This is a genomic window from Verrucomicrobiia bacterium (assembly GCA_035946615.1).
In the GTDB taxonomy this organism is placed as follows: Bacteria; Verrucomicrobiota; Verrucomicrobiia; order Limisphaerales; family UBA8199; genus DASYZB01.
On sequence record DASYZB010000024.1, the window covers coordinates 1 to 46,846 of the forward strand.

Annotated in this window: 50 protein-coding genes; 29 read left to right on the top strand and 21 right to left on the bottom strand. The window is 57.4% G+C overall.

All coding sequences use genetic code 11. From position 1 onward, the window contains the following. Positions 1 to 363: 363 nt before the first annotated feature. Positions 364 to 834, top strand: coding sequence for a response regulator (locus tag VG146_03770; GenBank protein ID HEV2391462.1), 471 nt, complete (start codon positions 364 to 366; stop codon positions 832 to 834). A gap of 11 nt (positions 835 to 845) precedes the next feature. On the opposite strand, the gene VG146_03775 is transcribed toward VG146_03770, so the two are convergent. Then, complete coding sequence (locus VG146_03775; GenBank protein ID HEV2391463.1) at positions 846 to 1,760, bottom strand: DMT family transporter; 915 nt, start codon at positions 1,758 to 1,760, stop codon at positions 846 to 848. Positions 1,761 to 1,918: 158 nt separating this feature from the next. On the opposite strand from VG146_03775, the gene VG146_03780 reads away from it, so the two are divergent. From VG146_03780 to VG146_03795, 4 genes are read left to right on the top strand one after another with little or no spacing between them, the layout of a single operon-like run. Next, a complete protein-coding gene (locus VG146_03780) occupies positions 1,919 to 3,211 on the top strand; it encodes an efflux RND transporter periplasmic adaptor subunit (protein HEV2391464.1) in 1,293 nt (430 codons plus the stop codon). A gap of 1 nt (position 3,212) precedes the next feature. Next, positions 3,213 to 3,977: an ABC transporter ATP-binding protein gene (locus tag VG146_03785; protein HEV2391465.1), complete on the top strand. Its 765-nt coding sequence runs from the start codon at positions 3,213 to 3,215 to the stop codon at positions 3,975 to 3,977. A 29-nt stretch (positions 3,978 to 4,006) separates the two neighbouring features. Beyond that, the gene (locus VG146_03790; protein ID HEV2391466.1) at positions 4,007 to 5,545 is read left to right on the top strand and encodes an ABC transporter permease; all 1,539 of its coding nucleotides are present in this window, start codon (positions 4,007 to 4,009) and stop codon (positions 5,543 to 5,545) included. Positions 5,546 to 5,560: 15 nt separating this feature from the next. Then, complete coding sequence (locus tag VG146_03795) at positions 5,561 to 6,913, top strand: ABC transporter permease (protein ID HEV2391467.1); 1,353 nt, start codon at positions 5,561 to 5,563, stop codon at positions 6,911 to 6,913. A gap of 6 nt (positions 6,914 to 6,919) precedes the next feature. On the opposite strand, the gene VG146_03800 is transcribed toward VG146_03795, so the two are convergent. The 3 genes from VG146_03800 to hisA form a co-directional block, all read right to left on the bottom strand. Further along, entirely contained in the window at positions 6,920 to 8,263 is a 1,344-nt protein-coding gene (locus tag VG146_03800; GenBank protein HEV2391468.1) for an SGNH/GDSL hydrolase family protein, read from the bottom strand. 182 nt (positions 8,264 to 8,445) lie between these two features. Beyond that, positions 8,446 to 8,964 carry a DUF2062 domain-containing protein gene (locus VG146_03805; protein HEV2391469.1) on the bottom strand — a complete coding sequence of 173 codons (519 nt, stop codon included), beginning with the start codon at positions 8,962 to 8,964 and terminating at the stop codon, positions 8,446 to 8,448. Positions 8,965 to 9,029: 65 nt separating this feature from the next. Then, entirely contained in the window at positions 9,030 to 9,818 is a 789-nt protein-coding gene (gene hisA / locus VG146_03810) for a phosphoribosylformimino-5-aminoimidazole carboxamide ribotide isomerase (protein HEV2391470.1), read from the bottom strand. Positions 9,819 to 10,125: 307 nt separating this feature from the next. Between hisA and VG146_03815 the strand changes: the two genes are divergently transcribed. From VG146_03815 to VG146_03860, 10 genes are all read left to right on the top strand, one after another. Continuing rightward, positions 10,126 to 10,785 (top strand): porin family protein, encoded by a 660-nt coding sequence (locus VG146_03815; protein ID HEV2391471.1) that lies wholly within the window; start codon positions 10,126 to 10,128, stop codon positions 10,783 to 10,785. 54 nt (positions 10,786 to 10,839) lie between these two features. Continuing rightward, positions 10,840 to 11,628 (top strand): thiazole synthase, encoded by a 789-nt coding sequence (locus VG146_03820; GenBank protein HEV2391472.1) that lies wholly within the window; start codon positions 10,840 to 10,842, stop codon positions 11,626 to 11,628. 2 nt (positions 11,629 to 11,630) lie between these two features. Continuing rightward, entirely contained in the window at positions 11,631 to 12,638 is a 1,008-nt protein-coding gene (locus VG146_03825) for a PfkB family carbohydrate kinase (GenBank protein HEV2391473.1), read from the top strand. Further along, a complete protein-coding gene (gene panB, locus VG146_03830) occupies positions 12,635 to 13,468 on the top strand; it encodes a 3-methyl-2-oxobutanoate hydroxymethyltransferase (protein ID HEV2391474.1) in 834 nt (277 codons plus the stop codon). Before VG146_03825 ends, panB begins: the two co-directional genes overlap by 4 nt. Then, a complete protein-coding gene (gene moaC / locus VG146_03835) occupies positions 13,465 to 13,917 on the top strand; it encodes a cyclic pyranopterin monophosphate synthase MoaC (protein ID HEV2391475.1) in 453 nt (150 codons plus the stop codon). The genes panB and moaC overlap by 4 nt, the downstream gene beginning before the upstream one ends. 47 nt (positions 13,918 to 13,964) lie before the next feature. Then, a complete protein-coding gene (gene modA, locus VG146_03840; protein HEV2391476.1) occupies positions 13,965 to 14,729 on the top strand; it encodes a molybdate ABC transporter substrate-binding protein in 765 nt (254 codons plus the stop codon). Positions 14,730 to 14,823: 94 nt separating this feature from the next. Next, positions 14,824 to 15,492 (top strand): molybdate ABC transporter permease subunit, encoded by a 669-nt coding sequence (modB, locus tag VG146_03845; GenBank protein ID HEV2391477.1) that lies wholly within the window; start codon positions 14,824 to 14,826, stop codon positions 15,490 to 15,492. Between the two features lies 1 nt (position 15,493). Continuing rightward, positions 15,494 to 16,570, top strand: coding sequence for a molybdenum ABC transporter ATP-binding protein (gene modC, locus VG146_03850; protein HEV2391478.1), 1,077 nt, complete (start codon positions 15,494 to 15,496; stop codon positions 16,568 to 16,570). A 580-nt stretch (positions 16,571 to 17,150) separates the two neighbouring features. Next, on the top strand, positions 17,151 to 18,611 hold the full coding sequence (locus VG146_03855; GenBank protein HEV2391479.1) for a hypothetical protein: 1,461 nt from the start codon (positions 17,151 to 17,153) through the stop codon (positions 18,609 to 18,611). Positions 18,612 to 18,659: 48 nt separating this feature from the next. Further along, positions 18,660 to 19,142: a MogA/MoaB family molybdenum cofactor biosynthesis protein gene (locus tag VG146_03860; protein ID HEV2391480.1), complete on the top strand. Its 483-nt coding sequence runs from the start codon at positions 18,660 to 18,662 to the stop codon at positions 19,140 to 19,142. 490 nt (positions 19,143 to 19,632) lie between these two features. Here VG146_03860 and VG146_03865 read toward each other — a convergent pair whose 3' ends face one another. The 9 genes from VG146_03865 to VG146_03905 all read right to left on the bottom strand — a co-directional run bounded on the left by VG146_03865 (position 19,633) and on the right by VG146_03905 (position 26,243). Further along, positions 19,633 to 19,905, bottom strand: a complete 273-nt coding sequence (locus tag VG146_03865) for a hypothetical protein (GenBank protein ID HEV2391481.1) — start codon at positions 19,903 to 19,905, stop codon at positions 19,633 to 19,635. Positions 19,906 to 20,316: 411 nt separating this feature from the next. After that, entirely contained in the window at positions 20,317 to 20,949 is a 633-nt protein-coding gene (locus VG146_03870; GenBank protein HEV2391482.1) for an SCO family protein, read from the bottom strand. Continuing rightward, entirely contained in the window at positions 20,946 to 21,674 is a 729-nt protein-coding gene (locus VG146_03875; GenBank protein HEV2391483.1) for a formylglycine-generating enzyme family protein, read from the bottom strand. Before VG146_03875 ends, VG146_03870 begins: the two co-directional genes overlap by 4 nt. Before the next feature lie 94 nt (positions 21,675 to 21,768). Next, positions 21,769 to 23,319 carry a copper-containing nitrite reductase gene (gene nirK, locus VG146_03880; GenBank protein HEV2391484.1) on the bottom strand — a complete coding sequence of 517 codons (1,551 nt, stop codon included), beginning with the start codon at positions 23,317 to 23,319 and terminating at the stop codon, positions 21,769 to 21,771. Positions 23,320 to 23,383: 64 nt separating this feature from the next. After that, a complete protein-coding gene (locus VG146_03885; GenBank protein HEV2391485.1) occupies positions 23,384 to 23,716 on the bottom strand; it encodes a DUF2024 family protein in 333 nt (110 codons plus the stop codon). Positions 23,717 to 23,721: 5 nt separating this feature from the next. Further along, complete coding sequence (locus VG146_03890; GenBank protein ID HEV2391486.1) at positions 23,722 to 24,528, bottom strand: methyltransferase domain-containing protein; 807 nt, start codon at positions 24,526 to 24,528, stop codon at positions 23,722 to 23,724. Positions 24,529 to 24,556: 28 nt separating this feature from the next. After that, positions 24,557 to 25,177 (bottom strand): hypothetical protein, encoded by a 621-nt coding sequence (locus tag VG146_03895; protein ID HEV2391487.1) that lies wholly within the window; start codon positions 25,175 to 25,177, stop codon positions 24,557 to 24,559. A gap of 33 nt (positions 25,178 to 25,210) precedes the next feature. After that, on the bottom strand, positions 25,211 to 25,558 hold the full coding sequence (locus VG146_03900) for a cupin domain-containing protein (GenBank protein ID HEV2391488.1): 348 nt from the start codon (positions 25,556 to 25,558) through the stop codon (positions 25,211 to 25,213). After that, complete coding sequence (locus VG146_03905; protein HEV2391489.1) at positions 25,545 to 26,243, bottom strand: TetR/AcrR family transcriptional regulator; 699 nt, start codon at positions 26,241 to 26,243, stop codon at positions 25,545 to 25,547. The genes VG146_03900 and VG146_03905 overlap by 14 nt, the downstream gene beginning before the upstream one ends. Before the next feature lie 120 nt (positions 26,244 to 26,363). Between VG146_03905 and VG146_03910 the strand changes: the two genes are divergently transcribed. The 6 genes from VG146_03910 (at position 26,364) to VG146_03935 (ending at position 29,886) form a co-directional block, all read left to right on the top strand. After that, positions 26,364 to 26,774 (top strand): DUF488 family protein, encoded by a 411-nt coding sequence (locus VG146_03910; protein ID HEV2391490.1) that lies wholly within the window; start codon positions 26,364 to 26,366, stop codon positions 26,772 to 26,774. Between the two features lie 94 nt (positions 26,775 to 26,868). Then, positions 26,869 to 27,264: a cupin domain-containing protein gene (locus VG146_03915; GenBank protein ID HEV2391491.1), complete on the top strand. Its 396-nt coding sequence runs from the start codon at positions 26,869 to 26,871 to the stop codon at positions 27,262 to 27,264. An 18-nt stretch (positions 27,265 to 27,282) separates the two neighbouring features. Then, entirely contained in the window at positions 27,283 to 27,801 is a 519-nt protein-coding gene (locus VG146_03920; protein ID HEV2391492.1) for a DUF2249 domain-containing protein, read from the top strand. Continuing rightward, positions 27,770 to 29,218, top strand: a complete 1,449-nt coding sequence (locus tag VG146_03925; protein ID HEV2391493.1) for a cbb3-type cytochrome c oxidase subunit I — start codon at positions 27,770 to 27,772, stop codon at positions 29,216 to 29,218. The genes VG146_03920 and VG146_03925 overlap by 32 nt, the downstream gene beginning before the upstream one ends. Continuing rightward, positions 29,215 to 29,532, top strand: a complete 318-nt coding sequence (locus VG146_03930) for a metal-sulfur cluster assembly factor (protein ID HEV2391494.1) — start codon at positions 29,215 to 29,217, stop codon at positions 29,530 to 29,532. Before VG146_03925 ends, VG146_03930 begins: the two co-directional genes overlap by 4 nt. A gap of 39 nt (positions 29,533 to 29,571) precedes the next feature. Beyond that, on the top strand, positions 29,572 to 29,886 hold the full coding sequence (locus VG146_03935) for a DUF2249 domain-containing protein (GenBank protein ID HEV2391495.1): 315 nt from the start codon (positions 29,572 to 29,574) through the stop codon (positions 29,884 to 29,886). A 251-nt stretch (positions 29,887 to 30,137) separates the two neighbouring features. Here the strand turns inward: VG146_03935 and VG146_03940 are convergent, their stop codons facing one another. Further along, positions 30,138 to 30,533, bottom strand: coding sequence for a nitrous oxide-stimulated promoter family protein (locus VG146_03940; GenBank protein ID HEV2391496.1), 396 nt, complete (start codon positions 30,531 to 30,533; stop codon positions 30,138 to 30,140). 157 nt (positions 30,534 to 30,690) lie between these two features. On the opposite strand from VG146_03940, the gene VG146_03945 reads away from it, so the two are divergent. Both VG146_03945 and VG146_03950 read left to right on the top strand, forming a co-directional pair. Further along, complete coding sequence (locus tag VG146_03945; protein HEV2391497.1) at positions 30,691 to 30,879, top strand: putative zinc-binding protein; 189 nt, start codon at positions 30,691 to 30,693, stop codon at positions 30,877 to 30,879. A gap of 146 nt (positions 30,880 to 31,025) precedes the next feature. Next, positions 31,026 to 31,748: a Crp/Fnr family transcriptional regulator gene (locus tag VG146_03950; GenBank protein HEV2391498.1), complete on the top strand. Its 723-nt coding sequence runs from the start codon at positions 31,026 to 31,028 to the stop codon at positions 31,746 to 31,748. 19 nt (positions 31,749 to 31,767) lie between these two features. On the opposite strand, the gene VG146_03955 is transcribed toward VG146_03950, so the two are convergent. Further along, complete coding sequence (locus VG146_03955; protein ID HEV2391499.1) at positions 31,768 to 32,196, bottom strand: MarR family transcriptional regulator; 429 nt, start codon at positions 32,194 to 32,196, stop codon at positions 31,768 to 31,770. Positions 32,197 to 32,537: 341 nt separating this feature from the next. Between VG146_03955 and VG146_03960 the strand changes: the two genes are divergently transcribed. Both VG146_03960 and VG146_03965 read left to right on the top strand, forming a co-directional pair. Continuing rightward, entirely contained in the window at positions 32,538 to 33,875 is a 1,338-nt protein-coding gene (locus tag VG146_03960; GenBank protein ID HEV2391500.1) for a PilT/PilU family type 4a pilus ATPase, read from the top strand. 2 nt (positions 33,876 to 33,877) lie between these two features. Continuing rightward, a complete protein-coding gene (locus VG146_03965) occupies positions 33,878 to 34,393 on the top strand; it encodes a hypothetical protein (protein ID HEV2391501.1) in 516 nt (171 codons plus the stop codon). A gap of 59 nt (positions 34,394 to 34,452) precedes the next feature. On the opposite strand, the gene VG146_03970 is transcribed toward VG146_03965, so the two are convergent. Continuing rightward, entirely contained in the window at positions 34,453 to 37,575 is a 3,123-nt protein-coding gene (locus VG146_03970; protein HEV2391502.1) for an FAD-binding and (Fe-S)-binding domain-containing protein, read from the bottom strand. A 38-nt stretch (positions 37,576 to 37,613) separates the two neighbouring features. After that, the gene (locus VG146_03975) at positions 37,614 to 38,639 is read right to left on the bottom strand and encodes an SDR family oxidoreductase (GenBank protein ID HEV2391503.1); all 1,026 of its coding nucleotides are present in this window, start codon (positions 38,637 to 38,639) and stop codon (positions 37,614 to 37,616) included. A 212-nt stretch (positions 38,640 to 38,851) separates the two neighbouring features. Here VG146_03975 and VG146_03980 point away from each other — a divergent pair, with 212 nt between their 5' ends. From VG146_03980 to VG146_03990, 3 genes are read left to right on the top strand one after another with little or no spacing between them, the layout of a single operon-like run. Beyond that, complete coding sequence (locus VG146_03980) at positions 38,852 to 40,174, top strand: Gfo/Idh/MocA family oxidoreductase (protein HEV2391504.1); 1,323 nt, start codon at positions 38,852 to 38,854, stop codon at positions 40,172 to 40,174. A 33-nt stretch (positions 40,175 to 40,207) separates the two neighbouring features. Continuing rightward, positions 40,208 to 40,648, top strand: a complete 441-nt coding sequence (locus tag VG146_03985) for a hypothetical protein (protein ID HEV2391505.1) — start codon at positions 40,208 to 40,210, stop codon at positions 40,646 to 40,648. Next, on the top strand, positions 40,635 to 40,985 hold the full coding sequence (locus tag VG146_03990; protein ID HEV2391506.1) for a DUF481 domain-containing protein: 351 nt from the start codon (positions 40,635 to 40,637) through the stop codon (positions 40,983 to 40,985). Before VG146_03985 ends, VG146_03990 begins: the two co-directional genes overlap by 14 nt. On the opposite strand, the gene glgA is transcribed toward VG146_03990, so the two are convergent. The 3 genes from glgA to VG146_04005 form a co-directional block, all read right to left on the bottom strand. Further along, positions 40,931 to 42,409 carry a glycogen synthase GlgA gene (gene glgA, locus VG146_03995; GenBank protein ID HEV2391507.1) on the bottom strand — a complete coding sequence of 493 codons (1,479 nt, stop codon included), beginning with the start codon at positions 42,407 to 42,409 and terminating at the stop codon, positions 40,931 to 40,933. The two genes, VG146_03990 and glgA, sit on opposite strands and share 55 nt — an antisense overlap. Positions 42,410 to 42,432: 23 nt before the next feature. Then, the gene (gene serS, locus VG146_04000; protein HEV2391508.1) at positions 42,433 to 43,737 is read right to left on the bottom strand and encodes a serine--tRNA ligase; all 1,305 of its coding nucleotides are present in this window, start codon (positions 43,735 to 43,737) and stop codon (positions 42,433 to 42,435) included. Positions 43,738 to 43,942: 205 nt separating this feature from the next. Beyond that, the gene (locus tag VG146_04005; GenBank protein HEV2391509.1) at positions 43,943 to 44,428 is read right to left on the bottom strand and encodes an MOSC domain-containing protein; all 486 of its coding nucleotides are present in this window, start codon (positions 44,426 to 44,428) and stop codon (positions 43,943 to 43,945) included. A gap of 220 nt (positions 44,429 to 44,648) precedes the next feature. On the opposite strand from VG146_04005, the gene VG146_04010 reads away from it, so the two are divergent. Next, positions 44,649 to 46,064 carry a Gfo/Idh/MocA family oxidoreductase gene (locus tag VG146_04010; GenBank protein ID HEV2391510.1) on the top strand — a complete coding sequence of 472 codons (1,416 nt, stop codon included), beginning with the start codon at positions 44,649 to 44,651 and terminating at the stop codon, positions 46,062 to 46,064. Positions 46,065 to 46,302: 238 nt separating this feature from the next. Here the strand turns inward: VG146_04010 and VG146_04015 are convergent, their stop codons facing one another. Then, complete coding sequence (locus VG146_04015) at positions 46,303 to 46,761, bottom strand: pyridoxal-dependent decarboxylase (GenBank protein HEV2391511.1); 459 nt, start codon at positions 46,759 to 46,761, stop codon at positions 46,303 to 46,305. Positions 46,762 to 46,846 lie beyond the last annotated feature (85 nt).

Consider the following 46,846-nt stretch of genomic DNA (forward strand, 5'->3'; position numbering starts at 1 on the left):
GGGCGTTTGTTACTCCTATACGGAGAAACCGCCTCCTTGTTGAGGCTAAAATGCCGGCACCTCCGGGTGTCGCGCCTGCACCGACCGGAACCATTCGAACTTTAACTACATCTCGTCGGTCTGAGGCTCTGCCTCGCTAGAAACCTATTCCATTTGCCCTCGGAACCGGGCGGTGGACTCTCATTAACACCCCCATTCATGGCCATGAATGGGGGTGTTAATGAGACCTGCGAAGAACTTTGTCTCACACCCCAAATTCGGCCTCCTAATTAGCAGCCCTGCTTATAGGGTACAGACCCCATTCCCTTCCGGGCCTTTCAAGCTGATAATGCTCCTGAGCACTTCGATAAAGCGGAAGCAACTATGGACATCCCGCTAACCATCCTGGTGGCAGAAGACGAACTGAACGATGCTTTGTTGTTGCAACGGGCTTTTCTTAAAGCCGGTGTTAAAACCCCCGTGCATTTTGCCGGCGATGGCCAGGAGGTATTGGATTATTTGCAGGGAAAGCCGCCTTTCGAAAGCCCGGTAGAATTTCCCTTGCCCACGCTTCTGCTGCTGGATTTGAAATTGCCCCGGGTGGACGGCTTCGAGGTACTGGAGTGGTTGCGCAGCCAGCCGCGGTTGCGCCGAATGCTGGTAGTAGTCTTTAGTTCGTCTGATGATCCAAAGGATGTCCAGCGCGCCTACGCCCTGGGCGCCAATTCTTACCTTGTAAAGCCAAGAGACCCAAAGGAATTAGTACGGGTGGTCGAACGGCTGCAAAGCCTTTGGTCGTCAATTGAAAGCGAGCCAGCGCCCTTAGGCGCCGAGGTGGCGCTGCTGAACATTTAACCTGAGCCGTTTCAAACCGATTTTGCGGTCGAGGCAGGCGCTGGCTGTTGCGAGGGCCGCCCAATCTGGCGTGAAAGACCCAAAATGAGTCCAGCCACAATGGTCAGGCATCCCCAGAACTGGCCCCAATTAAGCCGTTCGCCAAGCCAAAGGGCCGCCAGGCCAACGCCGAACACCGATTGAGTAAAAATAGTCAGAGCGGCCACATTGAGCGGGCATTCCCGGATAACAATAAACCAGATGCTGTAGCCAACAGCAGTACAGATAACACCCAACCCAAGCAGTAACAACCAGGCCGTGAAGCTCAGGTTCCGGGCCGCCATCAGCGTCTGTTTGCCATCGATAGCGAGGTTTGCGGCGGTGCCCACCCACAGCGAGATGGCCAGCATCTTCATCACACTCGAGCGGGTCACAATGGGTTTGCCCATGACTGAGTACGCTGCTTCGCAAATGAACGAAGAGAGGAATATCAGGCTGGCGGCAAGACCGGCCCACTGAAAGCCAGTCCGGCCTGACCCGTGAAGGAGGGCAACGCCACAGGCCCCCAAAGCGAAGCCGGCCAAACGGCGTGGTCCGATATGCTCGCGCAGGAACAGGGCGGCGGCCAAAGAGGTCACCAGCGGCTCAAAAGCAGTCAAAACGGCAGAATTGCCCGCAGAACCGAGCTGATTTCCATAGACTTGGAGGCGCTGCCCAACTACATAAAGGACCAGGCCCATTGCGCAAGTCACCCACAGATCACGTCCTCGCGGGGCGTGCCCAGGCAACCAAGGCCAAGCAAAGAGCAAACAAAGTGCAGCCACGCCGAAGCGCAGTGTCACAATGCCGCCGGTGGGAAGGCCCGGCCCAATCAGTTTGTACGCGGAATAAACGGCAGCCCAACAAAAGTTCATCACCAGGAGAATTATTAAATATGCGGGCTTCATCTGCGTCTAATGGCGCAGAACAAAACGTTTTGCCTTAGAACTGGCAAGCTTGGATTTGGCGAGCGGGCGAGCTGTTGCTGTAGATGTCCTGTTGCCTCCCCATGGGCGATTCGCTTTGGCTTGCATCGCAAGCGACGGTCTTGTCGGAAGTTTCGAACATGAAAAAATGGATCATTCTGATCGCTGTCGCCGCCGCTGGCGCAGGCGGGTACTTCGGGTGGAAGCAATGGCAAAAGAAAGCGGCCGTTGCGGATGGTCCGGACCGGCCGACAACAGCGGTGACGGAGCTTAGGGACATTAATTTTGCCGTCAACGCAGCCGGCGAGATAGCCCCCGCCGAGCAGGTCTCGGTGCGGCCCGAGATCAATGGATTGCTGCTGACCTTGCCAGTGGATGTGGGGGATCATGTGAAGAAAGACGCGTTGTTGTTCAAGCTCGATGACAGCGAATTGCAGCAAACAAGGGCCTCGAATCTTACCGATATCGACAAGGCCAAGCTCGGAGTCGAGAAGGCCGAACGTGATTTCAAACGGGCTCAACAGTTGCTGGCGGATAAACTCATTTCGCAAGAGGTCTTCGACGATACCAAAACTGATTTTGACCTTGCCAAAAACAGCCTGGAAAGCGCGCAAAAGGTCCTGGCCATCACCGAGGAGCGACTGACCAAAACGGAAGTCCGGGCGCCGTTTGATTGCACGGTACTGACGCGACCTGTTTCGATTGGACAAGCGGTTTCCGGTTCGGGCGGATTCAACAGCGGCACAGAAGTGCTGACAATTGCCGACCTGAACTCGATGGTGATTAATGCGCAAGTCAATCAGGCGGACATCCCGCGGCTCAAGGCGGGCGAGCCGGTGGAGGTGACCATCGAAGCGGTGCCGGGTCTGCAGGCGACCGGCGTGGTTGAGCGCATCTCGCCCCAGGCAACGATCAAAAATAATATCAAAGGTTACCCGGTGCGCATTGTGCTCAAGAACGTCGATCCCCGTGTGCGGCCCGGCATGACAGCCAACGCCCGCATCCCTGTCGCCACGGCCGCCAACGTCACCGCCGTCCCTCTTGAAGCTGTCTTTACCGAGAAAAACCCGGATACGGGCGAAATGGAGCGGTTTGTCTATGTGCAGCATGGCGGCAATTTCGAAAAGAGGAACGTGAAGGTGGGCATCTCCGATTTTTTTTATGCTGAGATACAGGACGGTTTGAAACCGGGGGAGGTGGTCTCTTTGGAAATGCCCTCTGACGAACAAGACAAGCCGAACGGGCAACTTGCAGGCCAGCACGCGGTGGCAGAAACCGCTCCGTCCGGGGCCAAACCAGCCGTTGTTGCGAGCGTCAGCCGGACTAATGCCCCGGCGGCCCTGCCGGGCGCTGCGCCAGCCGAGCCGGCGCCCAAGCTCCCTCCGGCCGCCGTCCAGCCGGGCGGCAGGGCCTCGGCTGCTGGAAAATCTTGATATGGCCCTGGTTGAACTTCGAAAGGTAAGCAAAATCTATCGCGTTGGAGAAGAAGAGATTCGCGCGCTGGACGACGTGACCCTCGATATCGAGGAAGGGGAATTCATTTCGATTATAGGCCCTTCCGGCAGCGGCAAATCGACTCTGATGCACATCCTGGGCTGTCTGGACTCACCGACACAGGGCACGATTAGGCTGGATGGCATCATGATCCACAACGCCACCGCGCGGGCTTTGGCAGCTATCCGGAACCGGAAAATAGGGTTTGTATTTCAGTTTTTCAATCTGCTGCCCAAATTGAGCGTGATGCAGAATGTTGAGTTGCCGATGATTTACAGCGGTATTCCAGGCAAGGAACGCCGGGAACGAGCCATGGCCTCTTTGGAAGCGGTCGGCATGGCCAATCGGGCCAAACACAGGCCCAGCCAGCTTTCGGGCGGCCAGCAACAGCGCGCCGCAATCGCCCGAGCGCTGGTCAACAGTCCGAGGATTGTCTTTGCGGATGAGCCGACCGGCAATCTCGACTCGCACACGGGCGAGGCCATCCTCCAGCTCTTTCGACAGCTCAGCCAGGAAGGGCGCACGATTGTGCTGGTCACTCACGACCCTGAAATTGCCGCAGTCACTCCGCGCCGAATCGAAATCCGCGATGGGAAGGTGGCGGTGCAGGTGGATTTGGCGCTGGCTGGCCTGGACCGGCGGCAAGCGCCGCAAAGCTCGACGTTTCCCACGCCTGCTAAATCAGCCGCGGGTGTGCAGTCCTAAGGACGTGTTGGGAAAATGATTGGCTCCCCTTGCTCCTCGTTCTGGTGGATGGCCTCGATTTTTCAGGACGTTTCGAGAGCGCCGGCGTCCGATTCATTCTCAACACGCGCTCGGGGGTCACGATCATGAGGGCCTCAAAGGACATGCTGGACAGCGAAACGCTTCGCCCCGCATCGGCCCAACTTGGCATCACCATCCAAAGTGGCTTGCGCGAAATCTGGGCGCACAAGTTCCGTTCTATGCTGACGATGCTGGGGATTATTCTGGGCGTCGGGAGCCTGGTAGCGATGTCCGCCCTGGTGACTGGGATGGAAAGGGGCGCCAAGGAAGCCTTGATCGCCATTGGAGGCCTGGAGAAGGTCCGGGTCGAGGCCCAGGAACTGCCGGTCGAACAACGGTACCTGGCTGACGAAGCGGTGGGTATCACGGTTAATGATGTCTATGCCTTGGAGCAAAGCGCGCCGCTGGTCACCCGCATTTCGCCTGAGATGAGATTCCCCGCCACTTTTTCGGCCAACGGCAAGCGCTTCCGCCCGTGGAATTGCGTCGGGGTATGGCCCGTGGCGGTTGAAATGAATGAACACGTAATCGAGCACGGGCGGATGTTCAATGAATTGGATGATGAATTGGCGCGCAGCGTTTGCGTCATTGGCACCGACGTGCGCGACCGGCTTTGGGGTTCGCCGGAGGAAATGGGCCGCGAGATCGTTCCGGTCGGCGAGACGGTATTTATCAATGGCGTGCCGTTCACCGTCATCGGCATGTTCAAGCATTATGAGAGCGAACACGATCGCAAGGCCCGTGAATTGGCTCAAGCAGAGGCGGCCAAAAAGGGAGGGGCCGCCACGCGCCGTCGCGCAGGCCGCTCGCGAAGCGGAGGCGTGTTTGCCTGGAAGAATCGAACGGTCTATCTGCCGCTCAATACGGTTTGGATGAAATTCCGCTCGGGAGCGACCTGGACGGCCATTACTGCTGGAGGCAATAACAGCACGGCGACCGGAGCGACGGGCGACCCCCGCCTTTCGAGCCTTGAACTCAAGATAGCCAGCGTGGACCTGCTGCCCCAAGCGCTGCAACAGGTGCGCAACGTCCTGATGAGCACCCACAGGGGCATCGAGGATTTCACCTTCCGCACGCAGGAAGATTGGGCGGACCAAATCAAGACATTCATCCATAATGCCCGGTTAAGCGGGGGCCTGATAGCCGGCATCAGCCTGCTGGTGGGAGGCATTGGAATTATGAATATCATGCTGGCCAGCATTTCCGAGCGGGTTCGGGAAATCGGCATTCGTAAATCGGTTGGCGCCGCCACGAGCGATATTTTTATACAGATTCTGGTCGAATCAGTGGTCATCGCGATACTGGGTGGATTAGTGGGCCTGGTTTTCTCATTTGTGTTTGTTTCCTTTATCAGTTCGGTATCGCCCACTGGCAATGCGCCGGTGGTGACCGCCACCGCGTTGGCCGTGGCTTTCGGTTTCAGCGCATTGGTGGGCGTCCTGGCCGGCATTTTTCCCGCTATTAAAGCTGCCAACCTCAACCCGATCCAAGCTTTGAGGTATGACTAAGCCACTTCAGGCCCCATGCTCTCGTTAAACACTATTATAGTCGGTCTGAAGGAGGTCTGGGCCCACAAGTTCCGCTCGGTGCTGACGATGCTTGGGATTATCCTGGGGGTTGGCAGCCTGGTGGGGATGGCCGCTATCATCAAAGGAATGGAAAATGGGATGAAGGAAACGATGATAGCCATGGGCGGCGCGGACAAAGTGCTCCTCGAAGACCAGGATGTGCCTGCGGAGCAGGAGCACCTGGCCGATCAAGCCCCAGGCCGGACCATGGTGGATGTGGATGCCCTGCGCCAATGCGCCCCCCTGCTCCGGCTGATCTCGCCGGAAATGGCCATCAATGGCGTGTACGTCACCCATGCCGACAAAATGGTTGTCCCCTCCGAGACGGTGGGGGTATGGCCCGCCGTGCTCGATATGAACCTCCACACCCTCCAGTATGGCCGTTTTTTTAGCGACCTGGACGAGGAAAAGGCCAACGCGGTTTGTGTCATAGGCACCGGCATCCGGGATGAACTCTTCGGCTCACCGGACAAGGTCGGCAAGGAGATCGTCCCGATTGGGGAGACGATCAACATCAACGGACAGCCTTTTACGATTGTCGGCATGTTTGCCCATTACGAAAGCGAACAGGACAAGAAGGAGCACCAATTAGCCAAGGAGCGGGCGCCTATAGTCCAGGCCGGCCCGGCGCGCCGGCGCGGATGGGGACACGGTAACTGGGCCTTTTACCGAAAAAACAATACGCTCTACATGCCATTGAACACGGCCTGGATGCGATTCCGGGCAGCGGGTAATGACGATGGAGTGCCGGACAACCATCTTTCTGACATCGATATTAAGGTCAATAGCCTCGAACAACTCGAGCCGGCGCTGCAGCAAGCGCGCAATGTGCTGATGTTAACTCATCGGGGCATCGAAGATTTCGGGTTTCGAACACAGGAGAATCAGTTGGAGAGCATTAACCAACAAATCCACAACGCACGGATGAGCGGCGGCTTTATCGCGGGCATCAGCCTAATCGTTGGAGGCATCGGGATTATGAATATCATGCTGGCCAGCATCAACGAGCGGATTCGCGAGATCGGCATCTGTAAAGCAGTCGGAGCAACCGGCGTGGCGATTTTCATCCAGGTCCTGATCGAGAGCATGGTTATTGCCCTGTTAGGGGCGGGAGTGGGGGTCGGTTTTTCCTACGCATTCGTTTGGTTGCTTGAGCACGTGAGCCCCGTGTCCAATGCGCCGGTCATTACTCCATTGGCGATGCTGGTTGCCGTAGCTTTCAGCGCGGCGGTGGGGATTTTCGCCGGACTTTTCCCCGCCATCAAAGCGGCGCGCCTGGACCCGATACAGGCCTTGCGCTACGAATAAGCGCGTTTATTGCGCAACGATCTGAATTGTGTGGGTGACCGGGACGAATGCCGTGTGGATGGCGGCTTCGAGCGGTTGGCGCTCCTGTTCCGCCCGGCTGGCTACTCCCTCCATATCCTTTTTGGCTTCCGGGCTGCGGAACAGCTCCTTGATCTCCCGGGTCTCAAAGGCCTGCTTGGCGGCAACGGCGGCATCCACTTTCGCGAAGGCTTCGCTGAACGGATTGTTGGGGAATTCCTCGGCAAGATTAACGCCGCGAGCCAGTTGTTCAGCGGAAAAAGTGTTGCTTTCACCGCCCCAAATCACCTTGTAACTCGAGCCAGGAGCATTTTTAAACCGAAGCATCAACCGGTTGAGTTCCTTGTTGAAAGGGACCAGCGTCATACCCGAGCGAATGCTGCTGTCCTTCGAGACGTCATCATTGCCACATGCCGGATAGCCGGCAACGGCCTCGCTGCTCAACTCGCAAGGACAAAACGGATAGCGCGAGCTGCGGATTTCGAATATGCCGTCCTTTGCAGAACGCAGTTGATGGCCTCGAGAAGTTTTCATGCGGTTTCGCTTTAAATCGACGGTGAAGGTGCCCAGGTCGCCATTGAGGCCAAGGGCTTTCAGAAAGGCATAAGCCATGATCGTGTGGCCGGCCCAGCCCGGGTGAACGCCATCCTTTCCACAAATGGCATAATTGGCGCCGTACTCCTGCTGCGCCTCGGCGCCGGCGGTGACCATGGGCCAGAATACATCCGCAAAACCGACGCGCTCCTGGCGGGCAATTTCAATGCCGATATTGCGCAGATTGCAAAGATTGAGATTCAGGTCATCCACCGTGCCCGTTGCGCTCTTGACCCAGAACGGCACCTTGCCCACGCAGCCCGCCGAGCCCTCGACCACTCGCACTCCGTTCGCCTTAAAGGCCTCCACGATACCCGTGGAGTACTTGCGGTAAGCCCGCCCAATACGCTCTTCGTAAGAGCGGTACTCGTGGTCGTTCATGCCGTAGCACGTCGTAGCGATGGTCGGTTTGAAACGCAGGCAATCATTGGTCATACGGGCCAGAAAACCGTCTGCCCGCTCCCCGCTCCAGCCATATTGCCTCACCCTGATTTCGAGTTCCGGCACGCAGACCGTCAGGTAATCTTCCATTAGCCGCGAGTACATCTTTTGCTCGGTAATCGAGTCGCCGCAAATCGCGAGCCGATCGCCATGGCGCAAAAGCAGGCCCGCAGGTTGCGGCGCTTTAAGAAGCTGGAACTTTGCCAGCGCCGGGTCCGCAAGGTTGGCTTCAAAAGACCAAACCGGGGTGGAACAGGAAACGACAAGAGCCAAGACGAGAGTGATTTTCAAACGCATTCAAACAATGTTTTTGCTTTAACGACACAATGGCGCCCGTATCCACCAGAAACGAAGCAGTATAGGGCGGCTTGGATTTCTGTAGATTCGAGACGGACGCCGTCACATGCGCGCAACCCATAATGCGCGGGAAACTAAGCCGATGCCAAAATCGTGTCAATCCCAGCCCGGCTTGGCTTCGTTTAACTCGGATTGGGCGGATGGTCCGGCGGTGGGGTTTGGGTTGCCTTTTTTCGCTGGTGCCGCGCAACGATTTGGCGTGTGAGCAGAAACGAGATGAGGGCAAAAGGCGCAGCGCAGACGCTGCCGCCCACCAGCAAGGGTTTGCCCACGGAAAAGAAAGTGGTCCAGCGCCACCAGGAAAGCCCTCTCCATTGAAAATGAGTGATGGGCGGAGGCAATTCATGGGGGTGGCTTAGAATCCAATAACCAATCGTGTATTCCCAACGGTAAATCAGAGGCATGAAGGGGAAAATAACATCATGCAATGTCCCTGCTATTACAGCAGCCAGGATGTTGCTGCCGGTTATCCAGGCAAAAAAGATGGCCGAGAGCGTTTTCAATCCCAGCAAAGGGGTAAATCCGAAGAAGACGCCAATAGCCACACCGCCGGCTATGGCTTGGGGTGTGTCGCGAATCGCCAGCAACTTCAACGAATGCTCGTGCAGCCAGCGGTGCAGGTTAAAATCGAATTTCTTCAATGTAATTATTTTTTGAGTTCTCGACTGGTGGAAGTGCCGTGGACCAGGCACCCCGCGCCTTCCGGTTATTCGGGTGCTGCGGCCTGATGAGCCGCCTGCCAACGCCGGTTGAACCCGACGGCCTCGGCATACCGCACGCCTGTGCCGCCGAAGATGTCTAACGCCGCGCCGATGGTCAAATCGATGCGACCCTGCCCTGTCCGCGTGACCTGTTCGAGGTCGCGCAATGAGTTTGCGCCTCCAGCGTAAGTGACCGGGTTGGTAGTCCACTCTGCCAGATGCCCCACCAATTCCAAATCGACTCCCCGGCAGAGACCTTCGACATCGACGGCATGGATGAGAAACTCGGCGCACCAGGGCGCCAGGCGATCGAATATCGCGGGGCTGAGTGTCACATCAGTGAATTTCTGCCAACTCTCGGTCACGACCACGTACTCATGACCTCGCTTGCGGCAGCTCAGGTCCAATACCAACCGCTCCTTCCCAATTTCCTGCCGCAATTTGCGCAGCCGCTCCCAATCCAGAAGTCCTTCCCGGAAAATCCAGGAGGTCACAATCACGTGCGACGCCCCCGCATTGAGCCAATCGCGCGCATTATCAGCAGAAACCCCTCCCCCCGCTTGTAACCCGCCAGGGAACGCGCCCAAGGCCGAGCGCGCCTGCGCTTCATTTCCAGGGCCGAGCATGATGACGTGGCCGCCACGCAGGTCGTCACGTTTGTACAGCTCAGCGTACCAGGATGCCGGGCGTTCGGAAACGAAATGGGTTTGTAGTTTTCCCGGATCGCCTGCAAGCGTCCCACCCACGATTTGTTTCACTTTGCCCTCATGCAGATCGATGCACGGACGAAACATCCTCCCACACTAAAACCCTGCGAGCGAAATTCAAAGCGCAATATACTGGACATGCGGGAGCCGGGAGCTTGATTGGGGCTCAGGCCCCCACTCCAAGGGCGCAATGGTTGGGCGAATGCCAGTCTCAAACGTTTTGATTCAACCAGCTATCAGCGAAATCATTTTCACTGACACCGAATCGTGAGAGCTATGTGAGGCGCTCTGAACCCGCCCCGCCGCCGGCACGCGCACAAAGGATGGTTGACAGTTTAGCCCATTAAACCTATATGCGAGGGCAAGGCAGAGTGAACAACTGCATGAAAACTTTATGAAAACAACTCTTGGATACATCACAGCCCTGGCGCTGGGTTTCGGCATGGCTTGGGCGCAAGACACCGGCTTCTACGTCAAAGGGGATTTGGGGGGCAATATCACGCAAGATATCAACCTCAAAGAGTTCTTCGGCCCGGTCGCTCCCGGGAGCAAGATTGCGTTGGACCCTGGATTCCGCGCGGGACTGGCGGGGGGCTACCAGGTGACAGAATGGTTTGCCGGTGAAGTCGAGGCGGGCGTCATGGAGAACCGTATCCATTCGATTACCGATGCGACTCGCATCCACGATGCTAATTTTGCCAATATTCCTTTTCTGTTGAACGCCAGACTGCAGTGGCCGACCCCCTGCCCATTCACTCCATACATTGGCGCGGGCGTGGGTTTCTCGGAATCCATTTTTGATGTCGGCAACATCACCATCAATGGAATTGACATGCACGGCAGCAGCGCGGATGCCGTGTTTGCTTATCAGGCCTTCGCCGGGATTCGCTATCGATTGAACGACCGGATGGGCTTAAACCTCGAGTACCGTTATTTTGTGGCCGCCAGCCCCAGTTGGCAGGCCGATTTCACATTTAATACCGTGAGCGACACTGTCCGTTTTGGCGAGGCGCGCACCCACGCGATCAGCCTGGCATTTGATTTCCGTTTCTAGGCTTTCTTAGCCTCCTGTCTCGACAAATCCGCGCGCCCGGCTACATTGGCGCGCATGTCGGCAAGCGGCCAACCATTGGTAATAGCCGGGCGCATCTTTCGCTCGCGCCTGATCGTCGGCACCGGGAAGTTTCCTTCCCCGGAATCGATGCGGGCGGCGTTGGAAGCCAGCGGAACAGAACTGGTGACGGTCGCGTTGCGCCGGGCGGATTTGAGCGGCAAAAAGGACCCGTTCGCCAATATTCTCGAATATATCGATCCCAAGCGCTTTCTGTTATTGCCCAATACCAGCGGGGCAATGAACGCCCAGGAAGCGGTCCGCCTGGCGCGGTTGGCGGCGGCGGCGGGTTTGCCCAAATGGATTAAGCTTGAGATACATCCTGACCCGCGCTATTTGCTGCCCGACCCTATCGAGACGCTTGCAGCAGCGGAGATTCTAGTTAACGAAGGCTTCACTGTGCTTCCCTATATTAATGCCGATCCGGTTTTGGCCAAACGCTTGCAGGACTGCGGCACGGCGACGGTCATGCCGCTGGGCTCGCCAATCGGCTCCAATCGGGGCATCCAAACGCGGGATCAAATTCGTATCATCATCGAGCAGGCGACGGTTCCTGTGGTAGTCGATGCCGGATTAGGAGCGCCCAGCCACGCGGCAGAAGCGATGGAAATGGGGGCCGATGCGGTGTTGGTCAACACGGCCATTGCCATTGCCAGCGATCCGAACCGGATGGCCATCGCTTTCAAGATGGCGGTCGATGCAGGCCGGGTGGCATTTGAATGCGGCGTGGCCGCCCAACAGGAGGCCTCCAGCCCTACCAGCCCCTTGACGGCGTTTCTGGATTAGCCATGAACAGACTATCGCTCGGGCGCGTGCGGCAACTGCTCGCTACGGCGGCCAAAAACCGCATCGTCGTTCTGGGCGATGTGATGCTTGATCAGTTCATCTGGGGCAGTGTGGCACGCATCTCGCCGGAGGCGCCTGTGCCGGTGGTCGATTTCGAGCACGAGAGCTGCATGCCGGGGGGCGCGGCGAACGTGGCGCGAAACTTGACCGCCCTGAATGTGCCGACCGAACTGCTGGGTGTTGTCGGACGGGACCACCCGGCGCAGCAGCTCAAACGGCTGCTGCTTGACCACCACATTCAGTGCGCGGGCCTGGTTTCCAGCGCCGCCCGCAGCACGAGTGTTAAAACCCGCATTGTTGCACATAAACAGCAAGTTGTGCGGATTGATCGAGAAACACGCGATGGCCTGAATGATTCGCTGAATCGACGCCTGCTGGGAACGCTGGATTCAATGGCCAACCGCATTGCTGCAGTGATAGTTTGCGATTACGGCAAAGGAGTGGTCACCCAATCGCTCCTGGAGGGCATTAAACAACTCTGCCGCGCGCGGGGGATTTGGCTTAGCCTGGACCCGAAGCCCGTGCACCACCTCAACCTGAGCGGTCTTTCGCTCATCACACCGAACCGCAAAGAGGCCTTCGAGCTGGCACGGCTCCCGGACGATACTCGTCATCACGACCCGCTGGCCGATAGCAACCTGCTGCGTGTGGCTGGGTGTTTGCTCGAGGAATTGCGCCCCGCCTTGCTGCTCATCACACTCGGCGAGCTGGGGATGTTGCTTTGTGAGCGGGGCCAAAAACCGTTCCACATCCCGACGGTCGCTCAGGAGGTCTTTGATGTATCCGGCGCCGGCGATACGGTGATTGCCTCGTTTACCCTGGCTATTGCGGCAGGGGCTTCGCCGGTTGAGGCAGCGATCCTTTCCAATCACGCCGCGGGGTTAGTCGTGGGCAAGATCGGCACCGCCACCGTCAGTGCCGATGAACTGGCGGGCAGCTTTAAAAAGTGAATCCTCAAGCAACCACCTCGGTGAAGGCCCCAGGCCCCGGCGCCATCACCCCAGGTAAAATAACCGCCGAGGGGGTCCGCGCCATGAAAGCGCGGGGAGAAAAAATTCCTGCCCTGACGGCCTATGATTTCCCTATGGCACGGTTATTGGATGAATCGGGCATTCCGTTGTTGCTGGTGGGTGATTCGCTCGGAATGGTGGTGCTGGGCTACCCTAATACGACCCATGTGACCATGGCGGAAATGGAGCATCATGTGCGGGCGGTTGCTCGGGCGCGGCCACGCGCGCTATTGGCTGCGGACCTTCCTTACCGCACTTATGAAACGGTGGAAAGCGCCGTTGCCAACGCAAAGCGGCTCGTTGCTGCGGGCGCCGAGGCTGTCAAAGCGGAAGGGGGCCGTGAAATCCTGGCTCAGGTCCGGGCAATTCTTGCCAGCGGGATTCCTTTTCTGGGCCACCTGGGCATGTTGCCTCAGCGCGTTCTGGAAGAAGGCGGCTATCACATCAAAGGCAAAACGGAACCGGAGCACGAGGCGCTGCTTGCCGATGCTCAGGCGCTGGCAACCGCAGGGGCTTTTGCTGTTGTGCTGGAACTTGTCACGGCCAGCGTCGCGCGCGAGGTGACTCGCCGTATTGAAATTCCCACCATAGGCATCGGCGCCGGCTCGGATTGCGACGGGCAAATCCTTGTCACACCCGATTTGCTGGGGATGTTGCCTTGGTACAATCTCAAACACGTCAGACCCAGACTCAATGCGGCGGAACAAATGCGGGCAGTAATCAAAGATTGGAGCGACGGGGTTAAAAAACCTCTCGGAAACACGGGATGAAGAAACTCACGCACATCGACGCGCGCGGCGAGGCTAAAATGGTAGATGTCTCCGGGAAACCTGTTCTGGTTCGCCAGGCGGTTGCCACCGGAGAGATACGCCTCGCAAAGGCTACCATCCGATTAATTGAATCGCAGACCATCGCCAAGGGCAATGTGTTCGCCACCGCGCGCCTGGCGGGAATTTTGGCCGCCAAAAAGACGGGCGAACTCATCCCACTTTGCCATCCCCTGCCTCTGACTCATTGCGAGGTGAACTTCCAAATGCCTTCAAGCCGCGACCGAATACGCATCACTGCGTCTGCCAAAATTGCCGCACAAACGGGCGTCGAGATGGAAGCCCTCACTGCGGTGAGCATTGCGGCGCTTAGCATCTATGATATGTGCAAGGCGGTTGATAAGAACATGCGCATCGGGGAGATTCGGTTGGTCTCAAAGATTAAGGGTTGAAGGGGGAGAATGGTCCATTCCGGTGAGCAAATGATTGTCCAGAGCGGATGAAACTGGAGTTGAAAAAGCAAATCTTTCTTTTGTTCATTGGGTTGGCGATTCTTGGGCTCCCTGCCCGCGCGGCCGAAGTCAGCGTATTCGCCGCTGCCAGCTTGACTGATTCGCTTCAGGAAATAGCCGCGACCTACGAGAAACATTCGGGAGACCGGCTCGAATTTAACTTTGGCGCCTCAAGCATGCTGGCGCGGCAAATCCAGGAGGGCGCTCCAGCGGATGTTTTTTTCTCGGCAGATGAGGCCAAGATGGATGCTTTGGAGAGAACGGGACTGATTGTGAAGGAAACCCGCAAGAGCCGGCTTTCAAATGCGCTCGTGATCGTGGTCGCCGCTGACAGCGCGCTGAAAATCGCCGCTCCCGAAGACCTCGCGAGGCCACTTGTGAAGCACATCGCTCTGGCCGACCCTGAAGCGGTGCCGGCCGGCATCTATTCCAAAGAATTCCTGGGAAAGCGAAAGCTGTGGACAGCGGTCGGAAGCAAAGTGGTTCCAACAGAGAACGTGCGGGCCGCTCTGGCGGCGGTCGAGTCGGGGAACGTGGAAGCCGGGATGGTGTACCAAACCGACGCCGCTATTTCCAGCAAGGTCAAGGTGGTTTGTCGGATCCCCGCAAGCGAGGGACCGGCCATCAGCTACCCGATTGCGGTGCTCAAAGAGTCCAGGAACATCGCTGCCGCGCGAAAGTTCGTGGAGTACCTCGGTTCGGCGGATGCGAAGCGGATATTTAAAAGCTACGGTTTTATTGTCCTAAAATGAATAAATGCCTTTTGCGCGTTGTTCGCCGGTGTTTGGGCTCAAGCTGTGTTGCGGCACACTCGACAATGTGAGCAAATAGCTTTATCCCCATCCAATGGAAACTGGCGAATGGCAGCTTGTGTGGTTCACCATTTGGGTTTCCATTCTCAGCACAGTGCTGATCCTCCCCTTTGGGTTGGGCATAAGCTGGCTGCTCGCGCGCCGGCAATGGCCGGGTAAATCCCTCGTCGAGACCATTATATCCCTCCCGCTGGTCATGCCGCCGGTGGCCACAGGGCTCATTCTGCTGAAATTCCTTGGGCGCCGCGGGCCGGTTGGTGGTTTTTTGCACACTCATTTTGACTTTGATATCGTCTTTACCTGGCGAGCGGTGCTGGTGGCTTTATGCGTCATGTCATTCCCCTTGTTGGTGCTGTTGGCGCGGACCGCTTTCGAGGAGGTCAATCCACGGCTGGAAGAGATAGCCCGCACCCTTGGGGCTGGAAACATTCGGGTATTCTGCACGATTACTTTGCCGCTGGCAGCGCGCGGGATTGCAGGGGGAATGCTGCTGGCATTTGCGCGGGCTCTGGGCGAGTTCGGCGCTACAATCATGGTTGCAGGCAATATCCCTGGCCGCACTTCCACGCTTTCGCTGGCCATTTTTAAATCCGTGCAACTGGGCCATGACGCCAATGCCTTTCGTTTGCTCGGCGTCTCGGTTGGGCTGGCGTTTACAGCGGTGTGGGCAAGCGAATGGCTCATACGAAGAAAAAAGCGCTGACATGGGCCTGCTGCTCAAAAACGTTTCCCTGCCGCTCACGCCATTCTTGCTGGAAGTGGATGCCGAACTGAAGGGTCGTATGACTGTCATTTTTGGCCCCTCGGGCTCAGGCAAGACCTCGTTGCTCGACCTGGTGGCTGGCCTGCGCCCGGCCCGCTCTGCGCTCATTCAACTCGACAACCGGGTGCTCCTGGATACCTCGCGGGGCATCTCGGTGCCGACACGCCGCCGTGGCATGGGCTATGTCCCTCAAGACCTGGCGCTGTTCCCGCACCTTTCTGTTCGGCAAAATCTACTCTATGGCTCCAAGCCCAGCGCTGAAGGCAGCCGTCTATTCTCCTTTGAGCACGTGCTTGAGGTTCTGGACATTCAGCCTCTTGTCCAACGCGGTGTCAGGGAACTTTCCGGGGGCGAGAAACAGCGTGTGGCCTTGGCGCGCGCGTTGCTGGCGTCGCCGCGGTTGCTGCTGCTGGACGAACCGCTGGCCAGCCTCGATCTCGGTTTGAAAATGCGGATCATTCCCTACCTGGGTCGCATCCGCGACGAGTTCGGCATCCCGATGCTTTACGTGACGCACGACCGCCACGAACTGCTGGCGTTGGCCGATGAAATGGTCGTTTTAGTTAACGGCAAGGTGGCACAAACCGGCCCTGTGCGGGAAGTGTTAAGCCGTCCGGCCAGCCTTGCCGTCGCGGGCCTGCTCACAGTGGAAACCATCCAACAGGGGCGCATCGTTAAAACGGGGGACGAACTGGTGACAGTGGCCGTCGGTCCGGTTTTGCTGAACTCGACAGAGCGAACGCTGCCGGCGAACATAGTTGAAGTTTATGTCTGCATCCGTGCCGAGGATGTGGTTCTGGTGAAAGGGGGCAACAGCCCAAGCAGCGCGCGCAATCGTTTGGGCGCAACCATACAATCTCTTGCCCACGAAGGCGCGCATATGCGGGTAGAACTGGACTGCGGGTTTAGACTCACAGCGATGCTGACCAAGCAAGCTTGCGAAGAAATGGCGTTGAAGCCCGGCGAGGCCGTCATGGCCCTGGTGAAAGCGCCCCATATTCATTTGATTCCCCGATAGCACCGGAATGCCCCGGACTCCCGGCGTTTCGCCGGGTCCTCAAGCCAAATCCTCGCCAAACCTCGCCAGGATAATATTGACGGAGACTGCATCCTGGCGTGTGAGCAATGTGACTCTGTGCCGGTCCATCAGTTGTCAAAGTCGCCCAGAGGCCGGCCGGCATGGAGACAGCGGACTTGAATTACGACTGGCTGACGAAACTGCTCAACCAGATGCCTCGAGAAATTCGGCACATTTTGGTGTCCGATCAGCCCCGGGGCGAAGGAGGTTCGCGGGTAGTATTAACCGCGAGCACGCCCGAGTTGCAGCGGTTTGTTCTGAGGTATCTGCAAGACACCAATGCCTGGAACGCGCGCTCGAGGTGGAAGCGGAGATCGAGGCCGTGAGGAGCGGAAATGAATTGCGCGGCGGCGTCCAAAGCGGCGTCGCGCTTCGCTTGCCGCCGCACTCCAAAAGGACGCGCCGGCATCGCGCCAGTCGAGGGAGACAGATTCAAGAGAACGATGTTGGCGATGTTGCAAGGCTGCAAGGATGACGTTGCGAAGCCTCTGGCGGCAGCCTATAATAGCGGAAAATCTTGATGGCTACTCCGGATGGTGACCTGTTGAATACCGAGCGGCCCATCATCCACGGCACGTTGGATGAGGTCCCTCGCTGTTCACAAGAATTAAGGCTCATTTGCGGTCAATGCGGCGAGCGCGGGGTGTATGATGTCGGGACGATCTTTGCCGATATCGAGGGGAAGGGAGCGTCGGCAAAGACATGGTACGGCTTTGGGAATTATTTTCGTTGTCATAAATGCGGCGCGGCTGGGCCGTGGGAGATAGATAACTGGCTGAAGCTGGCAACGCTGCTGTTGCGGACGAACCTGAGCGGCAGGGTTGAGGGGATTCAGGCCGGCCGCTGTCATTTATTCGATGGGACGCTTGTACAGTCGCCGGCGATGGGCCAGGAACACCTGCTAAAGCTCCTGAGGCAGTCGCCCTATGATGCTTTCCTTCACACGCGCCTGGGCAACCTGATGCGGGGGTGCGGGCAGAAGGCCCAAGCTGCGGAATGGTACGAGAAGGGGTTACGGCTTGATCCGGGAGATATTGAGGCGCGGTATCACCTCTGGCGCTTCGCGGTCGAAGCTCGAGACGCTGAGTCGAGCGCGCTGCATGCCCGGCAGTTGGTGCGGCATTTGCTGGAAGGGCGCAAGACCGAAAGGGAGGAACTCAACGAGGGGATCGCGTTAGCCCTGGTTGATGGGCTCCGGGAGGCAAGCCAGGATTTTCGAGAGCGGTTCCTGACGGTTGACCAGGAAGGCTCTGGCCTTAAGGAAGACCTCTTCATTGGCGGGGTGTTGGCCCAGACCGGAGAGGAAGAGGAAATAATCCGAGAGGCTGCACAGCGGTTGCTGGGAAGCAAAGCCGCTTCTGAAACCCCGGCTGTTGCGAGAGCAGCCGCCCAGTCGGGACCGGATACGAGTCCGTCAAATCTCGCGTTGACTGCTTCACTGGCTGAGTTGGTTCGAGAGCATGGATTGAATTCAGAACTCCTGACAGCGGTCTTCGAAGACGAAGGCCGGCGTGGCTTACGCATTTCCGATAAGCACGAGGTCCGGGTTTCGGATGGCGAAAAAATGGTTGTCTGGCGCGCGCCTGCAATCAGGGAGCTGTTTCGAGGCAACCGCCAGCCACCACCGGATATGGATCATTATCCGGAGGCCTACACAGCGCATTTCTGGTTCATCGAGGAGCGTGTGCTGGCTCTGTGCGACGTTCTGGGCGACCGGACAGACCAGGAGATGGAGGAGGTCTATGCATCCTTGCGGCGGCGGCCAGACGGGCGAAGCCTCGGGCTGGCTCACGATTTTTTGTGGCAGGTCTCGGCGCTGTTGCTGGGCTGTTATCCATTAAGCGAGGCCGAGTACGCAGCTTTGATCGGGGCTTTGCTCAACTCCACTCGGAAATGGGGGTTGCGCCCGGTGTCGCGTTTTTATCTTAAGTATCTGCGCGAGGCTATTGACGAGGACGGTTCCCAGGGCTTGCAACCTTGATCGCCGCCTTTAGAAAAGAAACTTCCGCGCGCCAGAAAGGAATAAACCATGCAGATTTTGGCCGGCATTATCACGATTTCGGACCGAGCATCGAAGGGGCTTTATGACGACTTGGGTGGACCTGCATTAAAGGAAGCGGCCGAGGGGCTCGGATGGAAGGTGGTGGCGGACTCGCTCGTGGCGGATGAAAAGCGCGAAATTCAACGGGCTGTTCGCGAACAAATCGCCAAGGGTTGCCACCTCATCCTGACCACCGGCGGCACGGGCGTTGCGCTTCGGGACGTGACTCCCGAGGCGCTGCGCGAAATTGCAGCGCGCGAGCTGCCCGGGTTCGGCGAGGCCATGCGGATGGAATCCCTCAAGATCACGCCCAACGCCATTCTGTCGCGCAATTTGGCCGCTGTGGTGGAAAAGGCGTTGGTCATTTGCCTGCCTGGAAAACCGAGTGGGGCAGTCGAGTGCCTGGGGTTTGTTGCCAAGGCGATCCCGCATTGTGTTGAGGTGCTTCAGGAAGTGCCGACCAGTTGCTAAGGAATAATTTGAGAAGACGCATGTGGAGATCATAAACGAGTTGGCTACTGTCGGATTTCTGATCGAGGATTTATTTGTTGTGGTTCGGCGCAACAAGCCTGGTGTCAGCCGAATGCTAAAACAACTCCACGCCAGGAAGAACCACTTTTACTTTCTGGTATTTCGAAAATTCGCTAAGATAAAGTATCCGCCTCTAAGAAAAACTAAAGCATCCCTGGTTCCAGCAATTCGATATGTGACCGTTCCCATGCACTGAACGCCTGGCCCGAAGCCGGAGCGGAACGGAGCGAGCCGAGGGGTTATGGCGGCAGGCGAAGTGAAGCGTGGCTGAGGGAGGGCGTTGAGTGCAGAACCGTGTAAATGTTCCCATGCAAGGCGTTTTGTCTGCGCGGTTTTCGGGGGCGACAGGGGAAAAGCCGGGCAGTCTAAACGCCGAGCTAACGGCCGCGTTTCAAGGTTGCATTAGGTTAAGCGCAAGGGTTCATCTCATTCATTGCGAGGCGACAACTTTGGATGCTGCCAGCGCTTCACGCACCATTCGTTCTACCTCGTAAGGGGTCCAGTCATTGCTCTTCCACAACTGCACGAGGCGTCCGTCCGGACCGATAAGCGCCGTGCGAAAATCGTGCGCAATCAGGCCGTTTTCCTGCGCGTAATATAAGCCTGTCAATCCAGCGACGCAACTGATCTGGTCGGCGTTGCCTGTGGCGAAGCTCCGGTCTTTCTCGTTTGCTTCATAGCGGGCGGCGTAAGCCTTCAGCACATCAGGACGATCAAAATCCGGGCGCCTGCGTGTCGGCTGACGGTTTGCAACCCGAAAGAAGCGCCAATCCTGCCGCCGCCAGCGAAATAGATGGAAAAAACATCATCTTCATAAGCGCGATGTTAGGTCGAGAGCGGCTGGAGTTCTTTGAGCCAAGTCAAGGAATTGGAAGATTTACCCGCTTCCGTGGCAAAAGACGTGGAACCGGCGCCATCCACCCTGGCGCGCCAACATGTCATGTGTATCGCATTACGATGCATTGACTCATCCTCGGATGCTTGGCTGAACACGCCTACATCTATTTTGTCATTCAATGCTCAAAAATTGGTGAGGCGAAACCCCGAGGCTAAATCGCGATGAGCCTGCCGGCTGCCAGGGGTGTCGCCAGCCAGTTCATCCCGATCAATGGTTTTAATTTCGGTTCGTTTTGACCAACTCTCCAAGGAGACGGACGGTTTCCTGGGTGTCCTGGTTCAAACCGACCTGTTGGTGGACAATCTCGCCTTTTGCGTTCAGAATTGTGATGATGTTCGAGTGGGCGAATTGCCCTGCGGCGCTCTCTTTAAATTTGACGCCGAGTAAAGCGGCCAGCTCCAGCACGTCGTCCGGAGGACCCAGCATCAGTGTCCAGCTTTTGAGTGGCAAATCCCGCGTCCGCCGGTATTCGGCCAGCGCCGCTGGAGTGTCGCGCTCGCAATCAAACGAAACGAGCGTGAAGCCGACGCTGCCCTGCAATTGGGCCGGCAAGGCCGCTTCGATGCGTTTCATGTCATTCACGATAATCGGACAGGCAAACTGGCAATTCGCGAAAAACATCGCCATGACTTGGGGCCGTCCGGCGAGCGCGCTCAACTTGATATGTTTCCCCTGGTCAGTCGTCCATGTAGATTCCGTCTGGAAAACGGATTTGTCAGTAAATGCTGCCGACGCCTCTGCCTTGACGCAGCAAGAAGGCTGCGCGGCGACTGGGGACGATTGTGTCACACAACTCCCCAGCGTGAGGATTGCAAGGCTGACGAATACTGTTTTTGGGTTGGGTTTCATAAATCTTTCGCGCAACGGAAGCCGAGATTGTGGACGCAATAGCCCGCTTTGAGGCTGCTACGGAATGCGTAGCGCATGAAGGCCGGATAATCTTGAACGTCCGCCGCTCCTTGAGCGCCACCACCACAAAACAGTTGGCGATCCAGTCCGGTGTCGCCCTGTGCGCCGCCGGCGAGCAGGGCCGAGTTGAAATCGGCCACCCATTCCCAAACCAGTTCGTGCAAATCGTGAATTCCCCAGAAATTCGTCTGGTCCAAACCCACAGGTGAAAGTTTCGCCGTCGCGGGAGTGCAGTACCATTTCAGCACTTGGCGTTTGAACTCCGGGTCCTGCTCGCCGTTGGCTTGCGTCGAACTGGCCGACGCGGCGTACTCCCATTCGGTGACGGTTGGCAACCGTTTGCCTTTCCATTGCGCGTAAGCTTTGGCGGCAAACCAGGAAACGTCTGTCACCGGGACACTGGCGGGCGCGTTGGAACCGGGGTCGAGATCGCCGGCCCAATTCTTGAGATAGAATTCGTCGGCGAAAATCTTTTTCACCCGCGAGCGTTGCCAGCGATGATTGGCCCGGACGAATGCCAAAAAGTCGCCGTTTGTGACGGGCAGAATATCGAGGTAAAACGATTTAACCCGAACCCCTTTGGGATCTGATTCCGAGCGAAAAAGCGGATGATACATTCCGGTTGGAACCAAAGCCATGCCGGTCGGCGGAGTTTGTCCAAGCATTGGAACAACTGCGCCGAGAAGCGCAAAGAGCGCCACAACCCAAATTCGATTCCAGGCCTTGAAAGCGGTTTTTTTCACTGACTTGTGTGCGTATCTATTCATAAGGGTTGGCCTGGGCCGGAGGAGCTTCGTGCCGGACCTTGGCGACTTCCTGGATGGTCACGGCGGCGTTGGAATTTCCCCAGCTATTGCCCACATAGGTCAACACATTCGCGATTTGTTCGTCCGTAAGGTAAGGCAGCGGTATCATCGTTCCGTTATAAGGTTTGCCATTGACGACAATTGGACCGCTGCGGCCCGAGATTACACCGCGAATGATATTCTCCTTGTCTTTGGTCGCAAGAAAGTCCGAGAGCGCCAGCGGAGGAATCTGCCCTGGAAGCCCCTGGCCGTTGGGCTGGTGGCAGACAAAACAGGTTTGCATAAAGACCCCTTTACCTTTTTGGATTTGAATCTGCTTGTTCAAATCGGCGATCTTTGGATTGCCTTTAATCTGCTGCGCAACTTCCGCTGTCAATGCGAGGACTCTCTTTTCAGCCTCCGAACCAGCTTCGGCCGCCTTGCCGATATAAGTGGCATCCACCTCCTTGCCGGAATAGACGAGCAGATTTTGCGGTCCGTCCACTTTCAACATGCCGAGTGCTCCCTTGTTGAAGGCGCGGAAGATCGCGTGATCAACCAGAACATACGTGCCGGGCGCATGGGCCTTGAAATCCACCACGACAGCCGAACCGGGCGGCACTGGCGTGGTTTGGACGTTATGCAAAACGTTAGTCATCGTGCCGTCCTCGTAGAGGGTGTCGAATTGTCCACCGATGATGTGAAACGAGGAAGTAAGATTCGGCCCGCCGTTGCCAAAGAATAGCCGGGTGGTTTCGCCGACTTTCGCCTTTAAAGCCCGATCGCCGACGAGCGAGTCCACCGCGCCGTTGAACACCACGTACGGCGGCTTCTCGTCCACCGCCTTAACCATGTCGAAGCCCTGCAAGCCTTCCTCGCCAAACTGGCCGGTGGCGTAAAACTCGCCCTGCATGACGTAATACTCATGGTCCACCGGCGGCAAACCTTCCTTCGGCTCAACGAGAATCAAACCATACATGCCATTGCCGATGTGCATGCCCACTGGCGCGGTCGCGCAGTGATAAACAAAAAGGCCGCAATGAAGGGCCTTGAACGAGAACACAGACGAATGCCCCGGCGCGGTGAACGATGAAGCCGCGCCCCCGCCCGGTCCACTGACCGCGTGCAGGTCAATGCTGTGTGGCATTTTATTATCTTGATGATTGTTCAAATGAAACTCCACCTGGTCGCCTTCGCGGATGCGAATGAAACTTCCCGGCACATCGCCGCCAAAGGTCCAGAAGACATACTGGACACCGTCCGCCAGGCGCTTGGTTACCTCCCTGACCTCCAGATTGACGATTACTTTGGTGGGGTGTTTGCGCCTGATGGGCGGCGGAACATTGGGCGCTTGCGCCAAGATCGCGGTTTCAACTCCGGTGACGCCAGGGTCAATCACTTTTGCGCCATTAGGCTGCGCAGCCGTTTCGTCCTGCCCGACTGACACTTGGCCTGCCATCAAACCTGCCACAAGCGCGGCGGCGGCAGACTTCCGCAGGATTGGAACAAATCGAATAATCATCATCCTCACAAGTCAAAGTTTATGGCAGCATTGGCTGGATGTTCGGCGTTGGGCGGATTCAGACTTCTCAGTGGCCCCCCTCCATTTCTTTGATGTAATAGCCACGTTGGTGGATGGCCTGCTCGGCCTCCGCCGAAGCCGATGCGTTCGGATGCCGGGAACCAGGAACCTCGAATATCTGGTTGATGGTCCGTTCTATTTCTGCCGAGGCTGATTCAATATGACAGAACTCGCATTCCCTGTTGGTCAGAGTTTGGCCCTCCTGGCCAACACTCTTCAGGTATTCGCGGCCGAAGGCGAGCACTCGTTCGTGCGATTCGCCTTCGGGCACGATGACGTCAAAGTGCATCGTTTTACCATCCTTCTTCACCACGTAGGTGTCATAAACAGCAACTTTCATAATTTTCACCTTTCTAATTTGGTTCCAACCAGCATGATCGCCGCCATATTTGATCTGTGTTTCACAAAAATCCGGCGCATGGCTAGGACGCGCTGGCGGGCTTCTTTATCCCAGAGCAGATTTTTTACAAAGCGCAAAGCGCCCCAGAATCCTTCATCCTGAATCAGCCGATCCGGTTCCAACAACCGCATCGGGCGCTGGACTTCAGATTGCACTTTGAACCCTTCGGCTTCCAAAACTGCGCGCCACTCCCTCGCAGTCAGCGGCCTGGCTCCAACATGGATCGTCCGGGAAAGGGCGTGTTTGATTTCCCGTTTGATTTTGTCATCCAAATCGTCCGGGGCGAGACACAATTCGTGAAGACCGTAGCGGCCGCCCGGCTGCAACAGCCTCGCCGCCTCCCGCACGATCTGATGTTTCTGCTCGGTTCCTTGCATCGTCAACATCGCCTCCCCGTAAACGACCGTGGCCGACTGGTCTGGTAGCGGCGCCTTTGCGGCATTGCCGACGAGGCATTGCCGGTGATTGCCGGCCAGCAGATGGCGGACGCGGGCAGCGGCTGCCTCGTCGTCCTCGATAGCCGTATACGAGGCAGGATGCAGTTTCAGGGTCATCCGCGCCGTCACGCCCAAACCGGGAGCAAACTCCACCACCGCATCGGATGGCTGGATCGCCAGGGATTCCAGCAACTGCCGCGTCAGGTTCAATCCTCCGGGCCGCAACACTCGTTTGCCCAGCCGGGCGAGCAGCCAATGTCCCGGCATTTTGCTGGCCGACAACTCGGACCCCGGCAAGGTCATTCTATCTGTCATTTGCACATGTCATCTTTCTTTATTCACATCAGGTTTTAAGAGACTGATCGTGTTGCTCGAATCGGAGTTTCAGATACTCGCCAATCAAGATTGCGGCGGGATAAAACACCACCTCGTCCGTCCACGCCCGCAGCATAAGATGTTCGGTGAATGCCACTAGTCTGAGTTTTCCCTCCGCGCCTGCCGCATGCGCCACTTTGCGCGATGCCTCGATGATGGCTATATGCTCCCTCATGATTTCGAACATGCGGGACTTCAAATGCTCGGCCTTCAGGGGAACGCTCCTCATTTCGGCAGTGATCTTGCCTTGCGCCAGCGGAACCAACAGTCCCAAGATTTGGAGCAAGTCTTCCTCTTCCTTCAAAAGGTGCGGCTGCAGAACTTTTAGAAGTTTCCTGGCTGCCTTGGCAGTCTTGCCGCCGGAAAGAATGGCGCGCTCAAGAGCGGCACACAGATCGTTCTGGTCAATCCTCAATGGTTCCGGGATTTTGAACTCCTGCGGTTGATCGCTTTGATTCTCGCGAGTGGTGAGCGCTTTTTCCCGGCGCGCTCTGGCTTGGCCGCAAGAGCATAAGGCGGAGCCGGCCGCCCGGCTCTGGCCTGAATGACGGATGCCGGATGAATTCGAGACTTGATTTTGAATTTTCATAAATCTTGATTTTCTATGCGTTAAAATTGCGGCTCAGGGACGAGTCATAGTCAGGATCATCTTGAAGCGCTGGAGTGCTTTGAGCGCGTGGGGCTGCTGGGCGGGCATCAGGATCAATTCACCGCCCTTGACATGATGCGGCTGGCCGGAAATTGTGATTTCCGCTTCGCCTTCGACTATCTGGACCAGGGCGTTGAACGGGGAAGTGTGCTCGCTCAAACCTTCCCCTTGATCGAAGGCAAACACCATGACCTTGCCGTTGGCGCCTTTTAAAATTTCCCGGCTGACAATCGCCCCGCTCTGGTAATCCGCCAACGCGGCGACATTAACCGCGCGGGCAGGCTCCAACTTGTCTTCCGTTGAATTCTTATTCTGAGACATAATTGTGATCTTTCTTTGTGGCGCTGAATTTGGCTTCCCTGTTTCGTGTTCCAGAGCCAACTCTGGAACACGTCCGATTTTCGTCCTTCCGCAGCATCTGGCGATACAAATGCCACGCCCGCTCGGTGTGCCGAACGACATCAAAGGCTCCGTTGCTCATGAGCCAGAGGATGATGGCCGGTTGGACCAGGCCCAAAAACATTACCGCGGCCGTGTCCGGGGAAATGTTGGCCCGGATTTGGCCTTGCCGCCGACCTTCGGCGATGATGCCGGCGATTTTTTGCAGATACGCCTCAAGGACCTGATGAATCCGCCGTCTCCGGGCGGAGCTACCGGCGAAGATTTGTTCGGAAAATATCACCCGGGGAATGCCTGCATGGTGGCGAACCACTTGGATGTGCCGCATCAAGAGAAGATGAAGGCGCTCCAGCGCATCGGGGGTCGCCCGGCAAACTGTTTCGACATTGGCCAGCAGAATCTTGGAGATCAGGTCGAGCACCGACTCCAGCACTTCGTCTTTGCCGGAGTAATGACGATAAATGGCCGAAGGCACGACGCCGACTTCCCGGGCCAAAGCCGCGATATTGAGATGATTCAGACCGCGCCGGGCGATCAGGACCAGCGCCGCGCGGGCAATCTGTTCCTGACGAATCTCGGTCTTGATATTCCTCGCACGCCGGTTCATCCTATATGGTGAAAGTGAATTCACATTCACATCCTATGGCCGTACCAGACTGTATTCCTTGACTTAAGTCAAGGAATTGCACGATATGTGAGATTACCTCGGGGAAATGGAAGAACGACTATGATTCGAATCAAACGAGTTTATGAACCAGTCGGCAGAACGGGCGAACCTCGGTTTCTAGTCGAACGCCTTTGGCCTCGGGGCATTAAGAAAGCTGCGCTGCACATGACGGGCTGGATCAAGGGTGTTGCGCCCGGCGATGCGTTGCGCCGCTGGTTCAATCATGATCCGGCTAAATGGGAAGAGTTCCAGCGCCGCTACCGGGCCGAGTTGGACGGCAAACCTGAGACCTGGCGGCCATTGCTTCAAGCGGCTGGAAATGGCGATGTGACGCTGCTGTTCAGCGCGCATGACATTGAACACAACAACGCAGTCGTGCTAAAGGTTTATCTTGATGAGCGGCTCAGGGAGAGGAAAAAGAGGGCAGGGCGTGGACGAATGCAACCGGTTTCGCCGCGGTCTTGCGTCTAATTGGGTCGAAATTCTTGATCATTCGCAGGGCGAAATGAAAAATCTTTGACCCAGGTCAAAGCGTCAATTGCCTTTCGCGGTCAAAGTTAAGCGCATGAAGGAACAACCGCTCATTGATTCCGCCAGCGAGAAAATCCTCTCGTTGCGCGCTGAAACCCAATACGCGCCCAACGGCATTGTCGGCCGTACCCTGCTGCGCACCGCCAATTCGCGCACGGTGCTTTTCGGTTTCGCGGGGGGGGGGCAGGAACTGACCGAACATACTTCCACCCAACATGCGGTGATTCAGATTTTATCCGGCTCGTGCGAATTTTTCCTGTCGGGTATGCCGCGAACCCTGAAGACCGGCGATCTGTTGTATATGTCACCCAACCTCACGCACGCGGTGAAAGCCATGGAGCAATTCTGCATGTTGCTAACCTTGTCCAAGCCAGCCCGGATTCCTGATCCGGCGCCGCAAATTCAAACCGCGTTGGCTGCCCAAGTCTGAACTCAAATCATTTTCGCCATGAACAAAAAGACCGTAACCCTGGATGTGCGAGATGACATTCGCTGTGGGCGTGAACCGTTCTCAAAAATCATGAAAGCCGCCGCCGCGATGCAGGCGGATGAAAGTTTGCTGCTGATCGCACCTTTTGAACCGGTGCCGTTGTTTCGGGTTTTGGAAAAGCAGGGCTTCGTCCACGATGGCCAAGCCACCGAGTCTGGCGATTGGGAAATCCGGTTCACGCGCCAGTCAGGCGCAACCCCGACGGAAGCCGCGCTGGCGTCTTCTCCCGTTCGGCAGAGCAACGGAATTGCACCGGCTCCCGCGCAAATCGTGGAGGTGGACGCCCGGGGACTTGAGCCACCGCAACCCATGATCAAAATTCTTGAAGCTCTGGTCGCGCTTCCTGCGGGCGCGGAACTCCGCGCCCGGACGGAGCGCCGCCCCATGCATCTCTATCCACACCTTGAAGAACGTGGTTTCACTGCGGCAACCGAAGAACAATCTGATGGAAGCTTCCTTACCCATATCAGCCGTTAATCCGCCCACGGCGCGTCCGGCTGTTGCTGCGCCGCTCTTGGGGGCAACCGCGCCCTCGGTGACGTTACCGCTGATATTCACCCTGACCGGTTTGCTCGCGCTCTGCGTGGGCATCGTCTGGCTCGTGATCCAACCCAGCATCCTTGCCACCTACCACTACAACCAGAACGTCATCGCCGCGACCCACCTGTTTGTGCTGGGTTGGATTTGCTCCGTCGTCATGGGGGCGATGTATCAACTGGTGCCGGTCGCGCTCGAAACCAAGCTTTACAGCGAAAAACTCGCGCGCTGGCAATTTGCCTTTCATGTGGTGGGATTCGTTGGAATGGTCTGGATGTTTCGGGTTTGGAATATGGAACAAGTTGGGCATTTCGGCACTGTGCTGGCGGTGGGCGTCGGCCTTTTCGTGTATAACATCGCGCGAACCCTTTGGCGTGTGCCGAAGTGGAATGTCACAGCCACGTCTGTGAGCGCGGCGCTTGCTTGGATTTGCCTGACTATAATTCTGGGCCTCTGCATCACGGCGGCGAAATCAAGCACCGAATACGAATTTGGATCCGAACGGTCTCCCACCGGGACAGTGGCCGCGCTCCTTCACGGAGTAAGGTTGGGGACGGCTTTTCTAAGGCCCTCTGGGGGTATCAGCACTATGCACGCTCATGCGCATCTGGGTGGCGTGGGTTTCTTTATGATGCTGATCGTTGGTGTATCCTACAAACTCATCCCGATGTTCACGCTGAGCGAAGTGCAGAACCAGCGCCGTGCGGTGGGCAGTGTCATCCTGCTCAACGTTGGGCTGGCGGGTTCTTTCGTAACGATTCTGCGCCACAGTCCGGTGAAGCCGGTTTTTGCCCTGATGGTGGTTGCGGCGCTGGCGGTTTACGGCTGGGAACTCAAGGCCATTCTGCGCGCCCGCAAACGCCGGGCGCTGGATTGGGGAGTCAAGTGCTTTTTGACAGCCATCGTGCTGCTATTGCCGCTGTCCGTACTGGCGGTTGTGCTGTCCTGGCCCGCTTTGCCGCAGAACACATTTAGCGGACAACTCGAAAACCTCTACGGTTTCCTCGGACTGATCGGAGCGGTCACCTTGGCTATCACCGGCATGCTCTACAAAATCATCCCCTTTCTTGTCTGGTTCGGCCGTTACAGCCGGCAAATCGGCCGCAGTAAAGTTCCCGCGCTGGCGGACCTTTATTCCGCCCGGCTGCAAGCGCTGGGTTACTGGGCCTGGCTGACCGGGCTTGCCGTAACGGGTGCAGCCATCGTCTTGTCCTGCGAAACAGGCATCCGCATCGGTTGCGGTTTCCTGGCCCTGGGAGTGGCGACTCTCGCGCTGAACGTCGGCAAAATGCTCTCCCATTATTTCAAACTAAGTCCATTTCCTGTGCCAATTTCAACCTTGTCCAAAACAGCATGACCAACAATGAAATCACCGAAGAGGCCATCCGTGAAGCCTTGCGTCAGGTTATTGACCCGGAACTGGGCTGCAACATTGTGGACCTGGGTTTGATTTACAAGGTCTCCATCACGGGCCAAAAAGCGACCGTGGTGATGACGCTCACCACGCCCGGCTGCCCAATGCACGAAAGCATCCGTTGGGGCGCGCAGCAGGCGCTGCTCAACCTCGCCGGAGTGGAGTCCGCCGAAGTCGAAGTGGTCTGGGAACCGCCGTGGCACCCCTCCATGATGACCAAATTCGGACGGGATGCCACCGGCGTTGGAAGTTTTTAACATGAACAACACTCAGTCAAATACAAACTAATCACATATATGAACAAAACAGCGCAAAGCGAAAACCTAATAGGGCCGGATCAAGTCATGGACGTGCGACCCATCCCCTGTTCGGTTAAACACGGCCTGATTATTCAAACGTGGCTCAACCTGCCGGTCGGTGGTCATTTCATCCTGCTCAACGACCACGATCCCGTACCGCTCTATTACCAATTCTCCGCCCAATGGCCCGGAGCGTTCACCTGGGAGCACCTGGTCAAAGGACCGGAGGAATTCCGCGTCAAGATCACTAAACTCAAAGCTTCGGAGGAAGCTGTGGCCGAAACGGAATCCGCCTGCGGCTGCCGCCACTAAGTGGTGAAGTCGCAACTTTGCGACCGACGACGAAGAGGGGCGTTTGGAAACAGCCCTGCGCCTCCACAACCACCAGGAAGAAGAAGCGCTTTATCCCGCCATGGATCAAATCCTGAATGACGAACAACGGGCGGCCGTCTTTGTCGCCATGAAAAAGTCAAAGAAAACCGGAAACCATTAAGCCACGGCGCGATCATAGTGCATAGTGGAACGCCGTGTTCATTTTTGATCTGGTTGTGATGGAACGGGGATCAGACTTCCGGGGCTTTTCTAAAACCATCCAGCCAGTGGCGCAGGCTCATGACTGGATGTTCCCATACCATGCGCGGCCCGGCATAACGCATCACCGCCTTTACCTGCTCGCGGCGGTCGCGCTGGTAGCAATGGACAGGACAGTTCGCGCACGTCGGTTTTTCCGCGCCGAACCGGCAGCGTTCCAGCCGCACCGCTGCATAATCCAAAAGCCTTTGACATTCCGGGCATGGCGCCTCCGACATGCCATGATGATCCCGGCAATAGATTTTTATCACCACTTCCATTGTCTTCCATTCCCGGTTCAGCCGCGTGTCCGGGAAAGCAATGGGTTTGGTTTCTCGTGTGACGCTGGCGATAGTGTCCGATGCGCTTTGGTCAACGGTAATTTTCATGCCATCATTATCGCACACCAATCGCAAAAGCCTGTTGACGCAAGTCAAAGTTCTGATCAATTTATCGCCCGCGAAAAAGGCACAATTTATTGATCCAAATCAAATCGGCGTCCGCCAGGATGGACGATAATTGTCCTATTGGAAACACAACAAGTTTATGAACAGCGAAAATCCAAGTCCACCAGCCCCAAGCAAACCAACCACCGTAGTCTATGCCTGTTCCGGCTACTCGGACGCAGGTGAAATCGCCGACCGCATCGCGCGTCATCTCACGCGCGACGGCCCGGCAAAGATGTCCTGCCTCGCCGGCATCGGCGACCATTCCCTGAAATCCATAAGCGGGTGAACGCACTCAAACCGGACGAAGGCTTGATTGTTGTCGCGCCGTTTCTGCCTTGTCGAGCGGCTGGCTGGCGCCGGTTTCGCCAGCAAGGTCCAGCGCGGCAAGGGTAGCGACTGGCTGGTTTACTTTTGGCGCAAGGGTGTTTGAATATGGTCGTGTCTGCACTGACCGAATTCAAAAAAAGCGCGATGATCATTTCATTGCGAGGCTGCCAGCTTTTCACCGGGCTGCCCTCGGCTGATTTGGAAAACATCGCCGAAGTGACCGTCGTAAAAACGCTGGAAAAGGGCGCCTATCTTTTTCACGAAGGGGACCCAGCTCACGGATTTTATGTCGTGCGGCGCGGCGCGGTAAATGTCCATCGGGTCAACGCGGCGGGGAAGGAACAGGTTATCCATGTTTTCCGTGCTGGGGATACGTTTGCCGAAGCGGCGCTGGCCTCGACAACCGGCTATCCCGCTGATGCGCGCGCATTGGAATCAACTCAGGTGTTGTTGGTGCAAAAGGACGGAATCTTGGCGTTGTTGAAACGCCAACCTGAACTTGCCTTGCGAATGCTCGGCTCCATGAGCAGTCATCTGCGGGTGCTGGTCAGCCAACTTGAAGATTTGACTCTCAAAGACGTGGAGACTCGCTTGGCGAACTGGCTTGTCAAACGATGCCCCAATCTCCAAAGCGACCAGCCTGTTCGCATTGAACTCACGATGGCCAAACGCGTGCTGGCGTCGGAATTGGGCACGGTCAGTGAAACCTTGTCCCGAACCCTGGCAAAATTCCGGGAGCAGAAACTTCTGACAGTGAAAGGCAAAACTATTGTGGTTCTGTCCCCAGCGAAGCTGCACGCGCTTCTGCGCCGGAATCTTGGGGAATAGACGATGCGATACCTGCCGACTATTTTTCGGTGCGGCCAAGCCGCCCAAGCAAGTGGCTGATCTCTGGTCCGATTCGTTTCAATTCTTCGCGATGGACAGCGGAAAGTTTGTCCAAGACTTCTTCGCCGCGACTGGTCAATTGAATGAGAACCTGGCGGCGATCCGAGGCAGACGGCAGACGCGCGACCAGTTTCTGCACCATCAACCGATCAACCAACCCAACTGCGCTGTGGTGGCGAAGCTGTAATCGCTCCGCCAATTCTCCCACCGTGATTTTGTCTCTACCTGGAAAACCCTTGATGGCCAGCAACGCCTGATGCTGTTGCGGAGTGATGCCAGCAGCTTGGGCGGCCCTCTCGCTAAAACGGATGAATCGCCGAAGCGCATAACGAAATGTTGCTAGCGTTTCATAATCCGTCTTAAGGAGTTGTCTCAGTCTTGCCATCATTCATGAGCCTAACAGTTGGGTCTCCAAAGCCAACGCCTGTTTGACGATTAGCTTGCCGCGCTATATTCGGCGCCAGGGATACAGAGCACAATAACGCAGTCGCATTGAGGGAATACGTGAGGGATGGGAAACCTCGCGGGCCTCGGATTCAGGCGGCCGCCCAAAAATCGGGGTTTTTGAGCAAGCCCTGGAGATCCTCTTGTAGTTCTCCCTGTTCGGCATGGCACTCGGTAAACAAAGTCCGTCAAAAGCTTTCCGATCTGGGGTTTTTGATGTCTCCGCTCTGGGACCTCCGGATGACCTGATAAGCTTTTTCAATGACGTGCGCCGACAAGCGCGGCATGAAATCAGAAGGACGGCGGCTTCGGAAGCAATATTTTGATTTTCTTTATGGCAAGGGGAGTTCATTCAAGTTCACTGCAAGCCTGCACCCAGGCTTTGCAAGACGTTGGGTTGCGGGATATGATGCGGGGATGGATTTGGACTCATTGGTAGGCGCCGCCGCCAATAATGGGGCGAGCGATTTGCATCTGGAACCCGGATTGCCGGCTGCCATCAGGGTGCGAGGGGCGCTGCGCACGCTTGAAGAACCGCTGGCGGCCAAGGTCCTGGTTGAATGGGCCCGCAACGTGATAGGCGAAGAGCAATGGCCGCGCTTCCTGGAAAGGCGTTCGTTTGATTTGTCGAAAACGCTTCAGGGCGTTCGCTGCCGGATTAATGTGCTGCAGAGCTCGCGCGGGGTTGGATTTGCCATCCGCCTGCTGGCCTCATTCCAGGCGACGCTCGAAAAGCTGAACCTGCATCCGGACCTGAGAAAGCTGGTGGAACACCATAACGGGCTGATCCTGGTCAGTGGCGCCACCGGTTCGGGCAAATCCTCGACATTGGCCGCCCTCATCCAGGAGATTAACCTCACCGATACACGCCACATCGTCACGATTGAAAGCCCCATCGAGTTTACGTTTCGCCCGCGCCGCGCCTATATCCGGCAGCGGGAAGTCGGGCGAGACACGCCCAGTTTCGAGCAAGCGCTGCTGGACGCCTTGCGCGAGGACCCGGACGTGCTGATGGTGGGGGAGATGCGGGACCCGGAGACCATGCGCCTGACCTTGAGCGCCTCGGAGACCGGGCACCTGGTCATGGCAACTGTTCACTCCTCGAATTGCGCCGAGGCCCTGCAACGGGTCATTTCCGCATTTCCAGCCGAAATCCAAAACGGCATCGCCGCCCAACTGGCTGACTGCCTGGTGGCTGTTATTTCACAGCGGCTGCGGTTCCGGCCAGACCTGAATATCCGCGTGCCCGAGTGCGAGATTCTCATGGCAAGCCACGCGGTCAAGAACTTCATCCGGAACGGGGATTTCTTTAAGATAGCTTCCTCGCTGGAAACGGGAGCCGAGCACGGGATGTGGAGTTTTCAACGGTACCGCAAGTGGCTCGAGACTCGAACCAATTGGTCCCTCCCCGGCCAGGCCCAGCAATCCGCCGAGAGCGAACCGCCGGAGACCGCCGCGCCGGGCCCGGTCCTGCCTGCATTCCTGGCCCCGCCAAAGCCAGCGTCGGGCGAAAAGAAAGCCGCGCCTGCTCCGTCGGTCGGCGAGTCCAAATCCTCGCAGCGCATCGAGATTGAACCTGTGGAGAGTGAGTTTGGGAAAATCCTGAAAAGGCCCGGAGAGTAAACATGGTTTTGTTCGGTCAAGTGGTTCGGCTATCCGCTTTCCAGTTCGGCGCGAGGCGCACTGAACTGCGGGCGCGCTCCGCCAGAGACCTGCCAGGTGTCGGGTCGGCGCTCGTGGTTTATGTGGGTGTGGTCTTGCTATTGACGTTCATTTGCGCTGGTTGCGTGTCCAAAGCTACCGCCAAGGCCCAGGCCCGGGCGGCTTTTCTGGCCGGAGAGCAGCAAGCCTTCCGTCAACAACAAGTCGCCGGCACGGGCGTCACCATCCGAGGCGAGGTCACCAACAACATCGTGCCCTGGACAACCGGGCTCACCCTCGCCCAAGCGCTTGTGGCCGCCGGCTATTTTGGCCCTGAACCCAAGGACATCATCATCGTGCGGGCGGGCCGCGCGATTCGGGTTGACCCTCAACAACTGCTCAAGGGCGAAGACGTGCCCATCCAACCGGGCGACCTGGTCCAGATTGAGTCGCCTCCTTCCACCTCGATTCCGCAGCGAGGAGGGACTCAATCTCCATAAGAATCAGGCAACCTGGTGGCGATTAGCAGGAGAATCAAAACGGGGGCTGGCGTCCGGGATCAGGCACGAGCTGATTTGGACCACCTGCGGAGCAGCGCGCAAGCCAGTAACCCGGCAACCGCCACCCCGCCGAGTTTAGCCGCGGTCCGAATATGTGCAGCGCGGAATTCGGCTTGCCGTTCACGCTCGAACCGCTCTTCGGGCCGTTGACCCTGCGGACCTTGGCTTCCCTCGCGTAAAGCCAATTGGAGGACCTGGGCCAGATGCAAAGCCCGCCGGTCAGTGCCTTGCTCGATTTGCGTTTTGCAGCTAAACCCGTCCGCGATGATTAGGTCTTCGGAGACGGCATTGCGCACCTCCGGCAATAAGACCCTCTCGCCGCATTTTATGGAAACCTCGTAGGGATCGCCTTTTTCGAATCCAAACGACCCGGCCATGCCGCAGCAGCCAGAGTCGAGGACTTTGAAATCCAAGCCCATGGCCTTGAGCACCTCCTGCTCGGCTTGGATTCCCATGACGGCTTTGTGGTGGCAATGGCCGTGAACCAAGGCGTGACGGTGCAGTTGAGGAACTGGATAATCCGGGGCATACCGGCGTAGGAACTCCGCAAGGGTGAAGGTCCGTTCGTGGAGCCGTTTGGCGTCTGCATTGTTGGGATAGATGTTCGTCAATTCGTCACGGAACACGGCGCAACAACTCGGTTCGAGGACGACCATGGGTGTGCCGGCTTCGATTTGTGGCCGCAGTTTGCAAAGAATATCGGCCAGCCACGATTTGGCTTGTGTCAACATGCCGTAGTCATAGAGGGGCCGGCCGCAACACATATCCTGCATCGGCACAACCGCGCGGAAACCGGCATTTTCCAAGACTTCGACTGCGGCTTTCGCGACGCTGGTATGGAAGTAATTGTTGAAGGTGTCAGCGAAAAGCAGGACCGGAGGGGCCTGGCGGTTCTGCGGTCGCCGGGCGCGAAACCATTCCTTGAAGCTCTGCGGGGCGAACAGCGGGATGCTGCGCTGTGGGGCCATCCCGGCCCCCCATTTGGCAAAAGCTCGCAATACAGGGGTTTGGGTGAACAAGTTGACCAGAGTTGGCGCGACACCGGCCAGGCGCGACCAGATATGGACAAGACCAAATGCGTAGGCATGGCGTGGCCGCAGACGGCCCTCGTAATAGTGGGAGAGGAATTCTGCCTTGTACGTCGCCATATCCACGTTGACCGGGCAGTCGGATTTGCAGCCTTTGCAGGAGAGGCATAAATCCAGCGAATGCTTCACGGCCTCGCTTTTCCAGCCATCCTTGAGTTCACGCCCGTTCAACATCTCCCATAGCAGCCTGGCCCTGCCCCGGGTGCAGTGTTCTTCTTCCAGAGTGACCTGGTAGCTCGGACACATTGTTTGGCCGCCTTTTTTGCGGCAATCACCCACGCCGACGCAGCGCAAGGCAGCCCGCGCAAAGGTCCAGTGGTCCTCGGGATAGCTGAAATGAGTCTTGGGGTTCGGGGGGGAGTAGTCGGTACCGATGCGCAGGTTGGCATCGACCGGGTAGGCATCGATGAGCTTGCCCGGATTCATCTTCCAGTGCGGGTCCCAGATACGTTTAAATTGCCGGAATGCCCGCATGAGTTCTGGACCAAACATCTTGTGAATGTAAGGCGCGCGGGCCTGGCCATCGCCGTGTTCGCCCGACATGGAGCCACCGTAGCGCACGACGAGATCAGTGGCTTCCTCCATGAAATTTTTCCAGGCCTTGATACCGTCGGCCGTGTAGAGGTCGAAAGGTATTCTGCAGTGGATGCAACCTTGACCCAGGTGGCCATAAAGTGACGCGGTGTACTGATACTTATCCATCAGCTTGCGCAATTCCCGCAGGTAAGGCCCTACCGCTGGCACCGGCACAGCGGAATCTTCGAAACCGGGCCAGTTATCGGGATGGTTGGGAACCCAAGCGGTAGCAGCGAGGCCGCTTTCCCGAATTTTCCAGAGCTTCTCCTCTTCCTCCGGCTCATCGAACAGCCTGGCCGACGGCGGGTTTTTGACATGTTCGAGTTTGGCCATGCAACGACGAGCCTGGGCATCGGTGTCTTGCTTCGAGTCGCCACCAAACAAGACAAAGAGCCAGCCCTTGCCTTCGGGCAGAAACTTGAGATTTGAGGTGTGCGTCTTTTTGAGCTTCATCCATTGAATGAGGGTCTCGTCGATGCCTTCGAGGCCGATGGGTTGCAGTTCGAGGATTTCCATCAGATGATCGGCGGCGGAATAAATGTCCGGGTAACCAAAAACCAGGAGAGTTTTGGCTTGAGGGTCAGGCACCAGGTGCAAGGTCGCTTGGAGGATCGTCACGAGCGTCCCCTCGGAACCCACCAGGGAGCGGGCCACGTTGAAGTGGTGCTCCGGCAGCAACTCGTCGATGTTATAGCCTGAAACGCGCCGAGGCAGTTTCGGAAAATGATGTCGCAGTTGCTCCTGGTACTCGTCCCGCAGGTCCCGGAGTTGTCTGTAAATCTTCCCCTGCGCGCCGCCCCGCCGGATAATGCGCTCCAACTCCTCGGGTGAGGTCTCTCCGACCCTCATGCGGGCACCGTCATAAGTGAGCACATCCAGTTCGTGTGTGTTATCCGACGTGCGCAACCCAAAGCCATGTTTGCCGGCCAGCAATGAATGGGTGCCGCAGGAATTATTGCCCAGCATACCGCCAATGGCGCAATGGGAATGGGTCGCCGGGTCGGGGCCAAAGGTCAGCTTGTGTTGTTTGCTGGCAGCGTGCCGCAGTTCGTCCAGGACGCATCCGGGTTGCACGCGGGCCAGTTTCCTTGTTGGATCGATTTCCAGAATCCGGTTCAGGTGCTTTGTGAAATCCAGGATAACCGCCACATTGCAACATTGGCCAGCCAGGCTGGTGCCCCCGCCCCGGCAGAGCACTGGGGCCTCAAACTGATGGCACGCCGCCACCGTTTCCTGGACATCCTCTTCGTCCCGTGGGATGACCACGCCGATGGGGACCTGGCGATAATTCGAGCCGTCGGTCGCGTAAAGTGCGCGGCTGCCAACATCAAAGCGAACTTCGCCCTTGATTTTGCGTTTGAGCACCGCTTCCAGGCGCGCGGTATTGACATCGGACCTTTGTTCCGGCTTAGCCGTGCTGACGCGGCGTTGGTCCTTGGCAATCGTTTCAGCTAACATAATCAGGTCCTCCCTTGTGGCTGGCGTTGAACTAAAACTTAGCTCTTCCCGTTGGCTTTCTTCAGCGCCAGTCCCAAACCCACTCCGACGACACTGGCGACCAAAACTCCAAGCCACTCCCTATTTTTGGATGCCCAAACTTCAGGGCTAAAGGAACGCGAACAGGAATCGAACGAGCCGTGCGCCCCATGATCGCGGCCATGCTCGCCATCGAGGGGCTCCCAGAGGTTGTCGGGTTGGTTGGGGTCTCGCGGTTCAGGAGTCTGCTGAGCGGCATAGGCCTTGGTGGCCAAGTAGCGATCCAGCAGTCCGGGTATGATCTTGTTGCCTTCAACCGCCTGGAGGGTAGGTAATCCGACCAATAGCTCACGGCGGCGGTGGTGCGCCGCCCAGTAGATAGCCTCGGCGGGAACTTCGGGCTGGTAAATGGGCGGCACAGGTTGCGCCTTGTGCGGCAGGCGGCTTTTGGCCCAGGAGAATTGCGGCGTGTTGACTGCCGGCAAGTCCACAATGGTCACATGCACCTGGCTTTTATCATGCATCAACTCAGAGCGCAGCGAGTCGGTGAAGCCGCGAATGGCGGCCTTGGCGCCACAATAAGCCGCCTGCAAAGGGATGCTGCGGTGGCCCAAAGCGGAACCGACTTGAACAATGGTCCCGCGATTACGCGGCAGCATGCGTTTGAGGGCAGCCATCGTGCCGTACACCGTCCCAAGATAAGTGACCTCGGTCACCCGGTGAAACTCCTCCGACGAAATCTCCTTGAATGGCGCGAAGACCGAGGTCATTGCGTCATTGACCCAGATGTCAATTTGGCCGAAGGCCTCCTCGAGTTGTTGCGCCGCGGCTTCGACCTGCTCGGGATGGGCCACATCGGCTGGCAAGACCAGCGCCTCGCCCCCCAGTTTTTGAACGTCTTCGCGCGCCCCCTCGAGCCCTTTGATCCCGCGCGCCAGCAGACCTATTCGTGCCTTGCGTTTGGCAAAGGCTTGAGCGGTAGCCCGGCCAACCCCAGCCGATGCGCCGGTAATCATGACTACCTCCGGCCTCTTTGAATCATTCATGCTGGACTCCTCTTTCACGACACGTTTCCTTTCTCGAAAGCCATACAAAACACTTTTGGAGCAGAAATTCCGCCTGAGCATTCCGCGGTTCAAGCATCGGCTCTGCTTGGGGTCTTGCGCTATGGGGACATCGCCCAAGATGGGCCGGAGCGGCTGGGAGTCTCCGCAATTCCGAATTGAGTCCAGGATTGGCAGCCGATACATTTCGAGCAATGAGCAGCCCGAAACATCCTTCCAGATTAACTCGCCGCCAGTTTCTCGCCCGGACGGGGGCGGCCATAACACTGCCCAACCTGATTCCGAGCCGTGGCTGGAGCGCGCCGGCGCCCTCTCAGCGCATTGCGCTGGGCGTGGTCGGGTGTGGCAACATGGGCACTTCCAATATGCGGGCGTTCCTGCAACAAAAGGACTGCCAGGTGGTGGCGGCCTGCGATGTCGATAAAGAACATCTGGCGCATGCGGTGGGCATCATCAACCGCCATTACAACAACACCGACTGCAAACCGCACCACGATTTCCGCGAGCTGATGGCCCGCCCCGATATCGACGCGGTCATGCTCGCCGCTCCCGATCACTGGCACGAACTTCTCGCAGTCCAAGCCGTCCGGAGCAAGAAAGACATTTACGGCGAGAAACCGCTGGCCCACACCGTTGCCGAACAGCAGGCCATTGTCCGTGCTGTGAGCGAAAACCAACGCATCTGGCAGACCGGCTCCTGGCAACGCTCAGTGCCCCTGTTTCGGAAGGCAGCCGAAATTGTTCGTAACGGACTCATCGGCGATATCACGCACGTGGATGTGGGGCTGCCGGAGGGCAACCGCAACTCGGGCGGGGTGGCCAAGATCATGACCCCCAGCGAGCCGCCTCCGGAACTGGACTATGACCTCTGGATTGGTCCGTCCAAAATGATGCCTTATATTCAAGGCCGAGTGCACCGGAACTGGCGCTGGAATTACAATACCGGCGGCGGCCAGTTGATGGATTGGATTGGACACCACTGCGACATCGCCCATTGGGGTTGCGATTTCGATAACTCCGGCCCTTACGAATTGGACGGTCGAGGCGAGTTCCCACCCAAGGACGCCGTCTGGAACACCTGCACCAAGTACCGCATCGAGCTTAAATATCCGCGCGACATCACGATGACAATTGCCGGCGGGTACCCTGATGTCCGCAGCGGTGTAAAATGGACGGGCACAAAAGGCTGGGTTTGGGTTGACCGCGGCGCCTTCGAGGGCTCGAACGAGGACTGGCGCGATTACCGCGACCTCCCGGAAGAGCTACGCAAGGTCAACCTGTACGTGTCCAACAATCATTACCGCAATTTCCTCGACTGCGTGAAATCACGCAAACCGACCATCACCCCGGCCGAGACGGCCCACCACTCGGCAATCCCTGGTCACTTGGGCCTTATTTCGATGCTGGTCGAGCGCAAGCTCAAGTGGGATGTCCCATCCGAACGCATCCTGGACGACCCGGAGGCCAGCCATCTGCTCACCCGGCCATTCAGGGCGCCATGGAAGATGGAGTCCTGAGGTCTAGGAACAAACTGATTCTGCACCCGGCGAATGAAGGTTGTGGGTTTTGGCGTTGCGATGCTACTGGTGGCAGCCGCTATCTGGTACACAGTGGCGCATCGCCGCGCGCCGCCCGTTCCCAAGGTGCCTGCCACGATGGAGGAATTCAAACAATGGCCTGGGGCTAGTCTGACAGCCCAAGCGGGCGAGTTTCTGATAGGACTGGCCAGAGCCGGGAAGCTGCCGGGCTTTTCGGCAGGTGAGCACGGCACGATGCACGCTGGCATTGTTGATGCCCACGGAAGCACCGTTTCCGGGGCGGCATCAGAGCCGTATCCGGTCTCGCGGTCGGTCCACTTTCAGAAGGAGGGAGACACATCTGATTACTTTTATGTTGTGGTGCGTGAATCCCAAAGCGCCCCGTGGAAGCTCCAGAAGGCCTGGCGGACGGATGGCGAAGGGCGAGTAATCCAGAATTATGCTGTCCCTTGAACAGCGCGCAGAAGCGGACAACAACACTCTTGGAAAACACGGTCTCCTATTCAGAAATCGCATACGGAGGGCCGAAAAGCTCGATGATCACCACCATAGCTACTGGGGCCTGCGCGTTGCAGAGCGGTTCGAGCAGAAGTTCGGCAACGGGGCCAGGGTGTGGGAAAACGCAGAATGGATACCGCAGGTGGACGACTTTAAGAATTGGATTCTTAACGCCGAAGCCGGGGTTTCAGCGCCAATAGCCAAGTCGCTGGATGTGCGCCTGACCATTCAGGACACTTACAATAACGAGCCTGCTGCTGGCCGCCTGAAAAACGATCTCAGGTTGCTGTAAACCTCAACAAATTGCGCTGCGGTCCGGTCCCAGGAAAAATCTGCGGTCATGGCATTCTGGCGAAAATGTCGCAGGAGTTCCTTTTCGGCATAAAGGGCCATGGCCTTGCGAAGTCCCTTGGCCAGCGCGGAACCGGAGTACTCGTAGAACTTAATGCCGTCGGCTTTTGCAGGGTCTTCCTTGATATCCACCACCGTATCATCCAATCCGCCGGTGGCGCGCACGATAGGAATGGTTCCATACCGCAGACTGTACATCTGGTTGAGACCGCATGGCTCGAACCGGGAGGGCATCAGGAAAAAATCGCATCCAGCCTCAACGCGGTGGGACAGGCCCTCGTCGAATCCAATGCGCACGGAGGCGCGGCCCGGGAAGCGGCGGGCCAGGTCCTGGTAAGCCCTTTGAAAGACGGCAGAGCCGGTGCCCAGGAGCGCGAATTGGATATTGGCGCTGAGCATTTCATCGAGGGCATCCAGCATGATATCGACCCCTTTCTGCTCGACCAACCGGCCGATATTGCCAAATAACGGAATCGAAGGGTCCACTGGCAAATCGAATTCCTTTTGCAGCTCGGCTTTATCGGCTTCCTTTCCGGCAAGGTCCGCCTTCGTGTAAGGATAAGGCAAATAAGGGTTCTTTTCCGTATTCCATTCGTCGTAATCGACCCCATTGATTATGCCGAGCAGCCGGTCCTGGCGGCTTCGCAACAGACCATCCAGGCCGCACCCGAACTCCTGGGTTGTAATCTCGCGCGCATAACGAGGGCTGACGGTCGTAATGAAATCGGCGTAAGCGATGCCGGCCTTGAGACAGTTGGTCTGCCCATAAAACTCGACCCCAGCCGGCACAAAATAGTCCCAAGGCAGATTCGTAAGCTGGTATTGGGAAGCTGGAAACAGGCCCTGATAGAACAGGTTGTGAACGGTCATGCAGACCCGGGGCGCATCAGTCCAGCCCGGCAGGCGCCGTTGATGGTGCAGCAGCAGCGCCGCCATGCCGGTTTGCCAATCGTTCAGATGCACCCACTCCGGTTTCCAAGGCAGATGCAAGCCGAGGTGCGCGACGGCTTTCGAGAAGAAGATGAATCGCTCAGCGTTGTCTGAGTAATCCACATCGTCTTTCTGGTACAACGTCGAGCGTTGGTAAAAGCCTGGTTCATCGATGAAATAGACCGTCAGCCCCGGGGCAGTTTCCAATTTCCAGACCTCGCCCCGGACCCGGCGCAAGCCCAAAGGGAAATCGAGCGATAGATCGATTGGCTGAAGTCCAGGAAAACGCTCACGAACGCCCAGGTACAGGGGAGTCACCATTCCAACCTGATGTCCGGCCCGGGCCAAGGTTTTGCCGAGCGCGCCCACCATATCCGCAAGACCGCCGGTCTTGGAGTAAGGATGGATTTCGCTGCTGGCCAGAAGAATCCTCATAGGGCGGTAACAACAATCGGTGCTTATTCAGGGGGGATTCTGTTGGTTTTGAGATAATCCTGCAGCGGGGGCGGTACGGCGAGGCTCCCATCGGGTTGTTGGCAGGTTTCTATGAGCGCAACGAACAGGCGCGCCAGAGCCGTGCCGCTGCCGTTCAGAAGGTGCGGGAACTGGTTCTCGCCTGTCTCTGTCTTGAAACGCAGGTTCATCCGGCGCGCCTGGAAATCCTCGCAATTGGAAACGCTCGAAACTTCGAGATAGCTGGCCTGACCCGGCGCCCAAACTTCGATGTCATAAGTCTTGGCGCTGGCAAAACTCATATCGCCAGTGCACAGCAGCACCACCCGGTAATGCAACCCAAGCAACTGCAGCACCCGCTCGGCGTCCGCCAGCATTTTCTCTTGTTCGATGTACCCCTGCTCGGGTTTGACGATCTTGATCAACTCGACTTTATCAAATTGATGGACCCGGATCAGGCCCCGGGTGCCCACGCCGGCCGCGCCGGCCTCCCCTCGAAAACAGGGCGTGTAGGCGCAGTAATAGACCGGCAGTTGGCCCTGCGGCAGGATTTCCTCCCGATGAATATTGGCGACTGGCGTCTCGGCAGTCGGGATCAGGTAGAGCTTTCCGAGTGTTGCCGCATCGAGGCCCTCCTGCACCCCGTAGTATTGATCGGCGAATTTCGGGAACTGGCCGACCCCCTCGAGACATTGCGGTCCAACCATGAATGGCGGCGAGACTTCCGTGTAGCCGTTCTGCAGGGTGTGCAGGTCCAGCAGAAACTGTATCAAGGCCCGCTCCAGCCTAGCCCCCCAATGCGTGTAGAGCACAAATCCGCTCCCGGACAGCTTCGCCGCGCGAGTGAAATCGACCAATTTAAGCTGCTCGCAAAGCTCGACGTGCGATTTCGGTTTGAAAGTGAAGACCGGTTTTTCCCCATGAAGCCGGACGACCGAATTCTCTTCAGCAGTCTTTCCGACGGGCACCGATTCGTGCGGGACATTGGGCACACGCAACATCAATCCTCTCAAGCTGGTTTCCAACTCTCCAGCCTGGCTATCCAATTGCGCGATGCGCTCGCCGGTTTCCCGCATTTCTTTCTTTTTGGATTCAGCCTCCGCCAGCTGCTTTTGGCTCATCAACGCGCCGATCTCCTTGGAGACCCGATTGCGCTGCGCCTTGAGCGTTTCGACTTCGTTAAGGACTTTGCGCCGCCGTTGATCTGCATCGAGGACCTTATCGACCCAAGCCTCATCCCCTGCCCCGCGTGTGGCCAGGCGTTGACGCACAAAATCTGGCCGCTCCCTAATGAGTTTGATATCGAGCATCGGCGCATTATAGGTGCGAGCAATCTTTGTTCAAGGTTTAGCCCGAAAAAACCCGGAGCTGGTTGCCCCTAAGAGCCTGTTTTAAAAATTGAATTGCCGCCATTCGTCCTCGTCCTCGTTCTTTAAAGACTGGAAAATCGAGGACGAAGGACGAGGACGAGAACGAGGAGGAACGGGAGCCGTCCATTTTCCAAACAGGCTCTAACTAAGCAACGCGAATCTCATCGCCCACACGAATCCACCCTGAGCGGCGAACTTCGGCCAGCACCCCCTGCCGGTTATTCTTCATCCGCTCGCGCAAGCCCTGGCAGATGGCGTCCATCTTGGCGCACGGCTCGCGCGGCCCATACACATACAAAAGCGACTCTCCGATCTCGATTTGCCGGCCAATCAAAGAGACCAGGTCCAGCCCGGTCGTCTCGACATTCGAGCGCACCGCTCCCGGCGGGATGCAGCCGAGTCCCAGGCTGTGGGCGTGGGCCGCTATTTGCTCCCGTTCGATTAAGGTGACCTGGCGCCGGCTGGGCTGGCTCGTTTCGCGACTAACCCGGCCAAAGTAACGCGGTTCGCCAGCAATGCCTTTGGCCTCGATAAGTTGGATTTCCTGGACGCTTTTCAAACACTCGCCAGGTTCACTGGGGTGCAGGTGCAGGGAAGCCACGCGGCCAGATACAGCAGCGGCATTGTTCATTGACGCTCGAAATTATGGGCCGGAGAAACAGCCGGGGCAATAAACAATTTGAATGAGGCGAATCAGGCTTCCAAGCCGCCAAACCCAAGGATCTACAGTGCGACCGGAACAGGCGCGCGCACCCGCCGGCTGGGACAACCTTCGCCAACCGTGTCGATTGGGGATGGCCTCATTAATTTTCTTCTCGAATTTAGCCGGGCTATGTGGCGTCATTAGTCTTATGAAGACATCGCTCACGAAATCCGGAATCTCTCGCCGCCAATTCCTTGCCGCCACCGGGCTGGCCGCTGTTGCCGCGCCCACGCTCATTCCAGCCAGCGCCTTGGGCCTCCAAGGCAACACCCCTCCCTCCGAACGGGTCACCCTGGGAGTGGTGGGCTGGGGGATGCAGGGGCCCGGCAATACCGCTGAGTTCCTGCGAATTCAGGAATGCCAGGTCGTGGCCTCATGCGATTTGGATAAGGACCACCTTCAATCGGCCGTCGATACGGTTAACGGCCATTACAAGAACCAGGACTGCAAGAGTTATCATGATTATCGCGAGCTGATGGCCCGCAAGGACATCGATGCGGTCATGCTGGCGGTGCCCGATACCTGGCACGCCCTGGTCGCAATCGAGGCAGCCCGCAACAAGAAGGATATTTACGGCGAGAAACCTCTGGCTCGCACCATCGCCGAGCAGCAGGCCATTGTGAAGGCCGTTGAGCAAAACAACCGGATTTGGCAGATGGGCTCCTGGCAACGTTCCCAAGCCCCTTTCCGCAAGGCGGCTGAAATCGTCCGCAACGGTTTGATCGGCAAGGTCACGCGCGTCGAGGTGGGCCTGCCCCGCGGGCATTTTGATTTTGCCGGCACCTCCAAAGAGCTGCTGGCCAAGCTCGCCACGCTGCCCGACAAACCAAACGACCTGAGCAAGGTTGTTCCGGGAACGCCCGCCTGGGACATGGCCGTCAGCCAGCCTCCGCCGGAATTGGATTATGACATGTGGATTGGCCCTTCGCAAATGGAACCCTATATCAAAGCGCGCGTCCATAGGAACTGGCGCTGGAACTATAATATCGGCGGCGGCCAATTGATGGATTGGATCGGCCACCATTGCGACATTGCCCATTGGGGCCTGAACATGGACCAAACGGGGGGCCCGCTCGAAGTCGAAGGCACCGGCGAATTCCCCCCCAAGGATGCACTCTGGAATACCTGTTCGAAGTATCGGATTAACTGCAAATACCCGGAGGACATCGCGATGGTTATCGCCGGGGGCTACAGTGATATACGCAGCGGCGCCAAGTGGATCGGTACCGAAGGCTGGGTTTGGGTGGACCGCGGCGGCTTCGACGCCTCCAACGTGGATTGGTTCCGCGAAATCCCTCCGGACCGTTACAAGGTCAAGCTCTATCGCAGCGATAATCACCAGAAGAACTTTATCGATTGTGTCAAAAGCCGGAGGCCTACCATCACCCCCGCCGAAACGGGCCATCACTCGACCATACCCGGGCATCTGGGGCTCATTGCCATGCTGGTGGGACGCAAGATCAAATGGGACTCAACCAGCGAGACCATTGTCGATGATGAAGAGGCATCCAGACTGCTCTCCCGCCCCTACCGGGCGCCCTGGAGTTTGCAAAACGCGAGCTGAGGATGCCCTCGTCCTCGTTCTCGTCAGATCGTAGCAGCCGGCACCACGTCGGCTGCTACGAACCAGGACGAGGAGGAAGGCGGTTCTCTTGCGGCTGTTTCCGGTTCCCGGGTATTTTTTAGCCGCGAAAGACCGCAAAGATCGCAGAGAAACTGAACGAGCTCGCGAGTGAGGTTATCGGCGAACTCCTGGCCCCTTCACCGCGTTCAAGTTGCTCAAAGCCCTCGCGGGTTGACATTTAAAGAGCGGCGAGTCTTCGAGCTGTTTCCTGGATTGATTTCCAGGCTGCGCTGACATGCCGCGCTTCGGTATGGGTCTGTCCCACGCAAAACCTGAGTGTATAACGTCCATTCAGGATCGAATGGGTCAGGTACAGCTTGCCACTCCTATTCAGGCTTTCCAACAGGCGCCGGTTAAATTGGTCTCCAGCCCGATGGTCAAAGCACACCAGGTTCAACGGCGCTGGGGCCGGCAATTCAAAATCGGCCGAGGCCCGCACCCAACGCGCGAACTCCTGGGCCAGGGCGATATGGCGGCGGATGTGATACTGCAGCCCGGCCACTCCATAATGCCGGATAACAAACCAGAGCTTGAGCGCGCGAAAGCGCCGGCCCAGCGGCACCTGCCAATCCCGGTAGTCTATCCCTGATCCGCACGTAATTTTCTGAAAAGACGAAAAAACTGCTTCTAGGCGCATTTTTTCTGTTGACATGATATAGATAGTATGTCTGTATCACACGCATGTCTGCGCGCATACCCACTCAACATAAGTCCCCCTTCGA

Bases quoted from the DNA above. Each gene is read 5' to 3' on its own strand.
- hisA (HEV2391470.1), bottom strand. From the start codon at position 9,818: ATGTTTCGTCCGTGCATCGATCTGCATGAGGGCAAAGTGAAACAAATC.
- VG146_03795 (HEV2391467.1), top strand. From the start codon at position 5,561: ATGCTCTCGTTAAACACTATTATAGTCGGTCTGAAGGAGGTCTGGGCC.
- VG146_03875 (HEV2391483.1), bottom strand. From the start codon at position 21,674: ATGCTTGGACAAACTCCGCCGACCGGCATGGCTTTGGTTCCAACCGGA.
- VG146_03950 (HEV2391498.1), top strand. From the start codon at position 31,026: ATGGTCGTGTCTGCACTGACCGAATTCAAAAAAAGCGCGATGATCATT.
- modA (HEV2391476.1), top strand. From the start codon at position 13,965: ATGAAACTGGAGTTGAAAAAGCAAATCTTTCTTTTGTTCATTGGGTTG.
- VG146_03945 (HEV2391497.1), top strand. From the start codon at position 30,691: ATGAACAGCGAAAATCCAAGTCCACCAGCCCCAAGCAAACCAACCACC.
- VG146_03825 (HEV2391473.1), top strand. From the start codon at position 11,631: ATGAACAGACTATCGCTCGGGCGCGTGCGGCAACTGCTCGCTACGGCG.
- VG146_03910 (HEV2391490.1), top strand. From the start codon at position 26,364: ATGATTCGAATCAAACGAGTTTATGAACCAGTCGGCAGAACGGGCGAA.
- VG146_03785 (HEV2391465.1), top strand. From the start codon at position 3,213: ATGGCCCTGGTTGAACTTCGAAAGGTAAGCAAAATCTATCGCGTTGGA.
- VG146_03770 (HEV2391462.1), top strand. From the start codon at position 364: ATGGACATCCCGCTAACCATCCTGGTGGCAGAAGACGAACTGAACGAT.
- VG146_03885 (HEV2391485.1), bottom strand. From the start codon at position 23,716: ATGAAAGTTGCTGTTTATGACACCTACGTGGTGAAGAAGGATGGTAAA.
- VG146_04005 (HEV2391509.1), bottom strand. From the start codon at position 44,428: ATGAACAATGCCGCTGCTGTATCTGGCCGCGTGGCTTCCCTGCACCTG.
- VG146_03980 (HEV2391504.1), top strand. From the start codon at position 38,852: ATGAGCAGCCCGAAACATCCTTCCAGATTAACTCGCCGCCAGTTTCTC.
- VG146_03890 (HEV2391486.1), bottom strand. From the start codon at position 24,528: ATGACAGATAGAATGACCTTGCCGGGGTCCGAGTTGTCGGCCAGCAAA.
- VG146_03780 (HEV2391464.1), top strand. From the start codon at position 1,919: ATGAAAAAATGGATCATTCTGATCGCTGTCGCCGCCGCTGGCGCAGGC.
- VG146_03920 (HEV2391492.1), top strand. From the start codon at position 27,283: ATGAACAAAAAGACCGTAACCCTGGATGTGCGAGATGACATTCGCTGT.
- VG146_03985 (HEV2391505.1), top strand. From the start codon at position 40,208: ATGAAGGTTGTGGGTTTTGGCGTTGCGATGCTACTGGTGGCAGCCGCT.
- VG146_03965 (HEV2391501.1), top strand. From the start codon at position 33,878: ATGGTTTTGTTCGGTCAAGTGGTTCGGCTATCCGCTTTCCAGTTCGGC.
- serS (HEV2391508.1), bottom strand. From the start codon at position 43,737: ATGCTCGATATCAAACTCATTAGGGAGCGGCCAGATTTTGTGCGTCAA.
- VG146_03930 (HEV2391494.1), top strand. From the start codon at position 29,215: ATGACCAACAATGAAATCACCGAAGAGGCCATCCGTGAAGCCTTGCGT.
- VG146_03820 (HEV2391472.1), top strand. From the start codon at position 10,840: ATGTCGGCAAGCGGCCAACCATTGGTAATAGCCGGGCGCATCTTTCGC.
- VG146_03775 (HEV2391463.1), bottom strand. From the start codon at position 1,760: ATGAAGCCCGCATATTTAATAATTCTCCTGGTGATGAACTTTTGTTGG.
- VG146_03895 (HEV2391487.1), bottom strand. From the start codon at position 25,177: ATGAAAATTCAAAATCAAGTCTCGAATTCATCCGGCATCCGTCATTCA.
- VG146_03900 (HEV2391488.1), bottom strand. From the start codon at position 25,558: ATGTCTCAGAATAAGAATTCAACGGAAGACAAGTTGGAGCCTGCCCGC.
- VG146_03975 (HEV2391503.1), bottom strand. From the start codon at position 38,639: ATGAATGATTCAAAGAGGCCGGAGGTAGTCATGATTACCGGCGCATCG.
- nirK (HEV2391484.1), bottom strand. From the start codon at position 23,319: ATGATGATTATTCGATTTGTTCCAATCCTGCGGAAGTCTGCCGCCGCC.
- VG146_03915 (HEV2391491.1), top strand. From the start codon at position 26,869: ATGAAGGAACAACCGCTCATTGATTCCGCCAGCGAGAAAATCCTCTCG.
- moaC (HEV2391475.1), top strand. From the start codon at position 13,465: ATGAAGAAACTCACGCACATCGACGCGCGCGGCGAGGCTAAAATGGTA.
- VG146_03925 (HEV2391493.1), top strand. From the start codon at position 27,770: ATGGAAGCTTCCTTACCCATATCAGCCGTTAATCCGCCCACGGCGCGT.
- VG146_04010 (HEV2391510.1), top strand. From the start codon at position 44,649: ATGAAGACATCGCTCACGAAATCCGGAATCTCTCGCCGCCAATTCCTT.
- VG146_03815 (HEV2391471.1), top strand. From the start codon at position 10,126: ATGAAAACAACTCTTGGATACATCACAGCCCTGGCGCTGGGTTTCGGC.
- glgA (HEV2391507.1), bottom strand. From the start codon at position 42,409: ATGAGGATTCTTCTGGCCAGCAGCGAAATCCATCCTTACTCCAAGACC.
- VG146_03990 (HEV2391506.1), top strand. From the start codon at position 40,635: ATGCTGTCCCTTGAACAGCGCGCAGAAGCGGACAACAACACTCTTGGA.
- VG146_04015 (HEV2391511.1), bottom strand. From the start codon at position 46,761: ATGCGCCTAGAAGCAGTTTTTTCGTCTTTTCAGAAAATTACGTGCGGA.
- VG146_03940 (HEV2391496.1), bottom strand. From the start codon at position 30,533: ATGAAAATTACCGTTGACCAAAGCGCATCGGACACTATCGCCAGCGTC.
- modB (HEV2391477.1), top strand. From the start codon at position 14,824: ATGGAAACTGGCGAATGGCAGCTTGTGTGGTTCACCATTTGGGTTTCC.
- VG146_03955 (HEV2391499.1), bottom strand. From the start codon at position 32,196: ATGATGGCAAGACTGAGACAACTCCTTAAGACGGATTATGAAACGCTA.
- VG146_03860 (HEV2391480.1), top strand. From the start codon at position 18,660: ATGCAGATTTTGGCCGGCATTATCACGATTTCGGACCGAGCATCGAAG.
- VG146_03905 (HEV2391489.1), bottom strand. From the start codon at position 26,243: ATGAACCGGCGTGCGAGGAATATCAAGACCGAGATTCGTCAGGAACAG.
- VG146_03970 (HEV2391502.1), bottom strand. From the start codon at position 37,575: ATGTTAGCTGAAACGATTGCCAAGGACCAACGCCGCGTCAGCACGGCT.
- VG146_03935 (HEV2391495.1), top strand. From the start codon at position 29,572: ATGAACAAAACAGCGCAAAGCGAAAACCTAATAGGGCCGGATCAAGTC.
- VG146_03870 (HEV2391482.1), bottom strand. From the start codon at position 20,949: ATGAAACCCAACCCAAAAACAGTATTCGTCAGCCTTGCAATCCTCACG.
- VG146_03800 (HEV2391468.1), bottom strand. From the start codon at position 8,263: ATGCGTTTGAAAATCACTCTCGTCTTGGCTCTTGTCGTTTCCTGTTCC.
- VG146_03855 (HEV2391479.1), top strand. From the start codon at position 17,151: ATGGCTACTCCGGATGGTGACCTGTTGAATACCGAGCGGCCCATCATC.
- VG146_03960 (HEV2391500.1), top strand. From the start codon at position 32,538: ATGAAATCAGAAGGACGGCGGCTTCGGAAGCAATATTTTGATTTTCTT.
- modC (HEV2391478.1), top strand. From the start codon at position 15,494: ATGGGCCTGCTGCTCAAAAACGTTTCCCTGCCGCTCACGCCATTCTTG.